The sequence below is a fragment of the Kitasatospora sp. NPDC001132 genome, from assembly GCF_053598415.1.
In genome coordinates this window covers 1-56571 of sequence record NZ_JBSFKF010000031.1, presented here as the reverse complement: position 1 = coordinate 56571, position 56571 = coordinate 1, and the positions used below count along the sequence as shown (strand labels likewise).

48 protein-coding genes and 1 pseudogene (1 of these 49 only partly in view) are annotated in these 56571 nt (G+C 74.1%); 20 read left to right on the top strand and 29 right to left on the bottom strand.

Annotated features, from left to right (window positions below):
• The 3 genes in view from ACWDBE_RS30815 to ACWDBE_RS30805 are tightly spaced (at most 7 nt apart) and all read right to left on the bottom strand, a layout consistent with a single transcriptional unit that may run on beyond the window.
• Window positions 1-370: the 5' portion of a helix-turn-helix domain containing protein gene (locus ACWDBE_RS30815; RefSeq protein WP_449791230.1), read on the bottom strand. It extends 338 nt beyond the left edge of the window; 370 of the gene's 708 nt are visible here — the first part of the coding sequence; the start codon lies at window positions 368-370; the stop codon falls past the left edge of the window.
• A complete protein-coding gene (locus ACWDBE_RS30810) occupies window positions 367-2541 on the bottom strand; it encodes a hypothetical protein (protein ID WP_449809629.1) in 2175 nt (724 codons plus the stop codon). The genes ACWDBE_RS30815 and ACWDBE_RS30810 overlap by 4 nt, the downstream gene beginning before the upstream one ends.
• A gap of 7 nt (window positions 2542-2548) precedes the next feature.
• Window positions 2549-2884, bottom strand: a complete 336-nt coding sequence (locus ACWDBE_RS30805) for a helix-turn-helix domain-containing protein (RefSeq protein WP_449809628.1) — start codon at window positions 2882-2884, stop codon at window positions 2549-2551.
• A 351-nt stretch (window positions 2885-3235) separates the two neighbouring features.
• On the opposite strand from ACWDBE_RS30805, the gene ACWDBE_RS30800 reads away from it, so the two are divergent.
• The 3 genes from ACWDBE_RS30800 (at window position 3236) to ACWDBE_RS30790 (ending at window position 5568) form a co-directional block, all read left to right on the top strand.
• Complete coding sequence (locus tag ACWDBE_RS30800; protein ID WP_449809627.1) at window positions 3236-4000, top strand: sporulation protein; 765 nt, start codon at window positions 3236-3238, stop codon at window positions 3998-4000.
• 245 nt (window positions 4001-4245) lie between these two features.
• On the top strand, window positions 4246-4941 hold the full coding sequence (locus tag ACWDBE_RS30795; protein WP_449809626.1) for an alpha/beta fold hydrolase: 696 nt from the start codon (window positions 4246-4248) through the stop codon (window positions 4939-4941).
• A gap of 129 nt (window positions 4942-5070) precedes the next feature.
• Complete coding sequence (locus tag ACWDBE_RS30790; protein ID WP_449809625.1) at window positions 5071-5568, top strand: phosphoribosyltransferase; 498 nt, start codon at window positions 5071-5073, stop codon at window positions 5566-5568.
• Between the two features lie 202 nt (window positions 5569-5770).
• Here the strand turns inward: ACWDBE_RS30790 and ACWDBE_RS30785 are convergent, their stop codons facing one another.
• The gene (locus ACWDBE_RS30785; protein WP_449791236.1) at window positions 5771-6091 is read right to left on the bottom strand and encodes a hypothetical protein; all 321 of its coding nucleotides are present in this window, start codon (window positions 6089-6091) and stop codon (window positions 5771-5773) included.
• A 453-nt stretch (window positions 6092-6544) separates the two neighbouring features.
• Here ACWDBE_RS30785 and ACWDBE_RS30780 point away from each other — a divergent pair, with 453 nt between their 5' ends.
• Together ACWDBE_RS30780 and ACWDBE_RS30775 are read left to right on the top strand one after the other, a co-directional pair.
• Entirely contained in the window at window positions 6545-8068 is a 1524-nt protein-coding gene (locus ACWDBE_RS30780) for a S8 family serine peptidase (protein ID WP_449809624.1), read from the top strand.
• A gap of 209 nt (window positions 8069-8277) precedes the next feature.
• Window positions 8278-9756: a purine-cytosine permease family protein gene (locus ACWDBE_RS30775; RefSeq protein WP_449809623.1), complete on the top strand. Its 1479-nt coding sequence runs from the start codon at window positions 8278-8280 to the stop codon at window positions 9754-9756.
• A 101-nt stretch (window positions 9757-9857) separates the two neighbouring features.
• Here the strand turns inward: ACWDBE_RS30775 and ACWDBE_RS30770 are convergent, their stop codons facing one another.
• The 4 genes from ACWDBE_RS30770 to ACWDBE_RS30755 form a co-directional block, all read right to left on the bottom strand.
• Window positions 9858-11060: a glycosyltransferase gene (locus ACWDBE_RS30770; RefSeq protein ID WP_449809622.1), complete on the bottom strand. Its 1203-nt coding sequence runs from the start codon at window positions 11058-11060 to the stop codon at window positions 9858-9860.
• Window positions 11061-11135: 75 nt separating this feature from the next.
• Entirely contained in the window at window positions 11136-11801 is a 666-nt protein-coding gene (locus ACWDBE_RS30765; RefSeq protein WP_449791240.1) for an HAD family hydrolase, read from the bottom strand.
• A gap of 50 nt (window positions 11802-11851) precedes the next feature.
• Window positions 11852-13366, bottom strand: coding sequence for an MFS transporter (locus tag ACWDBE_RS30760; RefSeq protein ID WP_449791241.1), 1515 nt, complete (start codon window positions 13364-13366; stop codon window positions 11852-11854).
• Between the two features lie 136 nt (window positions 13367-13502).
• Entirely contained in the window at window positions 13503-14978 is a 1476-nt protein-coding gene (locus ACWDBE_RS30755) for an amidase (protein ID WP_449791242.1), read from the bottom strand.
• Between the two features lie 299 nt (window positions 14979-15277).
• Between ACWDBE_RS30755 and ACWDBE_RS30750 the strand changes: the two genes are divergently transcribed.
• The 7 genes from ACWDBE_RS30750 (at window position 15278) to ACWDBE_RS30720 (ending at window position 23362) form a co-directional block, all read left to right on the top strand.
• Entirely contained in the window at window positions 15278-16405 is a 1128-nt protein-coding gene (locus ACWDBE_RS30750; RefSeq protein ID WP_449809621.1) for an IS701 family transposase, read from the top strand.
• Between the two features lie 307 nt (window positions 16406-16712).
• On the top strand, window positions 16713-17750 hold the full coding sequence (locus ACWDBE_RS30745) for a methyltransferase domain-containing protein (protein WP_449809620.1): 1038 nt from the start codon (window positions 16713-16715) through the stop codon (window positions 17748-17750).
• A gap of 115 nt (window positions 17751-17865) precedes the next feature.
• Window positions 17866-19287, top strand: coding sequence for an iron-containing redox enzyme family protein (locus ACWDBE_RS30740; RefSeq protein WP_449791245.1), 1422 nt, complete (start codon window positions 17866-17868; stop codon window positions 19285-19287).
• The gene (locus ACWDBE_RS30735; RefSeq protein ID WP_392883254.1) at window positions 19275-19610 is read left to right on the top strand and encodes a Rieske 2Fe-2S domain-containing protein; all 336 of its coding nucleotides are present in this window, start codon (window positions 19275-19277) and stop codon (window positions 19608-19610) included. Before ACWDBE_RS30740 ends, ACWDBE_RS30735 begins: the two co-directional genes overlap by 13 nt.
• A 39-nt stretch (window positions 19611-19649) precedes the next feature.
• Window positions 19650-21077, top strand: a complete 1428-nt coding sequence (locus ACWDBE_RS30730) for an ATP-grasp domain-containing protein (protein ID WP_449809619.1) — start codon at window positions 19650-19652, stop codon at window positions 21075-21077.
• Window positions 21074-21745 (top strand): LysE family translocator, encoded by a 672-nt coding sequence (locus tag ACWDBE_RS30725; RefSeq protein WP_449791247.1) that lies wholly within the window; start codon window positions 21074-21076, stop codon window positions 21743-21745. Before ACWDBE_RS30730 ends, ACWDBE_RS30725 begins: the two co-directional genes overlap by 4 nt.
• A 171-nt stretch (window positions 21746-21916) precedes the next feature.
• Window positions 21917-23362 (top strand): FAD-binding oxidoreductase, encoded by a 1446-nt coding sequence (locus ACWDBE_RS30720; RefSeq protein ID WP_449809618.1) that lies wholly within the window; start codon window positions 21917-21919, stop codon window positions 23360-23362.
• A gap of 47 nt (window positions 23363-23409) precedes the next feature.
• Here ACWDBE_RS30720 and ACWDBE_RS30715 read toward each other — a convergent pair whose 3' ends face one another.
• Together ACWDBE_RS30715 and ACWDBE_RS30710 are read right to left on the bottom strand one after the other, a co-directional pair.
• Window positions 23410-24372: an Ada metal-binding domain-containing protein gene (locus tag ACWDBE_RS30715; protein ID WP_449809617.1), complete on the bottom strand. Its 963-nt coding sequence runs from the start codon at window positions 24370-24372 to the stop codon at window positions 23410-23412.
• Window positions 24369-24938: an RNA polymerase sigma factor gene (locus tag ACWDBE_RS30710; protein ID WP_392883261.1), complete on the bottom strand. Its 570-nt coding sequence runs from the start codon at window positions 24936-24938 to the stop codon at window positions 24369-24371. Before ACWDBE_RS30710 ends, ACWDBE_RS30715 begins: the two co-directional genes overlap by 4 nt.
• A 179-nt stretch (window positions 24939-25117) precedes the next feature.
• Here ACWDBE_RS30710 and ACWDBE_RS30705 point away from each other — a divergent pair, with 179 nt between their 5' ends.
• Complete coding sequence (locus ACWDBE_RS30705) at window positions 25118-25645, top strand: DinB family protein (protein WP_449791250.1); 528 nt, start codon at window positions 25118-25120, stop codon at window positions 25643-25645.
• Between the two features lie 54 nt (window positions 25646-25699).
• Here ACWDBE_RS30705 and ACWDBE_RS30700 read toward each other — a convergent pair whose 3' ends face one another.
• The 18 genes from ACWDBE_RS30700 to ACWDBE_RS30615 all read right to left on the bottom strand — a co-directional run bounded on the left by ACWDBE_RS30700 (window position 25700) and on the right by ACWDBE_RS30615 (window position 50071).
• A complete protein-coding gene (locus tag ACWDBE_RS30700; RefSeq protein WP_449791251.1) occupies window positions 25700-26815 on the bottom strand; it encodes a winged helix DNA-binding domain-containing protein in 1116 nt (371 codons plus the stop codon).
• Between the two features lie 160 nt (window positions 26816-26975).
• On the bottom strand, window positions 26976-27962 hold the full coding sequence (locus ACWDBE_RS30695; protein WP_449791252.1) for an acyl-CoA dehydrogenase family protein: 987 nt from the start codon (window positions 27960-27962) through the stop codon (window positions 26976-26978).
• Window positions 27963-27967: 5 nt separating this feature from the next.
• On the bottom strand, window positions 27968-29128 hold the full coding sequence (locus ACWDBE_RS30690) for an acyl-CoA dehydrogenase family protein (protein WP_449791253.1): 1161 nt from the start codon (window positions 29126-29128) through the stop codon (window positions 27968-27970).
• Window positions 29129-29156: 28 nt separating this feature from the next.
• Window positions 29157-29921 (bottom strand): thioesterase II family protein, encoded by a 765-nt coding sequence (locus tag ACWDBE_RS30685; protein ID WP_449791254.1) that lies wholly within the window; start codon window positions 29919-29921, stop codon window positions 29157-29159.
• Window positions 29918-31177 (bottom strand): cytochrome P450, encoded by a 1260-nt coding sequence (locus tag ACWDBE_RS30680; protein ID WP_449791255.1) that lies wholly within the window; start codon window positions 31175-31177, stop codon window positions 29918-29920. The genes ACWDBE_RS30685 and ACWDBE_RS30680 overlap by 4 nt, the downstream gene beginning before the upstream one ends.
• Before the next feature lie 60 nt (window positions 31178-31237).
• Complete coding sequence (locus ACWDBE_RS30675) at window positions 31238-31963, bottom strand: sulfotransferase-like domain-containing protein (RefSeq protein WP_449791256.1); 726 nt, start codon at window positions 31961-31963, stop codon at window positions 31238-31240.
• Window positions 31960-32880 carry a lysine biosynthesis protein LysX gene (lysX, locus tag ACWDBE_RS30670; RefSeq protein WP_449809616.1) on the bottom strand — a complete coding sequence of 307 codons (921 nt, stop codon included), beginning with the start codon at window positions 32878-32880 and terminating at the stop codon, window positions 31960-31962. The genes ACWDBE_RS30675 and lysX overlap by 4 nt, the downstream gene beginning before the upstream one ends.
• Window positions 32881-32913: 33 nt before the next feature.
• The gene (locus ACWDBE_RS30665; RefSeq protein ID WP_449809615.1) at window positions 32914-33936 is read right to left on the bottom strand and encodes a BtrH N-terminal domain-containing protein; all 1023 of its coding nucleotides are present in this window, start codon (window positions 33934-33936) and stop codon (window positions 32914-32916) included.
• Window positions 33933-34604 carry a hypothetical protein gene (locus ACWDBE_RS30660; RefSeq protein ID WP_449791259.1) on the bottom strand — a complete coding sequence of 224 codons (672 nt, stop codon included), beginning with the start codon at window positions 34602-34604 and terminating at the stop codon, window positions 33933-33935. The genes ACWDBE_RS30665 and ACWDBE_RS30660 overlap by 4 nt, the downstream gene beginning before the upstream one ends.
• A gap of 11 nt (window positions 34605-34615) precedes the next feature.
• Window positions 34616-35368, bottom strand: coding sequence for a 2OG-Fe dioxygenase family protein (locus ACWDBE_RS30655; RefSeq protein ID WP_449809614.1), 753 nt, complete (start codon window positions 35366-35368; stop codon window positions 34616-34618).
• Window positions 35369-35577: 209 nt separating this feature from the next.
• Complete coding sequence (locus ACWDBE_RS30650) at window positions 35578-40923, bottom strand: type I polyketide synthase (protein WP_449809613.1); 5346 nt, start codon at window positions 40921-40923, stop codon at window positions 35578-35580.
• A complete protein-coding gene (locus ACWDBE_RS30645; RefSeq protein ID WP_449791262.1) occupies window positions 40916-41134 on the bottom strand; it encodes an MbtH family protein in 219 nt (72 codons plus the stop codon). Before ACWDBE_RS30645 ends, ACWDBE_RS30650 begins: the two co-directional genes overlap by 8 nt.
• A gap of 115 nt (window positions 41135-41249) precedes the next feature.
• Window positions 41250-45803, bottom strand: coding sequence for a non-ribosomal peptide synthetase (locus tag ACWDBE_RS30640; protein ID WP_449809612.1), 4554 nt, complete (start codon window positions 45801-45803; stop codon window positions 41250-41252).
• Window positions 45804-45886: 83 nt separating this feature from the next.
• Window positions 45887-46708 carry an SDR family oxidoreductase gene (locus tag ACWDBE_RS30635; protein WP_449791264.1) on the bottom strand — a complete coding sequence of 274 codons (822 nt, stop codon included), beginning with the start codon at window positions 46706-46708 and terminating at the stop codon, window positions 45887-45889.
• Entirely contained in the window at window positions 46708-47838 is a 1131-nt protein-coding gene (locus tag ACWDBE_RS30630) for a M20/M25/M40 family metallo-hydrolase (RefSeq protein WP_449791265.1), read from the bottom strand. The genes ACWDBE_RS30635 and ACWDBE_RS30630 overlap by 1 nt, the downstream gene beginning before the upstream one ends.
• Window positions 47831-48688: an acetylglutamate kinase gene (gene argB / locus ACWDBE_RS30625; RefSeq protein ID WP_449809611.1), complete on the bottom strand. Its 858-nt coding sequence runs from the start codon at window positions 48686-48688 to the stop codon at window positions 47831-47833. The genes ACWDBE_RS30630 and argB overlap by 8 nt, the downstream gene beginning before the upstream one ends.
• Before the next feature lie 124 nt (window positions 48689-48812).
• A complete protein-coding gene (gene argC / locus ACWDBE_RS30620) occupies window positions 48813-49793 on the bottom strand; it encodes an N-acetyl-gamma-glutamyl-phosphate reductase (protein WP_449791267.1) in 981 nt (326 codons plus the stop codon).
• Between the two features lie 98 nt (window positions 49794-49891).
• Complete coding sequence (locus tag ACWDBE_RS30615) at window positions 49892-50071, bottom strand: alpha-aminoadipate/glutamate carrier protein LysW (protein ID WP_449791268.1); 180 nt, start codon at window positions 50069-50071, stop codon at window positions 49892-49894.
• 251 nt (window positions 50072-50322) lie between these two features.
• Between ACWDBE_RS30615 and ACWDBE_RS30610 the strand changes: the two genes are divergently transcribed.
• The 5 genes from ACWDBE_RS30610 (at window position 50323) to ACWDBE_RS30590 (ending at window position 55194) form a co-directional block, all read left to right on the top strand.
• The gene (locus tag ACWDBE_RS30610; RefSeq protein WP_449791269.1) at window positions 50323-51645 is read left to right on the top strand and encodes a DegT/DnrJ/EryC1/StrS family aminotransferase; all 1323 of its coding nucleotides are present in this window, start codon (window positions 50323-50325) and stop codon (window positions 51643-51645) included.
• A gap of 61 nt (window positions 51646-51706) precedes the next feature.
• Window positions 51707-52618, top strand: a complete 912-nt coding sequence (locus ACWDBE_RS30605; RefSeq protein ID WP_449809610.1) for a transketolase — start codon at window positions 51707-51709, stop codon at window positions 52616-52618.
• Entirely contained in the window at window positions 52615-53676 is a 1062-nt protein-coding gene (locus ACWDBE_RS30600) for a transketolase family protein (RefSeq protein WP_449809609.1), read from the top strand. The genes ACWDBE_RS30605 and ACWDBE_RS30600 overlap by 4 nt, the downstream gene beginning before the upstream one ends.
• Window positions 53677-53680: 4 nt before the next feature.
• A complete protein-coding gene (locus tag ACWDBE_RS30595) occupies window positions 53681-54007 on the top strand; it encodes an acyl carrier protein (protein WP_449791272.1) in 327 nt (108 codons plus the stop codon).
• Window positions 54007-55194 (top strand): acyltransferase family protein, encoded by a 1188-nt coding sequence (locus tag ACWDBE_RS30590; RefSeq protein WP_449791273.1) that lies wholly within the window; start codon window positions 54007-54009, stop codon window positions 55192-55194. Before ACWDBE_RS30595 ends, ACWDBE_RS30590 begins: the two co-directional genes overlap by 1 nt.
• Window positions 55195-55286: 92 nt before the next feature.
• Here ACWDBE_RS30590 and ACWDBE_RS30585 read toward each other — a convergent pair whose 3' ends face one another.
• Entirely contained in the window at window positions 55287-55646 is a 360-nt protein-coding gene (locus ACWDBE_RS30585) for a PaaI family thioesterase (protein ID WP_449791274.1), read from the bottom strand.
• Between the two features lie 201 nt (window positions 55647-55847).
• On the opposite strand from ACWDBE_RS30585, the gene cysC reads away from it, so the two are divergent.
• Window positions 55848-56405 (top strand): adenylyl-sulfate kinase, encoded by a 558-nt coding sequence (gene cysC, locus ACWDBE_RS30580; RefSeq protein WP_449791275.1) that lies wholly within the window; start codon window positions 55848-55850, stop codon window positions 56403-56405.
• Window positions 56406-56422: 17 nt separating this feature from the next.
• Window positions 56423-56571: pseudogene (locus tag ACWDBE_RS30575) on the top strand (sulfate adenylyltransferase subunit CysD); the annotation flags it as partial.

The following is a 56571-nucleotide window of genomic DNA, read 5'->3' as shown; positions in this document are numbered from 1 at the left end:
CGAGGTGGGAGGCGCCGGACTTGATGGCCTGCTTCCCGGCGCGGCCGGCCATGCTGCCGCCCGCCTCGCCCACGACGTCCTTACCGCGCACCCGGGCCTTCTGTCCGGTCTTGGTGCGGCGCCGCTCCATGTTCTCCTGGGCGACGGCGCCGAGTGTCTCGGTGTCGCGTTCGCCGCCGCGCACCGCGCGCACGACCTGGCGCAGCGCGTTCACGAACGCCGCGCCCTTGCCCTTGGTGAAGAACTGGGAGACGAGGGAGGCGTCGCGGCCGAGCATCTTGGCAACCTGGCGCTTGGTGTAGCCGTGGTCGATCAGCTCCTGGGTCAGCCTCGCGGCCTCGTTGGGGTTGTCCGGGTCGGCCGGGCTCACTGGTCAGCCCCCGTCTGCGCGAGTTCGGCGCGGCCGAGGCCGCGCAGCGAGAGGTACTGCTCCTGGCTGGTCGGGTGCTCGATGGGGCCGGTGAGGTGGCCCTTGAGGAGGTAGTCGCCGGGCTCGCCCCGGTAGGGCCAGGGCTGGCGCTCGGTCAGGGCGATGCCGTCGGTGCCGAAGTACACGACCGTGCCGGGCTTCGCGTGGAGGGCGCCGGCGTGGGCGATGATGTCCTTGCCCTGGCGGTACTTCATGTCCAGCAGCGCCGCCCGCGCTCCCGACCAGACGTACGCCGCCCACTCCGGGTGCGCGTACGGGTCGCGGGAGAAGCCGGCCTGCCGCTGCCAGGTCACCACCTGGTCGTCCTGGCCGAGGATCTCGACCCCGGCCGGGAGCGCCTCGCCGACCGGGGTGGTGCCGGAGACCAGGCGCGGGCGCTGGGCGAAGCCGCCCAGGCCGAACAGCAGCACCGACCGGACGGCGCGGGAGGCGAGGTAGGCGGCCTGCCGCTGCCGCTCGTCCGCGTGCAGCTTCGAGAGGTTGGTCAGGTCCGCCCAGGCCGCCTTCAGCCGTTTGCCCCACTCGTCCAGGGGCTTTCCGTCCTCGAAGAGCAGGCCGCCGAGGATCTCGATCCGCCACGGCGCGATGTGGTTGGACAGCGCGAGGTGGATCTCGGCCCCGCCCGCCCACGTGGTGAACGTCGCGCCGGGCTCGGACGGGTAGATCCAGGCGCGGTCACCGGTGACCGGGGCGGGGAGCAGGCCGACGTGCTTCCACCCGTCCGGGACGGTCACGCGTACGTTCCAGTGCGAGCAGGACATCAGGGCCTTGGTCTGCTCCTGCCCGGTCATCGCCGCGAACGCGGCCGCGGTGATGCGGCGTGGGGTGCCGACCGGGGACTTCCACAGGTGCTTGGCGTAGGCGAAGGTGCGGTCGTACTCCACCAGCGCGGGCAGCTGCTCCGGCACGCGCGGGGGAAGGATCAGCTCGGTGCGGCCCTGGCCGCCGGTCGCGTGCAGGAGGCCCCGGAGTTCCTCGCTGAGGACCGGGTAGCCGCCCGCCCACTTCCCGGTGGTGGGGATGGTGCGCGACCACAGGTCCCGGCCGGTCTGCGACGGGGAGCCCATCAACACGGCGTCGTCCCAGTGGCGGCGCAGCGCCTGCCACAGCAGCGCGAACGCCTGGCGGCAGGTGACGACGTCGGCGCCGTCCGGGTCGAACCACTCCCCCATGCTCCGGATCTCGGTCGTCCCGCTGTCCGGCGCGCTCGCGGGGGCGTAGCGGCCGACCGGCTGGCGCTGGTGGACGAAGTGTCCGGCCAGCTTGTCCCGGCCGGAGCCGACGGCGGTCGTCCACCGCTGCGACGGGGTGTTCAGCCAGGCGGCGACGGCGTCCTTGAGCGTGCTGTACCGCTCGGCGCCGTCGTGCCAGGGGGCGCCGGCGGTGATGTAGATCCGCTCGGTGCCGGGCGCGGTGGCGAGGACGGCGTCCAGGATCTCGCCCGGGGTGCGGGCGCCGAGGTCGAGGCGGACCACGCGGTCGCGCACCGCGAGGTCGCCGGTCGCGGCGTCCAGGAACACCGTGGAGCGGGCCTGCTGGACGAAGTTCGGGCGCTTGGAGAGCAGGCCGGTCGTCACCGCTTCGAACCGTGCGCCGGCCGGACCCTCGGGAAGGGTGGGCAGCTCGCGCGGACCGGCCTCGACCACCGGACGCGGCACGGCAGCGACCGGAGCTGTCGGGACGGCCGACGCAGCGGCGACGGGCGCGGCCGGGGTGGCCTGCTCGACGACGACGGCCGGGCGGGTCAGCGCCGGAGCCACGGCGACGCTGGGCTCGGCGACCGGCACCGGCGCGGACTCGGCCACCGGCGCGGGCGCGGGCGCAGCGGCGGCGGCCTGGTCCTCGGCCTTGGCGGCGCGGACGGCGGCCGGGGTCGGGTCCAGCAGCGGGGCGATCCGCACGACGTCGCCGACCGACAGGCCCGAGGCCTTCGCGATGGCATCGGCCTTCGCGCCCTCGTACCCCGCGAGTTCGGTGATCCGGCGGGCGCGCTGCAAGTTGAGCTTGTCGAGCGCGGCCTGCGCGGCCGCGACCGTCTTCTCGGCCTTGCCGATCTCCTCGCGCAGCGGGCGCAGCTCGGCGATCTTCGCGGTGTACGTCTTGCGGTCCATCAGGGTGTCACTTCCCTTCCGTGGCGTCGGTGCTGGTGCCGGTGTCGAGGGGGCGGGCCTGTCGGGCGAGAGTGAGCCAGCCGTTCGGGCCCCGGGTGCCGTGGATGTCGGCCAGGCCCGCGAGCAGGAAGGCGTAGGCACCGCGCTTGGGGGCCCGTGGCTGAGCGGCGCCGTTCTCCCACTTGGCGAACGTCTCGCGCCGGGTCTTCAAGGCCTCGGCGACCTCGATCTGGGTCAGGCCGGCGGCCTTGCGCAGCCGTTCCCGCTCGGCCGGTTCCGGCAGGTCGCCGCCGTCCCGGGCCTTGGCCAGCAGCGCGTCCACTGCCGCGTAGATCTCGGACATCACACACCTCCTGACGAGACAGGCAGCATAGATCACCTCTTGATACGCATCACTTTTCGCCGCATGTTGGTAACACAATGACCTCATGGACTTCGCCGGGCGCGCTGGGGCCGCGGCGCCTGCACGTCGCGTACGCCCTCGGATTCCGTGGGCATGACGGGGCGACATCATCCGGTGACCGGTTCGCCGGACAGGAGTCCGCCGGCGGAGCGGGATGAGGCCATGCCTGCTGCCGATGACCCGGTCTTCGCGGAGGCCGAGGTGCTCTCGGATGCGGCCGGTCGGTGGCAAAGCGCAGGCAAAGTAGGATCGGTGCGCTCGGTCCCCCGGTTCTGTGAGGAGTGTCCTCGGATGGTGTTCAAGCGGCTTCTCGGTGCCCTGGGCGTCGGTGGACCCACCGTCGACACAGTGCTGTCCACCCCGGCCGTCCATCCCGGCGGCACCGTGCACGGCCAGGTCAACCTGGTCGGCGGCAGCCGGGACGCCGACATCAACGGCATCACGCTCTGCCTGGCCGCCCGGGTCGAGGTCGAGCACGAGGACGGCGAGAGCCACACCGTCAAGGAGTTCGCCCGGGCGCAGGTCTGCGGCCCGCTGCGGCTGGCCGCCGAGGAGCAGCGGGCCGTCCCGTTCGCCCTGCCCGTGCCGTGGGAGACGCCGCTGACCGCGATCGGGGGCCACCCCCTGGCGGGCATGGTGCTCGGGGTCCGCACCGACGTGGACATCGCCGGCCAGCTGGACCGCGGGGACACCGATCCGCTCGCGGTGCAGCCGCTGCCGGTGCAGCAACGGGTGCTGGAGGCGCTGGCGGCGCTCGGTTTCCACTTCCAGCGGGCCGATCTGGAAGCCGGCCGGATCCACGGCACGGGCCAGACGCTGCCGTTCTACCAGGAGATCGAGTACAAGGCGGCACCGCAGTTCGCCCGGCGTTGCAACGAGATCGAGCTGTCCTTCGTCACCGACCCGCACCGGGTCGAGGTGGTGCTGGAGTTCGACAAGCGCGGCATGTTCCGTGGCGGCGACTCGGTGCGCACGTTCGTGCTGGACCATGCGGCCGGGCAGCACGACCTGACGGGCACCGTGGACGGCTGGATCCGCGGCGTGCTGGGCCACTGACCGCACGCCGCGCCTGCGGTGCCTTCACGGACACGGCTGATCCGACCGACAGTGCGGCCGCCGTGGGCTCGGCGGGGACCCGGTGTCCGGTTGGACCGGGTCATCGGTCATCGGTCGTCGGTCGTTGGTCGTCGGTCATCGGTCGGCAAGGCGGCTGTGCGGCAGCCCGTTCCCGCGATCGGCGCGGTCCCGGAGGTATCGTCGGGAGCGCTGGACATGATCGATGGGCAACGGAGGTGCTGCACATGGGAGTTGACGCCGACCGGCCGGCTTTCCTGCTGGTTCACGGGGCCTGGCACGGGGCTTGGTGCTGGGACCCGGTGCGCGAGGCGCTCGAGGGCGACGGTTGGCGGTCGCACGCCGTCGACCTGCCCAGTGCCAACTCCCCGGCCGGCCGGCCGGTCGGCATGCTGGATGACGCGCAGGCCATCCGGGACGGCCTGCGGCGCATCGGCGGACCGGTGGTGGTGGTCGCCCACTCCTACGGTGGGGTGCCCGCGACGGAGGCCGTAGCGGATGCCGCCGACGTGGTTCGGGTGGTGTACGTGGCGGGGTTCCAACTGGACGTGGGCGAGAGCATGTTCACCTTTCTCGGCACGCCCGTGCCGGACGACGGCGGCGGCCAGGCCCCGCCCTACCCGGACGCGCGGCGCATTCTGTTCGCCGACGTTCCCGAAGCCGAGGCGGAGCGGGCCGTGGCCCGGCTGCGGCCGCAGAGCATCCGTTCCCTCACCGAGCCGGTGACCACGGCGGGGTGGCGCACCGTACCCTCCAGCTACGTCGTCTGCGAGCACGACCAGGCGCTCGCCCCGGCCCGGCAGCACGAGCTCACCACCCGGGCCGGCACCGTCCATCGGCTGGCGAGCGGCCACTCGCCGTTCCTCTCGATGCCCCGGCGACTCGCCGCCCTGTTGGGTCGGATCGCGGCCTCCGGGGGGTGACCGGTGGCGGAGGGGTCCGGGAGCCGAGGGTCCTGACCGACGGGGCGGCCGGCGTGGGAAACGCCACACTTCCGGCCCTGGGCGTGCCGGTGCTCGCCGCCCGGGCGGCAGCCCAGGACACTGGTCGCCGTGACTGATGTGCGCGAGACCTTGGATTACGAGACCTTCGGACGGGCGGTGCGCGAACTCGCGCAGACGATCGCCGACGACGGCTACGAGCCCGACCTCGTCCTGAGCATCGCCCGCGGCGGGGTGTTCGTGGCGGGCGGTCTCGCCTACGCGCTGGACTGCAAGAACATCCACCTGGTGAACGTCGAGTTCTACACGGGCGTGGGCACGACTCTCGAAATGCCCGTCATGCTGGCGCCCGTTCCCGCCGCGATCGACTTCACCGACAAGAAGGTCCTGATCACCGACGATGTCGCCGACACCGGCAAGACATTGAGGCTGGTGCACGACTTCTGCCTCGACCATGTCGCCGAGGTCCGGTCCGCCGTCATCTACGAGAAGTCGCACTCCCTCGTGAAGTGCGAGTACGTGTGGAAGAGGACCGACGACTGGATCGAGTTCCCGTGGTCGACGCAGGGACCGGTCGTCAGGCGCGCCGGGCAGGTGCTCGACGCCTGACCGGAGGCGGCGGGCGCGGGAGCACGCGGCATGACCGCCGCCCTCGGGCCGGGCGGCACCGTGATGTGAACGGGCCGGTCGCCGACGGGACTTCGGGCGCGGCGGCGACGGGTGGCCTGCCGGGCGGCGGTCGGGTGGCCGGGGCACGTTGCCGTGCCCCGGCCGGTGCCAACCGCTGTTCGGGCCGGCCGTCATCCGCTTCTCAGCAGACCGCGGTCCGGTCGTAGGTCCCGCCGACGGTGTGGAAGTACCGGCTCTGCCTGTTCGGGATCGACTGGCACGAGGTGTCCCGCCAGTAGTTGACGATGATCCTGACGTTCATCGTCCTGCCGCAGTTGTTGTACACATAGCCCGCGATCCCACCGCCGGCCATGTTCGTGACACCGCTGCGGTCGATGCAGGCCGGCGCCGTACCCCCGGCGGCCAGCGGCGCCGAAGCGGCCTGGGCCGGCACGGCACCGCCCAGACCTGCCAGCACGAGGGCGGCCGAGCCCGCGAGGATCCGGGACTTCGTTGCTCGCATGGTGTTCCTTTCGACGCGGTCCGCGCCCTGGAGCCTCGGAAGTCGGTTCTCCGCGAGACATGGCTCCCGGGTGCGTCGCGCAATCAGGTTCGCCGCGCCCCCGTCCGGGCTCAACGTGATTCGGACCAGGCCGAACCACGGCGTTCCGGGGAGGTCGGTGGTGTTCGGGCCCCTCGGCGGCGTCGCCCGCGGCACTCACCCCGGCGGCACTCCAACTCCTCGGTGGCGCAAGGCGCGTAGCCGTCCAGGGCGATCGTGTCACGCAGGACATCGCGCTGCGCCGTGGGCCAGGGCGAATCCACGGCCTCCGGGGCCGGAAGGTCCGAGGAGACGGGTGACGGGCGGGTGGAGGGCAAGCCGTTTCGGTGCGCCGGCGCGGGGGACTTTTCGGATAGTCGCGGCAGGCGTCGGTGGACGAGGCTGGGCCCTGCCCCCGGATGATGTGGAGACCACATGGCTCGACGACGTTCCCTGCCCCGGCTCGGCCTGGCCGTACCGGTCGTGCTGTCGCTGACCGCCTCGCTCGGGTTCCTCCCCGCGTCGGCCTCGGCGACGCCCCGAATACCCTCCGCCGCGCGGGCCGGGGACGCGCCCGCCCTGGCGTACGTCGTCAACACCGGGACCGACCGGTACACGATCGCGCAGGTGCGGCGGGCCGTCACCGCGGCCGGCGGCAGCATCGTCGTCACGTACGACGCGATCGGCGTGATCGTCGCCCACTCGGCGGAGCCCGACTTCGGCAAGCGGATGCGCGCGGTGCGCGGAGTGGAGTCGGCGGGGGCCACCAGGACCGCGGCGCTGAGCGTGGTGGGCACGACCGAGGAGGGCGCGGTGCGCCGCCTCTCCGAGGCCGAGGCCGCGAGGATCGCGAAGGCGTCCGACGGCGGCGAGCCCCTCGAGGCCGAGCAGTGGGACCTGCGGGCGATCGGCGCGGACAGGGCCGCGAAGGTCAACCCCGGCAGCCGGGACGTCACGGTCGCGGTGATCGACACCGGCGTCGACGACACCCACCCCGACCTCGCCGCGAACTTCTCCCCCGCGCAGTCCGCGAACTGCGCCAGCGGCAGGGCCGACACCACGTACGGCTCCTGGCGGCCGGCGGACCCGGAGTACTTCCACGGCACGCACGTGGCGGGCACGATCGCCGCGGCCCGCAACGGCGTCGGCGTCGCGGGCGTGGCACCCGGCGTGAAGGTCTCCGGCATCACGGTCTCCCAGCCCACCGGGCGCCAGCTGATCTACGCCGAGAGCGTCGTCTGCGCCTTCGTGTTCGCCGCCGACCACGGTGTGCAGATCACCAACAACAGCTACTACGTGGACCCGTGGCAGTACAACTGCCTGGACGACCCCGACCAGAAGGCCGTCGTCGACGCGGTCGACCGCGCCCAGCTCTACGCGCAGCGCAAGGGCACCCTCAACGTCGCCGGGGCCGGCAACGCCAGGCACGACCTGGCCTCCGGGGGCTTCACCGACGCCGGCAGCCCCAATGACTCCACCCCCGTGAACCGGACGGTCGACCCGCACAGGTGCTGGGACCTGCCCGCACAGCTGCCGGGCGTCGTCACGGTCAGCGCGACCGGCGCCAAGGGCGCGAAGGCGTACTACTCCAACTACGGCCTCGGTGTGATCGACGTCGCGGCGCCGGGCGGCGACCAGTACGTGGCCTCGGACACGCCGTCGGGGTCGGGCGGCATCCTGTCGACGCTGCCGAACAACCAGTACGGCTACGAGCAGGGCACGTCCATGGCCACGCCGCACGTCGCCGGGGTGGCCGCGCTGCTGAAGTCCGCCCACCCGCAGGCGACCCCGACCCAGTTGCAGACGCTGCTCAAGGCCCAGGCCGCCAACCCGGGGTGCCCGGCCGACCCGTACGACTGGAACGGCGACGGCGTCGTGGACGCCGTCTGCGCGGGCGGCGGGCGCGTCAACGGCTTCTACGGCTTCGGCGTCGTCGACGCGCTGCGCGCGGTCGAGTAGGCGCAGGGGGGTACCCGGCCGGGGTGTCCCGGCCGGGTACGCCGAGCGCTCGCGGTCACGCACCGTATCCGGTGGTGTGCTGGGGGCTTTCGGGGTCGGGGAACTGGACAACGTAGGATGGCCGAACTCCCGCGCTACGCGCGAAGAGTTCCATAAATGTTCTATTTGTCTGTTTTCTTCTCCCGCTTCACACGCACGGAGCCACCCTCATGGACAACCTGTCCACCGTCGACGTCGACGGCGCGATAGAGACCCGCGGTATCGAACCCGTTCCGGACCACGAGCGCCGGGGCAGAGTCCGCGAGCTCTTCCCGACCTGGGTCGCGGCGAACATCAGCGTCCTGCTGCTCACCATGGGTGCGGCCCTGGTGGTGTTCAACCGGTTGAACTTCTGGCAGGTCCTGGTCGTCGCCGCGTGCGCCGCGCTCGCCTCCTTCGGCATGGTCGGCGTGCTGTCGGTCTCCGGGAAGTGGGGCGGGGCGCCGGGCGCGACGCTCTCGCGGGCCACCTTCGGGGTGCGCGGGAACCTGTTCCCCGGCGCGATCCTGTGGATCGCCCGGTTCGGCTGGGAGACGATCAACGCCGTCACCGGCGCGTACGCGGTGCTGACCGTCCTCGACCTGCTCTTCGGCGTCAAGAACAACACCGCGCTGATCGTCATCACGCTCTTCGCCTTCGTCGCCTGCACCTTCCTGGTCTCCGGCATGGGCCGCAAGGCGCTGAACGTCTGCAACACCTGGTCGACGTACCTCTTCGGCGTCTTCAGCGTCCTGGTGCTGGGCTACCTGGTCGCGACCATCCACTGGAGCGAGGTCTTCGCCAAGCCCGCGGGCACCACCGCGATGATGATCGCCGGCATCGGGACCATCGCCGCCGGCGGCATCAGCTGGGTGCCCACCGGCCCGGACTTCACCCGCTACCTGCCGCACGCCGCCTCCGGCCGCAAGATCGCCGGCGTGACGGTCTCCGGCGCCGGCCTGGTGATGGTGCCGATGGTGCTGATGGGCGCCGTGATGGCGGTGGCCTCCCCCGGCCTGGCCGACGCCGCCGACCCGGTCTCCTTCCTCGGCGACCTGCTGCCGACCTGGCTGGCCGTGCCCTACCTGCTGACCGCGATCGTGGGCATGCTGCTGATCAACAGCCTGTCCATGTACTCGGCCGGCTTCACCGCCCAGACCATGGGCGTCAAGCTGCCGCGCGCCATGGCCGTCAGCATCAACGCCGTGATCTCGCTGGTCGGCGGCCTGCTGCTGATGCTGGTCGCCAAGAGCTTCCTGGGCTCCTTCATCACCTTCCTGATCCTGCTCGCCGTCTCCTTCTCGGCCTGGATCGGCGTCTACGCGGTGGACATGTTCCGTCGCCGCTCGCGTGCGGTGCGCTACGACGCCGCCGCGCTGATGGACACCACCAGCGGCAGCCGGTACTGGTACAAGGGCGGCTTCTGCTGGCAGGCGATGGTGTCCTGGGTCGTCGCGCTGCTGTTCGGCCTCGCCTTCACCAAGTGCGACTGGTTCGCCGGCCCGCTCTCCGGCACCTTCGTCGGCAAGTACGGGCTCGCCTGGGCGGCGACCATCGTGATCTCCGGCGTGATCATGGCCGTGCTCCCCACTCCCCGGGAGAACACCCCCGCCGCCGGCCGGCTGGGCGCCGACGCCCCGGCGGAGCGGACCGACCGGGTCACCGTCTGACCGCACCGCGCGACCCGCACTCCCCCGCCCCGCCGGCTCGATCGAGCCGGCGGGGCGGGTTCGTTCCCGGGCCCGCCGGCAGCGGACGGACGGCGGGGCGGTCAGCGGTCGAGGCGGCCGAAGTCGGAGTCGCAGGGCCAGCTGCAGAAGCCGGCGCGTTCGACCTCCTCGTAGAAGGGGGTGCCGTCGTCGCCGCGGTGCGCGGCCCGGTCGTGGTGGAGGTGCACCACGGGGTCGCGGTGGCGGTCCATCGGGCCGTAGCGTTCGGCGCGCCACACGAAGTCCTGGTCCTCGCCGCCCCAGCCGCAGAAGCGCTCGTCCATGCCGCCGATGCGGGTGAAGAGGTCCTCGCGCAGCCAGACGCAGCCGCCCGGCGGACGGCGCAGGTGGACCCCGCGCAGCCGGTCCGGGCCGGGGTCGGGGGCCGCGTCGAGGCATCGGGTGCGCACCGCCCGGGCGCTGGAGGCGGGGTCGAGGAAGAGCATGTCCTCGAACGGCCAGTGGGCCTGGGTGCCGGGCCGTTGGAAGCGCTCGACGGCCCGGGCGACGAAGTCGCGGTCGACGAGGATGTCGCCGTCCAGGACGCAGAGCAGCTCGGTCGGCCTGGCGCCGTGGACCACGCCGACGTTGACGGTCCAGGACTTGTTGAACCGGCCGGGGTCGGGCGCGAACAGGTAGGTGTCGCAGGCGTCGGCGAACAGCTCGCGCCAGCGCGGGCGTTCGTCGCTCTCGACCACCACGACGCGGTAGCGCTCGCGCGGGTGGGACTGGTCGGCGAGCGCGTTGAGGACGGCGGCCAGGTTACGGACGCGGCCGGTGGCGTCGTCGGGGGCGCGGAAGGGGATGACCACCGCCGCGTCGACGGGGTGGGCGGCCCGGTGCGGCTTGCGGGCGAGCGCGGCCAGCAGCTCGGCGGTGTCGGGGGCCGCCGCGGGGACCGGCGCCGCGGGCGGGCCCGGCTGGACGATCAGCCGGGACAGCGACTCGGTGCGGGCCGCGGCGGCGCGCAGCGCGTCGAGTGCCGCATCCGCTCCCTCGGGGCGGCGCAGCAGGTCGGTGAGGGCGGCGGTGAGGTGGGCGGCGGCGGCGGCGTCGGCGGGGTCGTCGGCGAGGCGGGCGGTGCTGGTGCGGACGCGGTCGTCGTCGATGGCGGTGAGCGCGTGCGCGGCGCCGTGGTGGGCGTCGGCGGACCAGTCCCAGTAGTCGGGGGCGACGGCGCGGGAGAGCGGGTCGTGGACGAGGATCAGGCTGCTGGTGGCCGCGGCTGCGAGGGCGTCGGGGGCGAAGGGGCGGGCGGCGGGCATGGCGGTGTCGTGTCTCCCCGGCGGTGTCGGGCTGGTGTGGTGGTGGACGTGGTCGGGGCGGCGGGCGGTGTGGGGTCAGTGGGCGTCGGCGGTGGGGGTCCAGCGCAGCGGGGTGAGGTCGGGGACGACCAGGTCGGCGTGGGTGAAGTCGCCCGCGCCGTGGGTGGTGGTGAGGGCGACGCAGCGCAGCCCGGCGCTCTTGGCGGCGCTGACACCGGCCGGAGCGTCCTCGAAGGCGAGGCCGTCGGCGGGGTGGACGCCGAGGGCGCGGCAGGCGGCGAGGTAGCCCTGGGGGTCGGGCTTGCCGGCGCTGACGTCCTCGGCGGTGACGATGACCTGGAAGAGGTCGGCGCCGCCGACGTGGTCGAGCATCTCGGTGGCGTGGGCGCGCAGCCCGGAGGTGACGACGGCGAGGGGGACGCCGCGGGTGTGGAGGTCGGCGAGGAGTTCGGCGGCGCCGGGGACGGCGAAGGGCGGCGGGCTGTCGGGGCCCATGAGGTAGCCGCAGGCCTCGTCGAAGAGTTGGTCGACGGTGTGGCCGGGGAAGTGGTGGACGTGGTCGGCGAGGGCTTCCTTGCCGCGCCGGCCGACGAAGGTGGCGAGGACGGTGTCGTCGCAGGGCACGTGGTGGGTGGTGAACAGGCGGGTCCAGGCGGCGCGGCTGCGGTGTTCGGTGGCCACCAGGGTGCCGTCGAGGTCGAACAGGGCGGCCTTGGCGTGGAGGTGGTGGAGTTCGGTCATGGCGGGTCGTCCTCTGGGTCGGGTGTTCGTGGTGCGGTGGTGTGCGGGGTTCAGCCGGTGGTGGGCGCGCCGGGGCGTTCCCCGGTGGTGAACACCGGGGCGGCCGGGTCGGTTGCGTCGTGCGGGTCCGGTGTGTCGGGTGTGTCGGCCGGGTCGGGTGCGGCGGCGACGGCGCGCAGGGCGGCGTAGCCGCAGAACGCGGTGATGAGGGCGAGTCCGGCGCTGGCGAGGGTGTAGGCGGTGGCGGGTCCGGCCCAGGTGCTGCGGCTGAGCCAGGGGTAGAGGGCGCCGAAGAGGGCGACGCCGGTGACGCCGACGACGGTGGAGAGGGTGTTGACGGTGCCGCTGAGTGTCGCGGCGTGGCGGGGCGGGACGGCGGTGGTGAGCAGGTTGAGCACGGAGGTGTTGGTGAGGCCGAGGCCGAAGCCGCCGATGCACAGGACGGCGGTGAGCGGCCAGATGGCGGTGCCCTCGCCGGCGGGGACGACGGGGGCGAGGGCGTAGGCGGTGGTGAGCAGGGTGCAGCCGATGAAGGGCAGCCGCCGGGTGAGGCGGTGTGGGGCGCGGCCGATGACGGGACCGGCGAGGCCGAAGGCGAGGACCCAGCCGAGCGGGACGAGTCCGGCCTGCCAGGCGGGCAGGTGCAGGTGGTCCTGGAGGTGGAGGGAGAGCAGGTAGAGCATGGAGATGTAGGTGAGGGTGCAGCCGGAGGAGGTGGTGAGGGCCCAGCGGACGGTGGGGGTGGACAGGGGGCGCAGGTCGAGCGCGGGGGTGGCGCCGCGGGCGATGACGCGCTGTTCGGTGCGGACCAGTCGGACGGCGAGCGGGAGGGCGGCGGGCAGCAGGAGCCAGATCCAGGCGGGTCGGGTGAGGCTGAGCGGGATGAGGACGGTGAGGGAGGCGGCGGCGAGCAGCAGGGTGCCGGGGATGTCGTTGTCGCCGCGGCGGGGGGTGGTGGCGGGTCGGTCGTGTGGGAGCAGGACGACGCCGAGCAGCAGGATGAGGGCGCCGATGGGCACGTTGAGCAGGAAGACGGCGCGCCAGCCGGTGCCGAGGATGTCGGCGGAGACGATGGTGCCGCCGAGGATCTGGCCGAGGGCGGCGCCGCCGGAGAGGGTGACGGCGTTCCAGCCGAGGGCGCGGGCGCGGGCGGGGCCGGTGTACCAGCGGTGGATGCCCATGAGGACCTGGGAGATCATCAGGGAGCAGGCGGCGCCTTGCAGGCAGCGGCCGGCGATGAGGACGGGGGCGCTGGTGGCGAGTCCGCAGGCGAGGGAGGCGAGGGTGAACAGGGCGAGGCCGGAGAGGTAGACGCGGCGTACGCCGAGGCGTTCGCCGAGTCGGGCGGCGGGGGCGAGGAGGACGGCGGAGCACAGCGCGTAGGCGGTGACCATCAGGGTGAGTGCGGAGCCGCTGACGTGGAGGTCGGCGCTGACGGCGGGTACGGCCAGGTTGACGATGGCCAGGTCGATGTTGGCCATCGACTGTCCGATCAGCAGGACCAGCAGCGCGGTGCCGCTGGGTCCGGTCCGCCGGCCGGCGGGTTGCCGGGTGGTGGCTTGCACGGTGTCTCCCCTTCGTCGCTCCCCCGGCGGGTGGGCCGGTTCGTCGGCCGGGGGGTGGTCCTGGTGGTGGAACACCGGCCGGGCCGGTCGGGTTGCGTCCGGTCCGGCCGGTGGTGGCGGGGGTGGTGGCCTCGGGTCAGGCGGTGGTGGCGTCCAGGTCGAGGTCCTGGTAGGTGGCGGCCCAGGGGAGGCGGTCTTCCAGGGCGGCGGCGGCGCGGATGACGAGGGCGTCGTTGCGGCGGCGGGCGGCGAGTTGCAGGCCGACGGGGACGCCGTTGCGGGCGCGGCCGACGGGGACGGAGGCGGCGGGGCTGGCGATCAGGTTGAACGGGCTGGTGAGGGACCAGCCGACGAACGGGTCGACGCGCTGCCCTTGGACGGTGTCGGGGCCGACGGTGTCGCGGCCGGCGGAGTTGGGGATGCCGGTGACGGCGTTGACGGGGCTGACGATCAGGTCGTAGCGGTCGAAGAGGTTCTCGAAGGCGTAGAGGACGCGGGTGCGGTCGAGGTCTTCGAGGCGGAAGTCGACGGCGCTGAGGGATTCGCCGACGCGTACGGAGTCCAGGTAGGCCTGGTCGATGGAGCCGGCGTAGGTGCCGAGCAGGTCGAGGCCGTTGTCGCGGGAGATGGCGGCGGATTCGGCGTGGGCGACGGACAGGTAGCGTCGCCACATGGCGGTGAGGTCGGCGTGCGGCAGCGGCAGGGTGAAGTCGATCTCCTCGACGGTGGCGCCGGCGTCGCGCAGGGCGGGCAGGGCGGCGCGGACGAGGGCTTCGACCTCGGGTTCGACGGGGTAGCCGCCGAGGTCGGGGCTGTAGGCGACGGTGAGGCCGGTGAGGTCGCCGTGGAGGGCGTCGACGAGCTTGTCGGGGGCGGGGTAGGAGTACGGGTCGTACGGGTGCTCGCCGGACATCAGGTCGACGCCGAGGGCGGCGTCGGCGACGGTGCGGGCGAGGGTGGCGTAGCAGACCATCGGGTTGTAGCGGCGGAAGGCGTTGGGCTTGGCGGGGACGGCGACCCGGCCGAAGGTGGGCATCAGGGTGAAGACGCCGCAGAAGGCGGCGGGTACGCGCAGCGAGCCGCCGGCGTCGGAGCCCTGGGCGAGCGGGACCATGCCGGAGGCGACGGCGGCGGCGCTGCCGCCGGAGGAGCCGCCGGCGTTCATGGCGCGGTTGAAGGGTGTGGAGGCGGGGCCGAACAGGGCGCTGTCGGTGGTGGCCTTGAAGCCGAACTCGGGGGTGTTGGTCTTGCCGACGACGATCGCGCCGGCCTGTTCGAGGCGTTCGACGCAGAGGATGGTCTCCTGCGGGACGTCCTCGGCGAAGACCAGGGAGCCGCGGGCCATGCGGACGCCGGCGACGGGGTCGAGGTCCTTCACGCCGATGGGGACGCCGTGCAGGGGGCCGAGTTCGGCGCCGGAGGTGACGGCGCGTTCGGCGGCGGCGGCCTGTTCGAGGGCGCGTTCGCCGCAGACGGTCACGAAGGCGTTGACGGCGGGGTTGGTCTTCTCGATCCGTTCCAGTGCCGCCTGGACCGCCTCGACCGGGGAGATCTCCCGTCGGCGGATCGCCTCGGCGAGTCGGGTGGCGCTCAGTTCGGTGCTTTCGGTCATCTCACGCCTCGCACGGGGTTCGTCGGTTGGGCTCCAGGAGCCGGGCGTGAGGGGGAACACCGGGCCGGGCGTCCGGGTTGCACGGCGTCCGCGGCGGGGTGCGGGGCGGGGTGCGAGTCGGCGGTGCGGGGTGCGGGGGCGGCGGTGCGGGGTGCGGGGCGGGTGGGTTCGGTGGGGCCGGCGGGCCGTCGCGCGCGTGTACCCCGGTGTCGGGTACACGATCAACCACTTACCCCGCGCCCGATGCTCGGCTAGTCTCGCCACGGAATAGACAGGTCTAGACCTATCGGAGATCCGGTATGGCCGTCGTGTCCCGTTCCCCCCTCGCCCGCCCCGGTGGCCCCGCCACCCCGTACCCGTACCCGGACCTGCTGCGGCTGCTGGGCGAGCACTTCACCCGGGCCGAGGCACGGGACCGGGCGCTGGCGTACGTCCACGCGCTGCTGGCCTCCCCCGGCCGGGGCAGCGCCGCGCAGATCGCCGCCCGGTCCGGCGCCGACAGCGCCTGGAGCACCCAGCGGCTGCTCACCCGCACGGTGTGGGACGCCGACCGGCTGCGCGACAGCATCCGCGCGCACGTGGTGCCGCTGCTCGGGGCGTCGGGCCCGTGCGCGGTGCTGAGCCGGCACGAGACGGCCCGGGCGGGCACCGGCGCGGTCGCGGTCGCCCCGGCCGGGGCGCGGGCCGCCAACCGGGACCGCAACATCCAGGCCGCGGCGCTGCTGTGCTACGTGTCGCGCAACCGGGCCGCGGTGATCGACCGCGAGCTGTACCTGCCCTCGCAGTGGACCGCCGACCCCGCGCGCTGCGCCCGGGCCGGCGTGCCGCCGGAACGGGTGCACCCGCGCAGCATGGCCGACCTCGGCCAGGAGATGCTGGAACGCGCCCTGGCGGCGGCGATGCCGATCGGCTGGGTGTTCGGCGGCCCGGACTTCGCCGATCCGCAGCTGCGCCAGTGGCTGTGCCGGCGGCGGCTGCCGTTCTGCGTCGAGCTTCCCCAACTCCGGTATCCGCAGAGCGAGTCGGACGCCTCGGCGGTGCGCTCGGAGCCGGGCAGGGAGGAGGCCTGGCAACTGCTGGGCCGCACCCTGGGCCCGGTGTACGGCCATCCGGCACCGGGTTTCCGGCTGACCCTGCTGGCCCGCCGACTGCCGTCCGGGCACACCTCGCGCTTCCTGCTGCACGCGCCGACCACGGCGCCGGACGTCCCCGCCGCACGGGCGATGGCGGCGGCGGGCGCGGCGGCCGCCCGGGCGGTCCACGAGGCCGACACCCGGGCCGGGTTGAGCAGCCACCAGGTGCGCACCTGGGTGGCCTGGTACCGGCACACCACGCTGGCGATGACGGCGGCGGTCCTGCACCTGGAGGCGGTGACGGCCCACCAGCCCGAAAGGGCCGACCGGAAGCGCAAGTACCGCTCCTTTTAGCACCTGCTTGCCGCTCCGACTCAGGTGGTGTTCTAATCGTTTCGGCCGAGGGCGATGTGCGCACGCAAGAAATCGCGGGCCCGCCCTCGTTTTCCGTCAGCAGAACACATCCGATGCCGGGAGCGCAATTCCGCTCGGACGCCGCGGAGCCCCGGCGAATTCCCCCGTGAATTCGCCGAGGAAACGGGCGTTTCCCGTCGGCCCGCACCGTCCGTTCAGCCGTGTTGCCGTTCATCCGTGTTGCCGTTCATCCGTGCATGCACCGTGTTTCGATAAGCCATTCCTACCGGGGAGCCTGCGGAACGACATGCCCCATTTGACGAGTGTCACCAGCCAGACGGCTGAGGGAGAGGTCCGGCTGGCCCTGGCGGGCCTGCGTGCCCGGGCCCAGGAGCTGAACCGGATCGCGGAGGCCACGGCCCGGCTGCTGGCCTCCCCCGACGCCCTGTCCCCGGAGTTCCCCGAGTTCCGGGAGTTCGCCCGGGAGGCGGTGCCGCGCTGGCACTTCGCCATGCTCAACGACCACGAGCGCAACGACGCGCTGGCCACCGCCCTGGAGCGGATCGTCCCGCAGGACGGCACCGTGCTGGACATCGGCGCGGGCACCGGCCTGCTGGCCATGATGGCTGTCCGGGCCGGCGCCGCCCACGTCTACAGCTGCGAGGCGAACCCGCTGATGGCTGAGGTGGCCCGGCAGGTCCTGGCCGACGAGGGCTTCGCCGACCGGGTGACCGTGCTCGCCTGCCGCTCCGACGAGCTGGCGGTCGGCCGGGAACTGCCGCGCCGGGTCGACGCGGTGATCTCCGAGATCGTGGACTGCGGCCTGATCGGCGAGGGCATCCTGCCCTCGATCCGGCACGCGCGCCGCGAACTGCTCGCCCCGGACGGGGTGATGCTCCCCGAGCGGGCCCGCCTGCTGGGGGCGCTGGTGCAGAGCGAGAACGCGGTGAACCTGAACCGGGTGAACCGGGCCGGCGGCTTCGACGTGTCCCGGCTGAACGCCTTCGCCACCCCGGGGCACTTCCCGATCCGGCTGCACACCTGGCCCCACCGCGTCCTGTCGGAGACGGTCGAACTGGCCTCCTTCGACTTCGCCGCGGACCCGCTCGGCCCCGGCGGCGGCAAACTCGCCCTCCCGGTGCGCGAGTCGGGCACCGTGCACGCCCTGGTCGCCTGGTTCGAGCTGGAACTCGGCGGCGGCGTGACCCTGCGCAACTCGCCCGACAACGTCGGCTCGCACTGGATGCAGGCGCTGCTGCCGCTGGCCCACCCCGTCGAGGCGCAGGCCGGCTCCACGCTGGAGCTCGACCTCGCCTGGAGCGACACCCGCCTCTTCCTCGCCTGACCCACCCACCCACCGCGCTCCCCCGCCTGGCGCTCCACCGCACCCACGCTCCCCCGCACCCGTGCACGACCCCGCCCGGCCCGCCCCCACACCACCCGCGGAAGGCAGACCAGACATGTCGCACACACCCGTCCCCTACGAACCGTTCGAGCTGCACGGCGACGCGCTGCGCGAGGCGGTCCTGGCCTACGCCGCCAATCCGCTCTACAAGGACAACGAGGAGTGGGAGAACTCCGACCGCCCCTACCGCCGCCAGCTGCGCCCGCAGGTGCTGCCCTACCTGGACTTCGACCGGGTGGCGAGCCGCGACCGGATCCTGGAGTACAGCAGCCTCGCCGCCCAGCGCCTGCTGACCAGCATCTACGAGGCCGACCTGGTGTTCTTCCCCAAGGCCGGCCTCGGCGACCAGGCGGAGGACCTGCGCCACTACTACAGCCCCGGCAACCGGGCCCGCGGCGAGCTGATCCGCCCCGCGCTGGAACGCTTCGCCTTCGGCTTCCTCGACCAGGAGGTGGAGGTCAGCGGCGACTGGACCACCGAGAGCCTGCTCGCCTACCTGGAGGACCTCGACGTCCACGCCCAGGGCGAGGCCTCCCCCGCCGAGAAGGCCGTCCGCGATTCCTCCGACCCGAAGCGCGCGGCCAGGATGTGGCTGATCCAGTTCGCCCCGGACTTCCTGTCCGAGGCCTCGCCGATGGCCCGGAACGTCCTCGGATATTACGGCGCCGAGCAGTCGGAATGGTTCAAGATCCTCATCGACGAATACGGCTACGGCGTTCACGACACCAAGCACAGCACCCTTTTCGAGGCCACCCTGGAATCCGTCGGACTCGGCTCCGACGTACACCGATACTGGCAGTACTACCTGGTCTCCAGCCTCGCCCTGAACAACTACTTCCACTACCTCGGAAAGAACCACGAGCACTTCTTCCGCTACGTCGGCGCGCTGTTCTACACCGAGAGCACCCTGGTGGACTTCTGCCGCCGCGCGGAGAACCTGCTCGCCGACGTGTTCGAGGGCACCGCGGACGCCCGCTACTTCTCCGAGCACGTCCACATCGACCAGCACCACGGCCGGATGGCGCTGGAGAAGCTGGTCAAGCCCCTCGTCGAGCGCCACGGCGAGCAGATCATCCCCGAAATCGTGCGCGGCATCGAGGAGTTCCGCCTGCTGAGCGCCATCGCCGACGACGACTTCGCCACCCAGATCGCCTGGATGGACGACGCGGACCGCTACAAGGACCTGCACGAGCCCGTCTACGCGGCCATCACCGAAGGCCGGATCAACCCGCCGGTCGCGGACATCGTCGAGCCCTTCGGCGAGCTGTCCAACACCCACAGCCACGAGGGCGACGAGCTCTGCCACATCGTCAGCGGCACGATGCGCTTCGTCAGCGGCTTCAACTCCTACCGGATCCTGGAGGCCGGCGAGGGCACCGTGATCCAGCGCAACCGCCTGCACGGCGCGATCATCGAGTCCGAGGAGTGCGTCTACCAGATCTTCTCCGTCGGGGACTACCGCGCATGCCTGTCGTGACGTTCAAGGCCGGCGGCGCGGACAACTGCGCCCGCGTCGCCGGCCTGCCCTACGTGTACATCCGCACCGAGGCGGGCGGATCGGTGCTGCCCGCCTCCTGCCCGCACCGGGGCGGCCCGCTGAACCTGGGCACCCCCGACCCCACCGGACGGCGGCTGGTGTGCCCGTGGCACGAGCGGGGCTCCTCGCTCAGTCGGCTGCGCCGCCAGGTGCCGGCCGTCCGCTCCGGCGACACCGTCACCGCGGTGCTACCCGGACCGGCGGACGCCGCCGCCGAACTCTGTCACCTTCCGCTGTCCCCGGCCCTCGCCGCCGGAGCCTGAACCGCCCCCGGGGGCCGACCCCGGAGACAGGACGCTCCCGTGAACGCCCCGTCCTCCCCCCAGGTCGCCGTCATCGTCGACCCGTTCTCCTCCGGCGCCCAGTACGCGCCCCGGTTCGCCGAGTTCGGCATCCCCTCGGTCGCGGTCAGCTCGCTGCCCGAGGTGCCCGCGGCCTACGCGGACTCCTGGGACGCCACCCGCTACCGGCAGCTGCTCGCCTTCGACGGCGACCTCGAACGGCTGGTGGCGCGGCTGCGTCCGCTGTCACCGCGCTGCGTGCTGGCGGGCGCCGAGAGCGGCGTCGAGCTCACCGACCGGCTCACCGAGCGGCTGCTCCCGGAACAGGCCAACACCCCGCAGCTGTCGGCGGCGCGCCGCGACAAGGGCGCCATGGCGCAGGCGCTGCGCGCCGCCGGGGTCCCGACGATCCGCCAGATCTGCACCGACGACCCGGCGGCCGTCCGGGCCTGGATCGACCGGGAGGGCCTGGCCGGCCTCGACCTGGTGGTCAAGCCGCCCAAGAGCGGCAGCACCGACGGGGTCACCCGGGTGCCGGCCGGCGCGGACTGGCGGGTGCCGTTCGACGCCCAGCTGGGCCGGGTCAACCAGTGGCACAACCTCAACGACCGGATGGTGGTGCAGGAGTACGCCCGGGGCACCGAGTTCGTGGTCGACACCTTCAGCCATCGGGGCCGGCACACCGTGGCCGACATCTGCCGCTACAGCAAGATCGACAACGGCGAGCAGATGGCCGTCTACGACAGCCTCACCTGGGTCTCCCCCGACGACCCCGCGGTGCCCGCGCTGACCCGCTACGCCGAGGCCGTGCTCGACGCGGTGGGCCTGCGGCACGGCGCCGCGCACATCGAGATCATGCTGACCGACGAGGGCCCGCGCCTCATCGAGATCAACTCCCGCCCGCACGGCGGCGGCCACCCCGCGTTCAACCTGACCGCCACCGGCGACAGCCAGGTGCACCGCGCGGTGCGCTGGTTCGCCCGTGAGGAGAGCGCCCCCAAGGGCTACCGGCTGCTGCGGCACATGACCGTGGTCTTCCTGATCGCCCGCCGCTCCGGCACGGTGTCCAACACCGCCGTCCTGGACGGGATCGCGGAGCTGGCGTCGTACCACCACTCGGCGGTCAGGCTCCGGGACGGCGACCGCCTGGAGGTCACCCGCGACCTGCTGGGCACCCTCACCCTCGGCTTCGCGGTGCTCGCGCACCCGGATCCCGCGCAGGTCGAACGGGACGTGGCCGCCGTCCGGGCCATGGAGGCCGCCCTCGTCGTCACGCCGGACTCCGCCGACCCGCCCGGCTCCTCGGGCTCGCCCGGCTCCTCGGGCTCCGGCGGATCCGGCGGATCCGGCGGATCCGGCGGATCCGGCGGATCCGGCGGATCCGGCGGATCCGGCGGCTCCGGCGGATCCGCGCCTGCGGCGGCGGCACCGGGCCACGCCGCCCGATGACCCCGGGCGCCCTCGCCGTCGCCGCCAGCCCGGCCTTCCTGGCCAGCTGCGCGGCGGTGGTGTGCAGCCCGGGGCCGGACAGCATGCTGGTGCTGCGCCTGGTCAGCCGCACCCGCCGCCGCCCGCCGGTGCTGGCCGCCGCCGCGGGCATGCTGCTCGCCGGCGCCGGGTACGCGGTGCTGGCGGTCACCGGCGCCATGGCGGTCGTGGCGCTGCGGCCCGGACTGCTCCACGCCTGGCAGGCGGCGGGCGCGCTCGTGCTGGCCGTGACGGGCGGCCGCGCCCTGTGGGAGGCCCTGCGCGCCCGCCCGGCCGGGGCGCGGACGGAGGAGGCTGAGGGGGCGGGCGTCGACCGGCTGCCGCGGCACCTGCTGCTCGGCTTCCTCTCCACGGCGGGCAACCCGAAGGTCGGCCTGTTCCTGACGGTGTTCCTCCCGCAGTTCCTGCCGGCCGGCAGCCCGTCGGCCGGGGCGCTGCCGCTGCTGGCGGCGGTGTACCTGTCGATCGGGGCACTGTGGCTGCTGCTGCTCACCGAGGCGGGCGTGCGGATCGTGACGGCGCGCGGGGCGAACGGCCGGGCCGCGTTCCCGCCGCTCGCGGAGCGGGTCGGCGGCGCGGTGGTGGGGCTGGTCCTGCTGGGCCTCGCCGCCGGGCTGCTCCTTCGATGACCGGCCGGGAGGATGTCGGGTGGGTGTCCGGACGGGTGTTTTCCGGGCGTCCGCGCGGCTTCCGGTCATGACGGACGGTCACGACGGACGGCGGCGAAGGACCGCGGCGAGGACGGGCAGGCCGAGGACAGGCGGGCTGAGGACGGGCGGGCTTCCGAGGGGCAGGTGGAGATGGACAGCCAGGGCGGCGGCGCGGATCGGCGGCCGGGACCGGGCTCCGGGCCGCGGTGGCGGTCCCTCGGGGCAAGCCTGGACGGCGAGTTGGTGCTGCCCGGGGACGCCGGGTACGAGGCGGCGCGGCTGCCGCGCAACCTGCGGTACGCCGACCGGGCCCGCCCCGGGGCGGTCGCGTACTGCGCCGGGCCCGAGGACGTCGCCCGGTGTGTGCGGTTCGCCCGCCGGTACGGCCTGCGGCTCACGGTGCGCGGCGGCGGCCACTGCTACGGGGCCTGGTCCAGCCGGATGCCGCTGGTGGTCGACGTGTCCCGGCTGTCCGGCGTCCGGGTGGAGGACGGCGGCCACGCCGAGATCGGCGCGGGCACCCCGCTGATCACCGTCTACGAGGAACTGGCCCGGCACGGCGTGACGGTGCCCGCCGGCAGCTGCCCGACCGTCGCCCTGGCCGGGCTGGCCCTCGGCGGCGGCCACGGGGTGGTCAGCCGCGCGTACGGGCTGACCTGCGACAGCCTGGTCGGCGCCGAGGTGGTGCTCCCCGACGGCCGGACGGTGCGCTGCGACGAGCGGACCGAACCCGACCTGCTGTGGGCCCTGCGCGGCGCGGGCAACGGCAACTTCGGCGTGGTCACCTCGCTGCGGATGCGCACCCACCCGGCCGCCGACCTGACCGCGTTCAGGGCCTCCTGGCCGTACCGGGAGGCGGGCACCGTCCTGGAGCACTGGCAGGACCGGGCGTTCACCGCCCCCGACCGCCTCTGGTCGCACTTCCTGCTGGAGACCCGCCCGGGCGGCCCGGTCGCCGAGGTCGCCGGGTTCCTGCTCGGCGGCGGCGGGGAGGAGGAGGCCGAGCGGTGGCTGGACGGGCTGGTCGCCGCCGCCGGACCCGCCCGCGAACGGCAGGCCGTCCGCCGGTCGTACCTGGCCGCCGTACGGGCGAACGCCGGCGGCGAGGCCGTCATCGGGCGCCCGGACGAGCAGCGCGTCGCCTTCGCCGCGGCCTCGCACTTCTTCGACCGCGGGCTCGGCCCGCAGACCGTCCGGGAGACCCTCGCGGTGCTGCGGCGCGTGCCCGACGGCGTGTGCGCCTCGATCTCCTTCAACGTCCTGGGCGGCGCCGTCAACCGGGTGCCCGCCGACGCCACCGCCTTCGTGCACCGCGACGCGCGCTTCCTGGCCCAGTGCTACGCCTGGTGGCCCGCCGACGGCCCTTCCGACGCCGCCGAGGCCGCCGAGGCCACCGCCGACACCGCCGTCCGCTGGGTCGGCGAGGCCCGCGAGGCGCTGCGCCCGTACGCCTCCGGCCACGCCTACCAGAACTACCGCGACCCGCAGCTGGCCGACTGGCGGCGGGCGTACTACGGCGCCAACCTGCCCCGGCTGGAACGGCTGCGGGCGCGCTACGACCCGGACCGGCTGCTGGACTTCCCGCAGGCCCTGTGAACGGGCGTTACCGGCTCCCCGGGGGCCTTCGGGAAGGTGAGGGGAGGTCAGGCCGGCAGGGGTCGGCAGCTGCGGCAGGCCCGGTAGCCGGCCGCCCGGGCGTCGGCGGCCGAGCCGAACGGCACCCGGTGCCGGTCGGTGATGCGGCGGGCGTCGGCGCAGGTCGGGTAGCAGAAGATCCGGGTGGTGTCGCTGCCCAGGAAGTGGGTGCCGTCCGCGGCGAACCGGTGCAGGCGCTCCCCGTCGATGCCCTCGTGCGCGCGCAGCCGCTCGACCAGGTCGGCGGGCAGGCCGCAGTCGAGGGGCCGGCCGTCCTCGTCGCCGAGCCGGTGCACCGGGATCAGCACCGGAACGGGGTTGGCGCGCACCGCCGCCAGCAGGTCCGCCTCGTCCGCCTCCGGCAGCCCCGCCTCGCGGCCCAGCCAGCGCGGGGGCCGCAGTTGGCCGCGCGGGATGGCGCGCACCGCCTCCAGGACGCTGCGCTGCGCCTGCGGCAGGGGGCCGTAGTCGTAGCGCAGCATGCGGTCCCGGCCGGTGCGCAGCGCGCCGACGACGCCGGGCAGCGGTTTGCCGGCGGGCAGCGCGGTGCGGCCGGTGCGGCGCAGGTGGGCTTCCTCGAAGGCCTCCGCGCCGGGGTACCAGTCGACGGGTGCGGCCGCGACGACGGCGCCGCGTCCGTGGGCGACGAACAGGGCGGTGACCGGGCCGTCGACCACGGTGTACCGGTCGTACTCGCGGTCGGCGACGCCGGCCCGTTGCAGGATCCGGATCGCCAGGTCGGCGGGCATCGGTACGTGCAGGGCGTCGAGGCCGGGCACGGTGTGGCTGTCGCTGTCGTTGTCGGGCACGGTGCGGCCGCCGGGCGGTGGGATGTCCGTGGTCCGTGCGGTGGACGCCTTGGGCGTGGCCGTGCCGTTGACCGTGCGCCGTACCGCGTCGGGTGCCGCGTCGTGCGGGTCCCGGCCGTACGGGTCCCGGCCGTTCGGGGCCGCGTGCGGGTGTCCGCTCATCCTCTCACCTCCTCTACCGCCAGCCGGGGTTGGCTGCGCAGTGCGGCCAGCCCCCGTGACACCTGGGCCTTGACGGTGCCTACCGGGCATTCCACCAGCTCCGCGATCTCCGCGTAGCTCAGCTCTCCGACGTGCCGCAGGACCACCGGCAGCCGGTGGTGTTCGGGCAGTTCGGCGAGCGCGGCCACCAATCTCCCCCGTTCGTCCGCGTGCTCCGCCCGCTGTTCGGGTCCGGGTTTGCCGTCCACCAGGGGCAGTTCCCGGACGTCCACCCCTTCCGCGGCGGCGGGCCGCCGGGTCAGGGTGCGGACGTGGTTGCGCCACACGTTCGTGCCGATCGCCAGCAGCCAGGCCTTCGGCTGCAGGGCCTGCCGCCGCGCCGGCGGGTAGTCGCGCAGCGCCGTGTACGCCCGCAGGAAGGTGTCCTGCACCAGGTCTTCCACGTCGCGCGACGCCCCGTTCAGGCGCAGCAGCACCGAGTACACGGCGCCGCCGTGGGTGCGCACGAGTTCGGCGAACCCACGGTCGAGGTCTGCCGCGAGCAGCTCGGTGAGCGGAGGAGGCATCTCGTCCATCGTCTCTGAGAACACCGCCGGCGGCGCGGCGGTTGCACCGGGGGCGGGCCGTCCGGCCGGGATGTGAAGGCGCAGGACGGTGATTCTGCGTGTTCGATTGGTCACCGAGGGTCGCCGCGGCGAGTATGATCGGGCGTGAACCGACGTACCACCCCGACGGGAGTGCTGGGATGATCTGGCGCGCCGAAGTGGTCGACCAGCTCGACCTCTACTGGGACCGCCAACTGATGCCCCGGCTGGCCGGTCTGACCGATGACGAGTACCTGTGGGAACCGGTGCCGCACTGCTGGTCGGTGCGGACGGCGCCGGACGGGCGGACAGTGGCGGACTGGCAGGAGCCGGCCCCGCAGCCGCCGCCGGTGACCACGATCGCCTGGCGGCTGACCCACATCGCCCTGCCGGTGCTCGGGATCCGGGCGAGCGCGCACTTCGGCGACGGGTCGCTGACGATGGAGACCGCGACCGTACCGGCCACCGCCGAGGACGGGCTGGCGGCGCTGAAGGAGTACTACGGTGTCTGGCGCGAGGCGGTGTCCTCCCTGGACGACGCGGCGCTGGGCCGTCCGATGGGCGAGGCCGAGGGCCAGTGGGGCAAGCGGCCGATGGCGACGCTGCTCCTGCACGTCAACCGCGAGGTCATGCACCACGGGGCGGAGATCGCGCTGCTGCGCGACCTCTACCGCGCCCGTTTCTCCTGACGGTCCGGGTGGCGGTGTGGGCCGGGCCTGGAGGCCCGGCCCGTGCGGGCGCGGTCAGGCGGTGCGGACCTTCAGCGGGCCCGTCCCGCTCGCGCGGGCGACATGGGCCGCTTCCTCCTCGACCGCCTTCAGCGGCAGGGCGCCGCCGCCGGAAAACGGGGTGACGACCAGTTCCTGGCCGACGATCTCCCACACGCCGACGATCCGGCCGTCGACCACGACGATCGGGGAGATCCACCCGGACTGGCGGCTCACCAGAGTGCGGTGCTGCGGCGCGAGGAGCAGTTCCTCCTTGGTGCCGGGGCCCAGGACGTACTGGTCGAAGCCGCCGAGCAGGCGCACTCCCCCGGACGGGGCGCTGGCGGCGAGTTCCTCCGCGTGCTCGGTGAGGATGAGCGCCTTGCGGCCCTCGAACTCGACCTCGGTCAGCCGGTCTCCCATGTCCTTGAACCAGCGGCGCAGCTTCGGCTTGCTGGTGCCGTTGAGGCACAGCCAGCGGTCGAACACCTCGGGCGTGGCGGGGCCGTAGGCGCCGAGGTAGGAGGCGATCACCACGGGCGCGGCCTCGTCGGCCGCGGGGACGTCCTTCCAGTCGGCGAACTGGCTGGCCGGCTTGACGAAGGTGACCTTGTTGCCCTGACTGGGGCCGTGGCAGAGCACGCCGCGCCACGCGAGCGGCTTGAGGACGGAGCCCCAGCCGGAGCGCAGCCGCTCCTCCATGCTCTTGAAGCGCTGGTCGGCGACGAGGCGGGTGACCAGTTCGTCACGGGTGAGGGCCGCTCCCCCGTCGAGGATGCCGGAGACCTCCTCGGTCAGCGCGTCGATCTGCTCCGGACTGACGCCGGAGGCCTTCTGCCAGGAGGGCTTGAGCCAGCTGCCCGCGTCCGCCATGAGCGACAGGTAGGCGCCGGCCTCGCTGGGGCGCAGCAGGTGGAGGGTGCCGCGCACGGCCCAGGTCTTCAGGAGGGCGCGGTCGGCGACGTCCTGGTCGACGCTGGTGGCGTCGGGTGTGGACTGCCGCAGGGCGACGGCGAGTTCGGCCGCGCTCCAGACCTGGGCCTGTACGCCGGCCAGTCTGCTGACGATCTCGCTCGCACTGCCGCCGGTACGCGGATCGAGGTATTGCCGCCGCATCCGCCATGCGGACACCTGCTCCCAGCTGACCTTCACGCCGTCCCCTTCTCAGCCAACGGATTCCTCACCCTACACCGTGTCAGGTTGGGTCGCCTCACGGGGACAAGTGGCCTGGTGGGCACGGGGTTTCAGGGTCTGCCCGGGGTCGTTCGGGCCGCTGGGAGCGGGGTCCGGTGCGGACTGTCGAGGCGTGGGCTCAGGTGGCGTCCGCAGCCTCCAGCCACAGGGTGTCGGGGCGGCCGAGGCGGACGGACTCGGCGGTGATCAGGCGGTAGGCGGTGGCGGCCGTCGAGTGGGCGAGCATGCCGCGCACGCCGTGCAGTTGGAGTGCGGTGCGGCAGGCGCTCTGGGCGTGTTCGGCGGCGACGGCCAGGACGGCGGCGGCGGCGGGGTGGCCGCCGCGGTCGTGGTCCCAGGCCGCGCGGTGGAGCAGCAGCCGCCAGCCGTCGGCCTCGCCCATGAGCAGGGCCAGGCGGTGGGCGACGGTCTGCCGTTCGACGAGGGGTTTGCCGGACTGGATGCGGGTGTTGACGTGGGCGCGGGCGACGTCCACGGCCCGGTCGGCCATGCCCAGCAGCAGGGCGGCTTGGCGCAGGCGGGCGGCGCCGAGGGCGCGCCGGGTGCGGTCGTCGTCGGCGGTCAGCGGCTGTGCGGCGGCGCCGTCGAAGCGCACCCGGGTGGCGGGCAGGCCGAAGTGCTCGGTGGGTTCCACCGTGACGGGGCCGGTGTGCGGGTGGGCGAGGTACCAGCCGGTGGTGCCGTCGTCGCCGGCGGCGCGGACCACGCACAGGGCGACGGCGGCGCGGGGCAGCGGCTCGGAGGTGCCCCGCAGCCGGCCGTCGGCGTCGACGCGTACGGTGGCCGGGCCGTGGGCGCCGATCACCACCGCGTGCCGCTCCCCCGCGTACAGTTCGGCGAGGGTGTCGCCGGGGCAGTGGTCGAGCAGGTCGAGGGCGTGGGCGGTCGCCCGGTAGGCGCCGAGCGGTTCCAGCGCGTACCCGAGGCGTTCGTTGACGACGGCGTCGGCGGCGAGGCCGAGGGCGAGGCCGCCGAGGTCCTCGGGCGCGTTGAGGGCGGGCACGCCGATGGCGGCCAGTTGGGCGGAGGGGTCGCCGGTGCCGGTGAGCACGGTGTCCACGGCCTCGCGCAGGCGCTGCTGGAGCGGGTCGAGTCGCAGGTCCATCGCGGTCAGCCTTCCGTGGGCGCGTTGCCGATGACGCGGGCGTTGGCGGCGATGTCCAGCATGACCTCCGACGCGCCGCCTGAGATGGTCATGCCGGGCGCTTCGCGCAGGGCCGCTTCGAGGGTCTGGGCGCCGGGGTCGGTGCCGGGGTCGAGGAGGTCGGGGCCGACGGCGTCCAGGGCCCACCAGGCGATGCGCTGGGCGCTCTCGCTGCAGTGCCACTTCGCGAAGGACGACTCGGCGATGTCGGGCCTGCCGTCCTGGAGGTTCTGCAGGACCTGGCAGCTGAGCAGTCCGCTGGCCTCGATGCGGGCCCGGTGGCGGGCGAGGTCGACGCGCAGCGCGTCGGAGGCCCGGCGGCCGTCCGCGGCGGCGAGCCGGGCGGCGGTGTCCAGCCAGTGCTTGCCGCGGGCGTAGTAGTCCAGGCCGGTGCGTTCGGCGGCGAACATCTGGGTGATCAGGGACCAGCCCTCGCCGGGGCGGCCGAACAGGGCGTCCTGGTCGACGCGCACGTCGGTGAACCGGATGTCGTTGAACTGTTCGTTGGCGAGGCTGGGGATGGGACGGATGGTGACGCCGGGGGTGTCCAGCGGGACGAGGAACAGGGTGAGGCCCTGGTACTGGCTGCCCTGCGGGTCGGTGCGCACGGCGCACAAGGCCAGGTCGGCGTAGCCGCTCTTGAGGTTGTAGGTCTTGCGGCCGTTGATGACCCAGCCGTCGCCGTCGGGGACGGCGGTGGTGGTGATGCCGGCCAGGTCGGAGCCGTTGCCGGGTTCGGTGAACAGGATGCAGGCGGCGAGGTCGGTGATCGCCATGGCGGGCAGCAGGGTCTTGCGCTGCTGTTCGCTGCCGGAGGCGAGGATCAGCGAGCCGACGTTGAGCACCGAGATGCAGTAGAGGTTCTGCGGTATCCGGTGGGCGACGAGGCGTTCCAGGAGGGCGACGGTGGCGGTGAAGTCGGCGCCGCGGCCGCCGTACTCGACGGGCCAGGCGGGGGCGAGCAGGCCCGCCTCGCCGAGGTGGCGGTAGAGCGGGCGCACGTCGCCGTCCATGCCGTCCTTGCGGTCCAGGACGTCCTGCAGCAGCTGCCGGGTGCGCGGGGCGCTGAGGACTGCGTCGGCTTCGGCGGCGAAGTCGGCGCTGTTCGGTGGGACTTCGAAATCCACGCTCTGGCTCCTTGCCCGTTGGGGGTTGTCAGGCGTCCGGGATCGCGGCGTGGAGCGCCCGCAGGATCTCGGACCGGTTGTCGGTGAGGAAGAAGTGGCCGCCGGGCAGCACGGAGAGGGTGAAGGCGGCGGCCGTGCAGTCCCCCCAGCCGCGCATCGCCTCGGGCGGCACTTCGGGGTCGTTGTCGCCGCACCAGGCGGTGACGGGGCAGGACAGCGGCTGGCCGGGCCGGCACCGGTAGGTCTCGATCATGGCGAAGTCGGCCCTCATCATGGGCATGAGCAGGTCGAGCAGTTCGTCGTGGGCGAAGACCGCCTCGTCGGAGGCACCGTACTCGCGCAGCATCCGCACGAACGCGGGGCGGGGCAGGTCGCTGACCGGGGTGAGCGGGCGGGCGATGGGCGGGGCGGGGCGGCCGGTGACGAACAGGTGCCGGGCGGGGCGGCCGAGTTCGTCGAGCCGGCGGGCGACCTCGAAGCCGAGGATGGCGCCCATGCTGTGGCCGAACAGCACGGCCTCGGTGGGCTCGCCGGCGATCGCGTCGGCGAGTTCGTCGGCGAGGCGGTGCAGGTCGGTGGCGGGCGGTTCGGCCATGCGGACACCGCGGCCGGGCAGTTGCACAGGCACGAGTTCGACGGGCCCGGTGCTGAAGTCCTTCTCCCAGGAGGCGTAGTAGCTCGCCGAACCGCCCGCGAACGGGAAGCAGTAGAGGCTGCGGGCGGCGGTGGCGGAGCGGAACCGGGGGTCGAACCACGGGCGGGCGCCGCGGCGGTGGAACGGGTGGACGCTCACCGCGCCGCCGCGGCGCGGGGGGTCAGGCGCACCGGCATGCTCTTGTAGCCGGGGACGAAGTGCGAGGCGACGTGGCGGACCTCGCCGGCGATCTCGACGCTCTCCACCAGGTCCATGAGTTCGTCGATGAAGATCCGCAGGCCCACCTTGGCCAGGCCGGCGCCGATGCAGTAGTGCGGTCCGACGCCGAACGCGACGTGCCGGTTGGGCCGGCGGGCGGGGTCGAAGGTGTAGGGGTCGTCGAAGACCCGCTCGTCGCGGTTGGCGGAGCCGAGCCAGGCGCTGACCGGCTCGCCGGCCCGGATGGTCTGCCCGTGCAGTTCGACGTCCCGCACGGCGTAGCGCATCAGCGCGGTGACGGGCGAGGACCAGCGCAGCAGTTCCTCCAGGAAGGAGGGGCGCAGCTCGGGGTTCTCGCGGACCCGGCGGAAGAGGTCGGGTTGTTCGGCGAGGAGGGAGAACATGGTGCACAGGGCGTGCGGGGTGGTGACGTTGGCTCCGATGAGCAGGACGAAGCCGTTCATCATGGCCTGGCGTTCGGACAGCGGGCCCTCGGTGAGGTCCATGGCGCGCAGGGTGCCGATGACGTCGGGGTCGACGTCCTCGCGGGAGCGGCGGGAGAACTCCTCGCGGAAGTACTCGAAGAGTTCGTGGCGGGCCTGGCGGACGGTGGCCTGGGCGCTGCCGGTGGAGTAGTCGGGGTCGTCGTAGGCGATGGTCATCATGACGAGCTCGACCATGCGTTCCCAGTTCTCGGGGGGCAGGCCCATGAGGGTGGCGGTGACGGCCATCGGGAACATCATCGCGGGTTTGGCGATGTCGAAGACGTCGGCGGCCAGGGCACCGTGGAGGGTCTCGCGCGCGAGGTCGCGCATGAGCTTCTCCTGGGTGGCGACGACGCGGGGGCTGAAGGCCTTGTTGAGGGGCTCGCGGAACTCGCGGTGGCGCGGGGGGTCGGTGTCGGCGAGCATGTCGTCGGTGGCGATGTCGGGTGTGTCGAGGTCGAGGACGCACAGGATGGTGCCCCGCCGGGAGGTGAACTCGGCGTGGCTGCGCAGGACTCGGCTGACGTCCTCGTGGCGGGTGACGACCCAGAAGGGTTCGCGGTCGCCGCCGGGGTCGACGCGGCGCAGCGGCTGGTGGTCGCGCAGCTCGGCCCAGAGCGCGTGCATGTCCGTGGAGGCGTGGAAGCCGGAATCGAGCAGTTCGGGGCCCTCGAACTGCACGGGGCAGAAGGGGGGTTTGGAGATGATCATCAGCCGTGCCTCTCGGACTCGGTTGCCTGGGCGCGGGCGGGATCGCGGCGCCGGTCGGGGTCAGGCGATGCGGATGCGCCGCTCGCGGAGCTGCTCGTAGAACGGCAGGTGGTGGTCGTGGTAGCGGCGCAGCAGCGGGTCGGTGTCGATGGTGCGGTCGTAGGCCCTGGTCCGGCGCCGGACGGTGGTGCTGGCGCTGACGTCGGTGTGCCAGCGGGCGGACTGGTGCCATTCGGGGCGGTCGCCGGGCTGCCAGTGCAGGGTGTCGTCCCGGAAGGGCAGGCCGGTGGTGTCGCAGTAGGCGCGTACGGCGGCCTCGGGGTGGTCGACGAAGTCGTCGGAGTCGAGGACCAGGGCCTCGCCGCCGGCGTCGAGGACGGCCTGGTGGATGCGGTGGAGGTATTCGATGCCGACTTCGTGCAGGGCCATGTCGGGCTTGATGGCCGCGTAGGACGGGATGATCTCGCGCGGGTCGCGCAGCAGGAAGGCGTGGCGGGCGCGTTTGAGGAAGTCGGGGCGTTGCAGGACGGTGTCGTAGCGGCAGTCGGTGGTGTCCTTGAAGAACACGGTGTGGTGTTCGGAGAGTTCGAGGAGGGTGTCGACCAGCGCGGTGGTGGAGTGGACGGTGCGTCCGTCGACCTCGGTGCGGCCGTCGTTGGCGATGTTGCAGAACGGCTCGTGCAGGGGCAGCAGGTCGCCGCGGTCGACCATGGTGCGGAAGAAGACGGTGGAGCGGGAGCGGGGGGCGCTCCAGAGGGCGAGCAGGGGGTGGTGGCCGGTGGTCATGCGCTGGCCTCCCCGGTGCTGCCGTTCTCCGCGGTGCCGTGGCTCTCGCCGGCTTCGAGGGTGCGCAGTTCGGCGAGGGCCCAGTCGGCGATGTGTCCGGCGACGTCGGCTCCGGTGGCGTCGATGGCACCGTGGAACTCGGGGGTGTGGTTGACCTCGTTGGCGTACAGGCGGCCCTGGCGGTCGATCAGGAGGTCGACGCCGAGGAAGCCGCCGCCGACGGCGCGGGCGGCGGCGACGGCGAGTTCGGTGAGTTCGTCGGTGATCGGGCAGGGCGTGGCGGCGCCGCCGATGGCGGTGTTGGTACGCCAGTCGTCGACGGCGTTCTTGTAGATGGCGCACACGACGCGGTCGCCGGCGACGTAGGACTTGATGTCGCGTCCGGGCTTGTCGATGTGTTCCTGGAGGTAGTACAGGTGCTGCTGGGGGTTGGGCAGGGCGGCGCGGTGTTCGAGGATGGCCCGGCCCTGTTCCTCGTCGTGGATGCGCGCGGTCAGGTGGCCCCAGGAGCCGGTGACGGGTTTGGCGACGACGGGGTAGCCGAGCCTGGCCATGGCCTTGAGGGCGGCGGGTTCGGCCCAGGTGACGGCGGTGCGCGGGATGGGCAGGCCCGCGGTGTGGAAGGCGAGGGCGGTGCGGTGCTTGTCGCCGCAGACGTCCAGGACCGCGCTGCGGTTGAGGGTGGGCACGCCCAGGGCTTCCAGGGTGGCGGCGACGGAGGCGGCGCGGCTGTGGCTGACCTCGCGCATGAGGGCGGCGCGGTAGGACGGGCGGCCGTCGGCGAGGAGCACGGTGAGCCTGCGCGGGTCGACGTGTTCGTGGGGTACGCCGCGCCGGTCGAGCGCTTGGAGGATGAGTCGTTCCTCCCGGCGGATCCGGGAGGCGACGACGGCTATCGGCAGGCCGGTTGTGTCCACGTGTTGTCTCTTCCGCTCTGCTGCCGGGGGTGGTCAGGTCAGCGCGTCCGCGGCGCGTTCGACGTGGTCGAGTGCGACGTCGAGGCGGCGGACGAGCTCGGTGCTGTGGGTGCGCAGTTCGTCGGGCCGGTGGCGCTGCCAGACGCGTGCGTGGGCGCCGGTCATGCGGACGGCGGTCCAGCCGTGGGCGACGGCGGCGACGGCGGCGGCGGCCTCGGCGAGTTCGGGCACGCGCAGTTCGCGTCCCCGGGTGCGCAGGTGCTCGGCGTGCAGGCCGGCCTGGGCCTGGATGTTCCAGCTGATCACGTACAGCTCGGCGAGGGCGTCGGCGGCGGCCTCGGTGCCGGGGGTGAGCGCGCACAGGTCGTCGAGGTAGCGGCGCAGGCCGGCGGCGCCGCTGAGGGTGCCGGTGTCGGATCCGTGGCGCCAGCGGGCGAGGTTGTCGCGCAGGACGTGGTCGAGCCGGCCGGGGCCGGGCTCGGGGACGGGTCCGCGCATACGGGCCTGGAGCCAGCGGCGGCCGCTGGGGCTGGCGCTGAAGAACACGTCGGCGTCGTCGGGCGGGTTGAGGGAGCCCCAGGCGGCGAGGAAGTCGGCGACGGGGATGGGGCCCTGGAAGGCGGGCGGCTGGGCGTCGGAGACGTACACCTCGGTGTCGGTGATCCGGTAGACGACGAGGAGGTGGGCGGCGTGGACGTCGTGGAAGGCGGGGCGGAAGGGCAGGTGGTAGTTGTCGACGGCGGCGATGGGCAGCACGCCGGCGGCCAGGGCCGCGCGCAGGTCCTCCAGCCCGTCGCCCTGGCCGTCGCTGCGGTGCCAGGTCGACTCGAAAGGGTGGAAGAGCGCCAGGCGGCGGGCGAGGGAATCGGGTTCGGCGAGGAAGAAGTACTCCTCCGGGCTCCAGGCGCCGGCGCGGCGGCGGAACTCCCAGGGCTCGCCGAGGACGGTGACCGGGTCGTGGCCGTCGTGGAGCAGCACGGTGGCCAGAGTGGCGTGCAGGCAGCTGCCCAGGTCGCGGGTCCACAGTCGCACGGGCGGTGCGGTGGGGGCGCTCATGCGGTCGTCCCGTCCGCGGTGCGCGCTCCCGCTGCGGTGCCGGTGAGGACGGTGAGGGCGAAGACGTGCAGGGCCACCAGGCGGGGCAGGCGCAGGGCGGTCGCGGTTGCGCGGCGCGGCATGCCGATGCGGGTGAGCCACATGGTGGTGGGCAGGCTCTGCTGGACGTGGTGGGGGTAGTGCATGCGGGTGGTGCGGAAGGCGGGCAGTTCGCCGAACTCCGGTGTGCCGTCGAGGAAGTCGGAGACGCGTACGGGCAGCGGGTCGGCGTGCCCGTCGGCGTAGTGGGCCCAGATGGTGTCCTCGCTGCGGCGTTCGGAGGCGGCCAGGAGGTGGATCCAGTCGTACTGGCCGGGTGGGAGGGCGATGAGCTGTCCCTCGCAGCGGACGTTGTCGCCGTCGGGGCGGGGGTTGGGCCAGGCGAAGGGGATGCCGGCGATCTCGACGAGGCTTCCGGGGGCGGGCAGTTCGCCGGCCGGGAAGGAGTTGCCCCAGGCGTTGAGGCGCCCGTGGTCGAGGTCGTCGGGGGTGGTGGCGGCCCGGTTGTTGAGCAGGTCGTCGAGGCCGATGAGGCGGAACTCGGGGGCCGGCGCGGTGGCGGGCAGGCGCCGCAGGAGCCGGTCGGGTGGTGTGTCGGGGCGTGCGGTGGGGTGTGTCGTCTGGCTCATCGGGCCCCCGGTCACTGGAGTTTTTCGTGCGTGCGCCCCGGCAGCCGGTCGGGGGCGGGCACGGTGCTGAAGTCGACGATCATGGTGTCGCGCCAGCCGGACGGGCTGTTCCGTTCGGGCCGGATCTCGCTGACGGCGTGGTCCATCTCGGTGTCGGACAGCAGCAGGGTCTCCAGCGGCTCGGTCATGGTGACCGTGTGCTGGGCCTTGTCCTCGCCGCGCCGGTAGACGGTGTTCTCGCCGCCGACGACGTGGTGGCGGCCGATCAGGTGGATGGCGACGTAGGCGTGGCCGTCGCAGTGCCGGCCCTCGGGGGCGGGTTCCGAGCCGCCGCTGGTGTCGGTGAGGACGCGGATGAAGTGGATGCCCAGCTCCCAGTCCCGTACGCCCACGGCCTCGTTGACGAGGGTGACGCCCTCGCGCAGGATCCGGGCGAACGGGGGGCTGGCCAGCGCGGAGTCGGTCAGCGGCTCGAACACGCGCAGCTGGTCGCCGAAGACCGGGTTGACCTCCTTGCTCTGGAAGAACCCGGTGCCGCGCAGCGGTTCCAGGGTGCCGTCGCGATGGGCGAGCACCCGGCCGTAGCGGCGGTTGCGGCGGCAGCGGGCCGGGCCGAGGTACGCGTCGGGCACCAGGGCGTCCCACGCGGACGCGAACTGCTGCCAGTCGGCGCCTGTGGTCGGTTCGCTCAGGCGGCCGTGGGCCCAGCCCCGGTGGGCGAAATCGTCAGCGCGGAGACTTCCGGGTGTCGGCTTTCCGGTCATCGCCGGGTCCTGGCCTGGACGTCCATGGGTGGATTCCCCTCAGCGGTTTCGGTTCTACGGTTCAACGGTTCGACGTCAACGGGCGCAACAGAAACCACAGCATCGCAGGGATCATACTACAAACACTACATTGCTGTCCTGCAGACTGTTGCCGGGTGACCGGCCCGGGAGGGGCACCGTGCGTGCCCGTCCCGGACCGGCCGGGCGGGTCAGCCGACCGGTTCGGCGACCGGGTCCTGCCGCACCGCCGTGTCCCCCTCGACGTCGTCGGCGGCGGCGCCGATCTCGGCGGCGAGGAACTGCGCCAACGCTCGGACCGTCGGGTTGCTCCACAGGATCGTGGGCGGCAGGTCCACCGCGAAGCAGCGGTGCAGCCGCACCCGCAGGGCCACGGTGAGCACCGAGTCGACGCCGAGTTCGAGCAGCGGGCGGTCGATCGCGATGTCCTCGGGGGCGAGGTTGAGTTCGGCGGCGACCTGTCCGTGCGTCTCCGCCAGCACCAGCTCGGCCAGTTCGCCGGCCGGCACGGCCGGCCAGTCCACCGCCGCCGAACCGGTTGCCTGCGCGCCGGCGTCGGTGACCGACAGGTGCGAGAACACCGGCAGAGTGTGGCCGGGCAGCACCCGCAGCACCGCCGCGTAGGGCAGGGCGTAGCGCTCGGCGTAGCTCCAGCTGCGCAGCGCCTCGGAGACGGTGATGCCGCCCATGCCGCGGGACTCGGCTTCCAGGATGGTCGCCTTGCCGGTGGTCTCGCCCATGCCCCGCCCGATCCACTGGGCCCAGGCGAAGCTGGTCGCCCCGCTCTCGCCCTGGTGGCGGCGCAGCGCGGCCAGGGCGTCCAGGAAGGAGTTGGCGGAGGCGTAGCTGACCTGGCCGGTGAGGCGGGCGAGCTGGCCGCAGGAGGAGAACATGGTGAAGAAGTCCAGCGTGCCGGCCGGGAAGAGCCGGTGCAGGACCATGGCGCCGTCGGCCTTGGGGCCCATGGTGGTGTCGAGGTTCGCCGGGCCGCTGTTGTCCACGAGGGCGTCGGAGACGACGCCGGCGCAGTGGACGATGCCGCGCACCGGCGGCAGGTCCAGGGCGGCGGGGTCCAGGGCGCGGGCGGCGGCCTCGAGGTCGGAGACGTCCAGGCGCAGGACCTTGACGGTGGCTCCGGCGGCCTCCAGGGCAGCGACCTCGGCGACCTGGGCGGCGACGGCGGGGTCGGTGACGCGGTCCCACTCGGAGCGGGGCGGCAGGCCCCGGCGGCCGATCAGGACCAGTCGGCGGGCGCCGCGTTCGGCGAGGTGGCGGGCGGCGTCCAGGCCGAGCGAGCCGAGGCCGCCGGTGATCAGGTAGGTGCCGTCGGGGCGGCAGTCGGCGGCCTCGTGGGCGGCGGGCCGCTCGATGCGGCGCAGCCGGGCGGCGAAGACGCCCTCGGTGGTGAGGGAGAGGACGTCCTCGGTGGGCGGCAGGGCGCCGATGAGGGCGGCGGCCCCGGCCGGGTCGGCGTCCTCGGCGAGGTCGATGGTGCCGCCCCACAGGTCGGGGCGTTCGCCGGCGACGATACGGCCGGCGCCCCACAGCGGGGCGTGGGCGAGGGCGGCTTCGGTGCGGGCCTCGCGCACACCTCGGGTGAGCACCCACACGGTGGGGCGGTGCTTCTCCTCGGGGATGGCGGCGATCTGCTGGACGGCGTCCAGCAGGGCCCCGGCGCAGCGGCGGGCGGCGTGCTCGGGGGCCTCGCCGGGCAGCAGGGCGGGCGGGGCCACGAGGACGGCGTCGCCGGCCCTGAGCAGGCCCTCGCCGATGGCGGTGGCGTCGGGAACGGCTCGGGTCTCCACGCCGCGGGCAGCGAGGGCCTCGGCCAGGGCGGGGCCCTCGTCGGGCCGGCCGACGAGCAGGGCCCGGCGGGGGGCCGGGGTGCGGGCGGGGACCTCGACGGCCTCCCAGGCAAGTTCGTGGACCAGGTCGCGGGGGCCGGCGGCGCCGGAGCCGATGTCCTGGACCTTGATGTAGCGCAGGCCGCGGGCCTGGCAGACCACCCGTCCGGTGTCGTCGGCGACGGTCATGTCGATGGTGTCGGGGGTGCGCGGGTCCCGGGTGGTGTGGACGAGGATGCGCGCCGGCGGGGCGCCGCGGAAGGCGAGGGACTCCAGGTGCGAGCAGGTGCGCAGGACGGTGGAGTCCTCGCTCATCACGAGGACGCCGCTGGCGGTGAGGGCTGCGTCGACGACGGCGGTCCAGCTGGAGGGGTGGAGTTTGGGGGTGTGGTCGACGGTGACGGTGGCGAGCTGTTCGCCGTCGCCGCGGACGAGTTCCTCCACGACCCAGGGGAAGGTGTAGCCGTCCACGCCCATGGCGCGGAAGATGCCGTCGACCTTGGCCCAGGTCCAGGAGACGGGGCAACGGGCGCGGATGGCGTCCGGGTCCTCCAGCTCGGTGGCGGTGAGCTCGGGCTCGCGCACGACGGTGGCGGTGGTGTGGGTGAGCCACTCGTCGTCGTGGGCGGCGGTGCCGTCCTGGTCGCGCTTGATGCGGCTGGCCAGGCGGGCCTTGTCCTGTTCCATCACCACCTGCACGACGCGGGTGGGGTGGGCGGCCAGGGGGATGCGGAAGACGATGTCGCGCAGGCCCCAGGGTTCCTCGCCGTCGCCGGCGGCGGCGGCGATGAAGGAGTTGAGGACGACGGAGGCGGGGACGGTCTCGACGCCGACGACCTTGTGGGACTGGGCGTAGGGGCGGTTGTCCATGCTGAGTTCGGTCTGCCACACGCGCTGGACGGGGGCGCTGGCGACGGTGGTGCGGCCGCCGATGAGGGTGTGCTTGTCGGGGTCGTGGCCGCGGCCGGCGCCGTGCTCGGCCGGGGTGTCGGGGAAGATCCAGTAGGGCCGGTGCTGCCAGCGCACGGCCGGGACGTCGACCAGTTCGCCGGGGCAGGACCAGGTGACGGGGGTGCCCAGGCAGTGCAGGCGGGCCAGGTTGGCCAGCAGGGTGCGCTGTTCGGGCTGGTCCCGGCGCAGGGTGAGGGCGACCTGGGTGTCGGGCAGGTCGGCGTCCAGGGCGGTCTCGGTGATGGAGTGGGCGACCACCGGGTGGGAGGAGACTTCGAGGAAGACGCGGGCGCCGTCGTCCAGGGCGGCGCGTACGGCCTGGTGGAAGCGGACCGGGTCGGCCAGGTTGGTGGCCCAGTACTCGCCCTCGCGGGGCGCGGTGGAGCGCGGGTCGGCCAGGGCGGTGCTGTAGAGCGTCACGGTCGGGGCGGTGGCGTGGAGTTCGCCGGCGGCGCGGCGGACCTCGTCGAGGATCCCGTGGACGTGGGGGCTGTGGAAGGCGACGTCGGTGTTGACCCGGCGTGCCTGGATGCCCTCGGCGGCGAGGTCGGCGACCAGTGCCTCGACGGCGTCGGTGTCCCCGGAGACGACGGTGGACAGCGGGCTGGCGGCGATCGCGGCGACCACGCCCTCGCGGTCCGCGGTGCGCTGCTCGACGTCGGCGAAGGCCAGCGGGACCATCGCCATGGCACCGCGGCCGGCGGCGGCCTCCAGGGCGCGGGCGCGGCGGCAGGCGAAGCGGGCCGCGGCGGTGCGCTCCAGACTGCCGGCCACGACGGCGGCGGCGATCTCGCCGACGGAGTGGCCGATCACCGCGCCGGGGCGCAGGCCGAGGCCGGACCAGACCTCGGCGAGGGCGACCTGCATGGCGAAGGTCATGGCCTGGGTGCGGGTGACGGTCCAGGGGCCGCCGGCCTCGATCGCCTCGCGCGGGGTCCAGCCGAGCTCCTCGGCGAACACCGCGGCGAGCTCGTCGATGACGCGGGCGAACCGGGGCTGCGTCGTGAGGAGTTCGCGGCCCATGCCGGTCCACTGGGAGCCGTGTCCGGAGAACACCCAGACCGCTCCGGCGGCGCCGCTGTCGCCGAAGGCGGAGGCGGCGCCGGTGGCCGCGGCGGGCGAGGCCTCGGCGTCGGCGAGGGCGTCGAGGCCGGCCAGCAGCTCCTTGGTGTCCTCGGCCACCACGGCGGCGCGGCGGGCCAGGTGGGAGCGGCGGGTGGTGAGGGTGTGGGCGAGGTCGTCGAGGTCGGTGCCGGGACGGGCGCGCAGCCAGTCGGCGGCCTCGGCGGCCAGGGCGCGCAGCCCCTGCTCGGAGGCGGCGGACAGCGGGAACAGCCGCGGCCGGGCGGGGCCGGGCCGGTCCTCGGTGGCCTGCTCCCCCGCGGCGGGCGCACCGGCCGCGGCGGCCTCCTCGGGGCGGGGTGCCTGCTGGAGGACGGCGTGGGCGAGGGAGCCGCCGACGCCGTAGCTGGAGACGCCGGCGCGCCGGCCGTGCTCGCCCTCGGGCCACGGGGTCGGCTCGCCGACCAGGCGCAGTCCGGAGGCCTCCAGGCCGAGTTCGGGGTTGACCTCCTGGTGCGGGCTGGGCGGCAGTTCGCCGTGGCGCATGCCCAGGAGGACCTTGATGACGCCGGCGATGCCGGAGGCGGCCTCCACGTGGCCGACGTTCGGCTTGAGGGTGCCGATCAGCAGCGGGTCGTCGGCGTCGCGTCCGGCGCCCAGGACCCCGCCGATCGCGCGGGCCTCGGCGGTGTCGCCCAGGCGGGTGCCGGTCCCGTGCGCCTCGACGTACTGCACACTGCGCGGGTCGATGCCGGCGCGCTCGTAGACCTCGCGCAGCATGCGCCCCTGGGCGTCGCTGTTGGGCGCCATCATGCCGTCGGAGCGGCCGTCCTGGTGCAGGCCGCTGCCGATCACCAGGCCGTGGATCGGGTCGCCGTCGCGCTGCGCGTCGGACAGGCGCTTGAGGACGACGACGCCGCCGCCCTCGCCGCGGCCGTAGCCGTCGGCGGCCTTGTCGAAGGCCTTGCTGCGCCCGTCGGAGGAGGTCGCGGAGGCGGCGTCCAGGGCGACCACCAGGGCCGGGGAGGCCATGACGTTGATGCCGCCGACGATGGCCACGCCGGTCTCCCGGTTGCGCAGGCCCTGGCAGGCGACGTGCAGGGCGGTGAGCGATCCCGCGCAGGCGGTGTCGACGGCCATGGAGGGGCCGCGGGTGTCGAGGAAGTAGGAGATGCGGTTGGCGATGCCGTAGAAGGTGGTGCCGTTGACGGCCCAGGCGCCGGTGCGCTCCAGGTCCTCCAGCAGGCGGCGGCCGTAGTCGTTGGAGTTCGCGGCGACGTAGACGCCGGTGTCGGTGCCGGCCAGGGAGGTCGGCGGCAGCCCGGCGTCGCACAGGGCTTCCCAGGCGAGTTCGAGCATGATGCGCTGCTGCGGGTCGAGGTACTCGGCCTCGCGGGGGGTGATCTGGAAGAACTCGGCGTCGAAGCCCTCGATGTCGCGCAGGAACGAGCCCTTGCGGGTGGTCGTGCGCAGGATGGCGCGGGTCTGGGGGGTGGTCTCGTAGGGGTCCCACCGCCGGGCGGGCATCTCGCCGACCGAGCTGCGTCCCTCACGCAGGAACTCCCACAGCCTGCCGGGAGTGTCGAGGTCGGGAGCGAAGCGACAGCTCATGCCGATCACCGCGAGCGGTTCCTCGGCGGGGGCGGGGTTCGCCGGCTGGGTCTGCTGCGTCTCAGGCAACGTGCACCTCTCCCGTCTCGACACCGGTGCGGCGCAGGCTCAGCGGCCGCAGGTCTGTCCATACCTGGGCGATGTGCGCCAGGCATTCGTCCTTGGGGCCGTCGAAGCCCTCTGCGACCCAGCCGTCCGGGACGTCCTGTCCGGTGGGCCAGATCGAGTACTGGTCCTCGTGGTTACGCACCACGAGGTAGGTGCGATCATCCGTACTCATCAGGGACCATTCCTTTCGCAGCCCTGTTCGGTGGGTCTCATGACGTGGTCTCATCCGTGGCCGTGCGGGGCGGGTGCGGCGGTGTTCCGGCGGGGGCGCCGGTCGCGGCCGCGGGTCAGGACGCGTCGAGCGTCCGGATGTACCCGGTCAGCTGGGCCGGGGTGTGCAGGGCCCGCGTGCGCAGCAGTTCGCCCAGGTGGTCGGGGGCGGTGCAGCGGCGCAGGGTGCGGGGGGCCGCGGCCGAGGGGTCCGCGGCGAGGTGGGCGGCGATGGGGCCGGCGAGGCCGGCGACCCAGACCCGGACGGGGTCGAGGGCGGCGACGCGGGTGTACCACTGCTGGTCGGGGCAGGGCCGCAGCGGGTGTCCGGCGGCGCGGACGGCGGCGACCAGGTCCCGGGTGGTGCCGACGGCCGCGGGGACCGCGTCGACGTGGCGGGTGCCGGGGGTGGTGTGGCCGTGGTCGGCGTGCAGGATCGCGTGGGCGGCGGCGTCCCCGGGCAGGGCCTGGAAGAGTTCGTTGTCCTCCAGGTCGAAGCTCGCGGGGAAGGCGCCGGTGTCGGTCATCGCGCGGGTCCAGCTCCACACGGCGTCGGCGGGGTTGATCTGGTGGCGCTGCTCGTCGCCGAACACGCTGGGGATGCGGACGACCGTGGCGGGCACGTCGTGCTCGGCGGCGTGGTCGAGGTAGAGCTCGGCGACGGCCTTGGAGCGGACGTAGCCGTTGGCGGCGCCGGGCAGGACACGTAGCGGGCCAGGGGTGACGGTGGCGCCGGGCGGGTTGGCGGCGGAGTCGTGGACGGAGCTGGTGGACACCAGGGTGAGGCTCTTGCGGCGGCCGCGGGCGGCGAGGTCGAGCAGGGCGGCGACGCTGTGGGTGTTGGCGGCGGCGAGTTCGTCGTAGGGGTAGACGTGGTTGACGTGGGCGGCGGTGTGGACGATCCGGCCGGTGCGCTCGGCGAGCCGGTCGCGGTCGTGGCCGGTGAGGCCGAGGCCGGGGGCGGCGATGTCGCCGTCGAGGAGTTCGAGGCGGTCGGCGTGGTCCCCGGGGTTCAGGCCGAGGCCGGCCAGGGTGGCGGTGAGCCGGTCGCGGCGGCCGGCGGCGCCGCGCAGCAGGCAGGTCACGTGGGCGCCGTCGGCGAGGAGCCGGGCCAGAACGAAGCGGCCGACGAAGCCGGTGGCACCGGTGAGCAGGACGGTGGTGCTCGGGGCGGCGGGGCGGGAGGCGGGGCGGGGGATGCGGGCGGTGCGGGTGGCGAGGTCGGCGCGTACGGCGGCCAGTTCGGCGTCGGGCGCGTCGACGACCGGGTCGGTGACGGGTGTGGCGGCGGCGGTGCGCAGGTCGTCCACGGCGTCGGCCAGGGGCTGGAGCCGGGAGCGGCGGAAGAGGGTGTCGACGGGGACGTCGGTGCCCAGGGCGGTGCGGATGCGGGCGACCAGGTGCATCACCATCAGGGAGTGGCCGCCGAGTTCGAAGAAGTCGTCCTCGCCGCCGACCGCGGGCACGCCGAGCAGCTCGCACCAGATCGCGGCCAGTTCGCGGGCGGTGTCGCCGCACGGGGGCTCGCCGCGCGGCCCAGTGGGTGCGGTGTGGTCGCGGCGCTCGGCCAGTGCCCGGCGGTCGAGCTTGCCGTTGCGGGTGAGCGGCAGTTCGTCCAGGACGGTGACGGTGGCGGGCACCATCCACTCCGGCAGGGTGCGCAGCAGGGCGCGGCGTACGGCGGCGCCGGTGGTGACGGTGCCGTCGGCGGGGACGACGTAGCCGGCCAGGGCGGCGGAGCCGAGGCGGTCGCGTTCGAGGACGACGGCGGCGCGGGCGACGGTGTCGAGGGCGTCGAGGGCGGCCTGGACCTCGCCGGGTTCGATGCGGTGTCCGCGGATCTTCACCTGGTCGTCGGCGCGGCCGAGGTAGACGAGTTCGCCGTCGGGGCGGCGCAGGGCGAGGTCGCCGCTGCGGTACATGCGGGCGCCGGGGCGGGGGCTGAAGGGGTCGGGGAGCATCCGCTGGGCGGTGAGTGCGGGGTTGGCAACGTAGCCCAGGGCGACGCCCTCCCCGCCGACGAAGATCTCGCCGGGCACGCCGGTGCCGACGGGGTGGAGGGAGTCGTCGAGCAGGTGGAGGGAGAGGTCGGGCAGCGGCGGGCCGATGAGGGAGGCGGGGTCGTCGAGGTCGGCGGTGCGGACCGGGCGCAGGGTGACGTGGACGGTGGTCTCGGTGATCCCGTACAGGTTGACCAGCTGCGGGTGCCGGTCGCCGTGGGCGTCGGTCCAGGGGCGCAGGGCGGCGTGGTGGAGGGCCTCGCCGCCGAAGACGACGTACCGCAGGTCGGTGTCGCCGGGGTGCTCGAGGAGGGCGGCGGAGACCTGGCGGAAGGCGGAGGGGGTCTGGCTGAGGACGGTGACGTGTTCGGTGCGCAGGAGGTCGGCGAACACGTCGGGGGCGCGGGTGGCCCAGCGCGGCACGATGACCAGGCGGGCGCCGTGCAGGAGGGCGCCGAAGAGCTCCCAGACGGAGAAGTCGAAGGCGTAGGAGTGGAAGAGGGTCCAGACGTCGTCGGGGCCCAGGTCCAGGTGTTCGTCGCAGGCGGCGAGCAGGCGCAGCACGTGGTGGTGGGTGACGAGGACGCCCTTGGGCCGGCCGGTGGAGCCGGAGGTGTAGATGACGTAGGCGGGGGCGTCGGCGGGGACGTCGACGGGGGCGGGGGTACCGCTGTGCCAAGCGGGGTCTTGCCAGTCGACCGTGAGGACCTGCGGGCCGGTGTCGAGGACGAGGGCGGGGGCCTTGGCGAGGTCGGGGGTGGTCAGGACGGTGCGCACGCGGCATTCGGCGAACTGCTCGGCGGTGCGCTCGGCGGGGTTGTCCGGGTCGACGGGCAGGTAGGCGGCGCCGGCGCGCAGGACGCCGAGGACGGCGGCGGGCAGGTCGACGGTGCGTTCCAGGACGAGGCCGACGATGCTGCCGGGGCCTTCGCCGCGGGCCTGGAGGGCGGCGGCGACGCGGTCGGCGCGTTCGGACAGCCGGGCGTAGTCGAGGTGTTCGCGTTCGTCCTGGACGGCGGTGGCGCCGGGACGGCGGGCGACGTGGGCCGCGAAGGCGCCGTGCAGGGTGGTGGGGGCGGGCGGGGCGGCGGGCGGGGGCGGGGTGAGCCCGCGGGCGGGGAACAGGACGTGCTCGCCGGGCCGGTGGATCTCCAGGTCGGCGACCGGGACGCCGGGGGCGGCGAGGCCGGCGCGCAGGAGCGTCTCCAGCCAGTCGGCCCAGCGGGCGACGGTGGACGCGTCGAGGAGTTCGTCGTCGTAGGGCAGGTAGCCGACCACCTCGTCGCCCTCGCACCACAGTTCGGCCATCAGGTCGTAGTGGGTGGCGCCGCCGTCGAGTTCGGCGAGCGCGGTGTCCAGGCCGGGCATCCGGGGGGTGGGCGGGGCGCCGTCGCGCAACGAGAAGGAGGTCTGGAAGACGGGGGTGCGGCCGGGGTGGCGGGGGCGCTGGAGTTCGCGCACCAACATGTCGAACGGCAGCTCCTGGTGGGCCATCGCCCCGGCCAGGGCGGCGCCGGTGCGTGCGACCAGGGTGGGCAGGTCGGGGCGGTCGCCGAGATGGATGTGCAGGGGCAGCCAGTTGAGGAAGTAGCCGATCATCGTCTGGGTCTCGGGGCGCGGGCGGCCGGCCACCGGGACGCCGATGACCACGGAGTCGGTGCGCACGAGTCGGGAGAGCAGCGCGGCGTGGCCGGCGAGGAACGCGGCGAGCAGGGTGGTGTCGTGGGCGCGGGCCAGTTCGCGCAGTCCGGTGACGAGGTCGGCGCCGAAGCGGACGTGGTGGAAGCGTCCCTGGCTGGCGCGCAGGGCGGGGCGGGGGCGGTCGGTGGGCAGGTCGAGGGCGTCGGGGGCGCCGTCGAGGTGCTCGCGCCAGAAGTCGAGGGTGCGGCGCAGGGCGGGGCCGTCCAGGGCGGCGCGCTGCCAGGCCGCGAAGTCGGGGTAGTGCAGGTCGAGCGGGGCGGGGGCGGGGCCCTCGCCCCGCTCGTGGGCGTAGAGGGTGCCGAGGTCGTCGAGGAGGATGCCCAGGGACCAGGTGTCGGACACGATGTGGTGCTGCACCAGGGCGAGCAGGTGGCTGCGCTCGGCGGTGCGGTAGAGCGTGCAGCGCAGCAGCGGGCCGCGGGCGAGGTCGAAGTCGTCGGTGACCAGCTGGGAGGCGAGGTCGCGGGCGGTGGCCTCCGGGTCCTCGGCGGTGGTGCAGTCGACCCGTTCCAGCGGCAGCGGCAGGTGTTCCAGGACCAGTTGACGGGGCCTGCCGTCGCGCTGGCGGAAGACGGTGCGCAGGGCTTCGTGGCGTTCGACGAGCCGGGACAGGGCGCGCTGGAGGGCGTCGGGGTCGAGGTCGCCGTCCAGGCGCAGGGCGACGGGGACGTGGAAGATCTCGCGCCGGGTCAGCAGCTCGTACATGAACCACAGGCGTTCCTGCTCGAAGGAGCAGGGGGCCTCGGCGGTGTCGTCGGCGCGGCGGGTGATGCCGGCGGCGGTGCCCTCACGGGCCAGCATCCGTTCCACCAGCCGGCGCTGCCGGGGGTTCAGGGCGGCCAGGCGGGTGCGCAGCGCGGCCAGGTCGGGCGGGGCCGTGCCGTCCACCGGTGCGTCCGGCCGAGTCTGCGGCTCGGTCGGCTGGTCCATGGCGGGAGCTCCTTCGTCGGTCGGTGGGGCCCGGGTGCGGCGCGGTGCGGGGTGCGGCGGGGTGGCGGGTGGCCGGAGGCGGTTCAGTGGACGGTGAAGCCGCCGTCCACGACCAGTTCGGTGCCGGTGACGCCGCCGGAGTGCGGGCCGGCCAGCCACAGGCAGGCGGCGGATACCTCGGCTGCGGTGACCAGGCGGCCGATCGGGTGCAGGGCGGCGGAGGTGTGTTCGTAGTCGGGGAGTTCGGCGCCCATGGCGGCGGCGACGGCGCGGGTGCTGCGGGTGCCGAGCGCGTCGTCGTCGGCGACGGTGCTCGGGCTGACGGCGTTGGCCCGTACGCCGTGGCGGCCGTACTCCAGCGCGATGGCCTTGGTCAGGCCGATCACCCCGTGCTTGGAGGCGACGTAGTTGGCGTAGAGCTCGAAGGCGACCCGGGCGCCGGTGGAGGCGGTGTTGACGATCCGTCCGCCGCCCTGGGCGACCATGTGCGGCAGGACGGCCCGGCAACAGCGCCAGGTGCCGCTCAGGTTGACGTCCAGTGCGAGCTGCCACTGGTCCTCGGTCAGTTCGTGGGTGCGCCGGCCGCCGGGTCCGAGCACGCCGGCGTTGTTCAGCAGGACGTCGATGCGGCCGAACTCGTCCAGGCCGGTGTCGACCGCCTTGTCGACGGCGCTCTGGTCGCGCACGTCGGCGACGGCGGTGAACACCCGGCTGCCGAGCCGGCGGCAGGCGTCGGCGGTCTCCTCCAGGTCGCGCCGGCTGGACATCGGGTAGGGGCCGGCGTCCGGGGCGCAGTGGTCGGTCAGGAGCAGGTCGGCGCCTTCGCGGGCGAAGGCCAGGGCGTGCGAGCGGCCCAGGGCGCGGGCGGCACCGGTGATCATGGCGACGTGGCCGTCGAGCAGCATCAGGCCTCCAGGGGATCGGGAGGGGCGGCGAACGGGCGGGCGGCCAGCTGCCGGGCGAGCCGGGGCAGAGCGAGCGCCAGCACGTCGATCGCGCGGTGGAGGTCGCTGAGCGGGAGGTGTTCGTCGGTGGTGTGGTCCAGGTGGGCGTCGCCGGGGCCGTAGGCGGCCATCGGGACGTCCCACGGGTCGAGGGTGTTCATGTCCGAGGTGCCGGCCTTGAGCTTGAGGGTGGGGCGGGCACCGTGGGCGGTGATGGCGGCGCGCAGCTGGCTGACCACCGGGTCGGCGCGCGGGCGGGTCACCCCGGGCACCCGTTCGTCGACCCGGATGCGGGTGTGCGGGAGGCTGCGGGCGAAGCGCTCCAGTGCGTCGAAGTCGAAGCCGGGCGGGACCCGGCAGGTGAGGAAGGCCTCGGCGCGGGCGAGGTCGCCGCTGAGGCGGGTGAGGGTGGCGGCGGCGACGGCGAAGGCGATCGGGTCCTGTTCGTGGGGGGTCAGGGCGCGCAGGTAGTCCTGGACGTCCCGGGCGAAGCCCACGGCGCGTTCCACGGCGGTCGGTTCGGGGCTGCTGGTGTGCAGCGGCGGCTGTTCGATCTCGTACTCGAGGCCGGTGCGGCCCTTGTAGCCCAGGCAGACGCCGTCCCAGCCGCTGGGTTCGCCGATCAGCACCGCGGCCGGGCGTTCGACGGTGGCCAGCACGTGGCGGGCGCCGACCGATCCGGCCACCTCCTCGCCGACCGCGCCGATCACGTGCACCCGCACCCCGTGGGTGCGGGCGGCGGCGCAGATCATGGTGACCATGGCGCCCTTGGCGTCGACCGCGCCGCGGCCGTAGAGCAGGTCGCCGATCTGGCACACCGGCACCTGGCCGGGGACGGTGTCGATGTGGCCGAGCAGCATGACGGTGGGGCCGTCGGGTGGGCCGATCAGGCCGTGCGCGTTGCCGACCTCGTCGACGTGCGCCCGGAAGCCGAGGGCGGCCATCTGCTCGGCCAGGAAGGCGGCGACCGCGCGTTCCCGTCCGGAGACGGAGGGGATGCTGAGTGCGGCCCGAAGCAGCCACGCGGGGTAGTCCCCGCCGGCGGGGTCGGGGCGGACCTGGCGGGCCAGGGCGGGGCGGCGCTCACTCATCCGAAGCCTCCTCGCGCAGGGGGGCGTCCTCGCGCAGCCGGGTGCCGGAGCCGGTCAGCGCCCGGTGGATCGGCCGGGCCTGGTGGGCGGTGGCGATGGCCACGTGCGGCACGGTCCGGCTGGCCCGTAGCCCGGCCCGCACCTTGTGCCGCATGCGTCCGCGGACGGTGTCCCCGTCCAGGTGGGCGGGGCCGACCTCGGGGATGCGGCTGTCCGGGTCGGCGGGGTCGGCCAGGACCCCGCCGACGTCGGTGAGCAGGACCAGCGCCGACGCTCCCAGCGCCTCGGCCAGTCGGGCGGCCGCCTCGTCGGCGTCCACGTTGAGCAGGTTGCCCTCGGGGTCGCTGGCGGGCGGGGAGACCACGGGGACCTCGCCGCGTTCCAGGGCCGCGCGCACCAGGGCGGGGTCGACGTGCTCGATCCGGCCGGCCCGGTCGTCGCGGATCATGACGGTGCGTCCGGCGTGCACGGACCGCAGGGCCGGTTTGCGGGAGGCGGTCAGCAGCGCGCCGTCCGCGCCGCTGAGGCCCACGGCCCGGGCGCCGCGTGCCCGCAGTCCGCCGACCAGCTGGGGCTTCACCTGGCCGAGCAGGGCCAGGGTGATCACTTCGAGCATCTGCGGGTCGGTGCGCCGGCTGTGCGTGCCGTCCGGGGACCGGATCACCTGCCGCTCGACGCCGAGCCGGTCGGCCAGCCGGTCGGCGGCCGCGCCGCCGCCGTGCACCAGCACCGCGGGCCGGCCCCCGGCGGCCAGCTCGGCCAGTTCGTCCAGCACCGGCACCGGGTCGGATCCCCCGCCGATCTTGACGACGACCACCCCTTCGGCCGCCGGGCCCTGATCCTGTGCCATCTCCCGCCCACCTCCCGTCGCCGTCGTGTGCGTGCCGCTGTGCCGTCGCGCCGTTCCGTCGGGATCGTCGCGCCGTGTCGTGCCGTACCACTCCGCCCCGGGAGGGCGGGGTGCCGGGCGGGTGTCAGGCGGGGTGGAGGCCCGGGAATCCCAGTCCCGCGTCCTCGGGCAGGCCCAGGGCCACGTTCAGACTCTGCACCCCGCCGCCGGCCGCGCCCTTCACCAGGTTGTCCAGCGCGGCCACCAGCACGATCCGCCCGCCGTCCTCGTCCACCGCGCAGCCCACGTCCACGAAGTTGCTGCCGGCGAGGAACTGCGGGTCGGGCAGCCGGTGCACCCCGCGGCCGCGGGCCACCACCCGTACGAACGGGCTTGCCGCGTAAGCGCGTTGGAGCACCCGCAGGACATCCCGCCGGGTGACCGGCTGTGGCGGTGTGACGTGGCAGAGCACCTGCGCGCCGCGCACGGCCGGGACGGCGGTCACCGTCATCCGGGCCCGCACCCCGGCCAGCGCCGCGATCTCGGCCTCGTGCCGGTGCCCGGCGGGCCGGTAGACCCGGAAGGCCCGAGCCCGCTCGGCGTGGTGGGAGGAGGGGCCCGGCTCAGCCCCGGAGCCGGAGGAGCCGGCCCGGGCGTCCACCACCACGTCGCCCGCCACCAGGCCCGCCCGCTGCAGCGGGGCCAGCGCCAGTACGGCGGCGGTGGCCATGCAGCCGGGCACGCTGATCCGCCGGGCCCCGGGCAGCTCCCCACCGAACAGCTCCGGCAGGCCGGTGCGGTAGGCGTCCCCGGAGGCCGACCGGGCACCGGCCCGGAAGTCCGGGCTCAGGTCCACGATCGTCCCGGCCCGCTCCGCGATCCCGGCCTCCACTTCGGCCGACGCCCCGGCGGGCAGCGCCAGGAAGGCGGTGTCCACCTGTTCCAGCTCCTGCGGGGCGCGGAAGGTCAGCCCCAGGTGGTGCAGATTGGGGTGCACCTCCCCCACCGGCCGTCCCGCGTACCGGCGCGAGAGCGCCTGCACCAGGTCCAGCTCCGGATGGGCGTGCACCAGCCGCAGCAGTTCCCCGCCGGTGTAGCCGGCCGCTCCGAGAACACTCACCTTCACCGGGCCAACTCCCCCGAATCGTGGTCGACTTGCGCCATCGGCCGACTTTCCGCCCGGATCCGGCTGCCCGCGGGCGGCCGGGTGGGGCGGGGGCGGTGCTACTCGCCCCAGTCCTCCTCGACCTCGGGGGCCAGGGCCAGCACCAGCGGCCCGGTCGCCACCACTTCGAGCTCACTGGAGCAGTGTCCGCAGATCACGATCTCGGCGGCCAGCACATCTCCGGGCACGTCCACGGAGCCCTGGCACTCCGGGCACTGCGCGCTCAGTGCAGTGGTCATCTGTTGCCTCCTGCAGATTGTGTTGACTACTCTCTATCGAGAACACTGCAGAAACTAACACATGCTGCACAACAGCACACCCCCGAGATCGGTTCGGGGACCGTCGCCCCACACACTCTTTCAGCGCAGAACAGGCGGGAGGTCGGGTCCGGTGGAGGATGACGAGTACACACACTCTGCATTACAGGGTGTCGGATGTCCGAGGCGACGGCCCCGCCCGTGCGGCGCCGTCCGCCCGGAGGAGCCCGCCCATGCCTGAGACCGCCCGCACCAGGACCGCCCTCGCCCTGCTCGGCGGCACCCGGGCCGTGCCCAGGGACGCCCCCGGCGGCACCTGGCCGATCGTCACCGGCGCCGACGAGCAGGCCGTCCTGCGCGTGCTGCACGGCGGCAGGCTGAACGCCGCCTCCCCCGGGGAACCCGAGGTCGCCGCCCTGGAGGAGGCCTGGGCCCGGGCCACCGGGACCCGGCACTGCGTCGCCGTCGCCTCCGGCACCGCCGCCCTGCACCTGGCCCTGCGCGGCTGCGGGACCGGCACCGGCGACGAGGTGATCGTCCCCGCCCTGACCATGAACGCCACCGCCCACGCGGTGGCCGCGACCGGCGCGACCCCCGTCTTCGCCGACATCGAACCCGACACCTACACCATGGACCCGTCGCGCACGGCCGAAGCCGCCGGCCCCCGCACCGCGGCCCTGCTGCCGGTCCACCTGCACGGGCTGCCCGCCGACATGCCCGCGCTGAACCGCCTGGCCGCCCGCCTCGACGTCCCCGTCGTGGAGGACGCCGCCCAGGCCCACGGCGCGCAGCTGGACGGCCGGCGGGCCGGCGCGCTGGGCACCGCCGGCTGCTTCAGCCTGCATCCCCACAAGAACCTGCCCACCTGCGGCGAGGGCGGACTCGTCACCACCGACGACGACGGCCTGCGCGAACAGCTCGTACGGTTGCGCAACTTCGGCGAGCTGCAGCCCACAGGCGCGCGCAGCTACATCGCCCACCGGGCGGCGCTCAACGCCCGGATCGCGCCGATGGCGGCCGCGTTCACCCGCTCCCAGCTGGAACGCTTCGACGACAACGCCCGCCGGCGCGAGCCCGGGATCCGTGAATTCCTCGACCGGCTGGGCCGGTTGCCCGGGCTGCGGGTGCCGCGGATCCCGCCCGGGCGCACCCACGCCTGGCACATCCTGCGCCTGCTGCCCGACCCGCAGGAGCTCGGTCTGGGCCCCGAACACCGCACCGGTCTGCGCGCCGCCCTGCACCGGGTGCTGCGCGCCGAGGGCGTGCCGGTCTCCCAGTACCAGGTCGCCCCGCTGCCCGCGCACCCCGCCTTCCGCCCGACCGGGCCGGACGCCGGCTCCGCGCCGGACGAGGTGGCCGAGCGCTTCCCGGTGACCTGCGCCGTCGTCGACGGGTCGCTGTGCCTGCAGCGCCGCCACCTCGACCCGGACTCGGCCCCGCTGCTGCGCCACTACGCCGACGGCTTCGAGAAGGCCTGGGAGCACCTCGACCTGATCCGCCGGATGGCCCGCTCCCGCCCCGCCCCGACCTGGCAGGACGTCCTGCGCCGCGGCTGACCCGCACCACCCGCCCCGACCGCCCGCCGCCCGGACCGACCCCGTCCGAAGGGAGCCCGACATGGCCGCGCCGATCGCGACCGGCCCGCCCCACCCGCCCGCCGACACCCCGCAGGGCGGTGCGCCTGCCCCGGACGTCGCCCGGCCGCCAGGGGAGGACGGCACCCCGACCCCTGACGACACCCTGGTGACGGACCCGGCCCTGATGGCCCGGCGGATCCGGGAGGACGTGATCCGGATGGCCGGCGGCCCCGAGGGCGCGCACGCCGGCGGCAGCCTGTCCTGCGCCGAGCTGATCGCCGTCCTGCACACCCGGCTGCTGCGCCCCGGCGACGCCTTCGTCCTCAGCAAGGGCCACGCCGCCCCCGCGCTCTACAGCGCGCTGGTCCAGCTCGGCCGGCTCCCGGCCGGCGAACTGGACGGCTACGCCCGCCCCGGCAGCCGGCTGTTCGGCCACCCCTCGCACACCCTGCCAGGCGTCGAGTTCGCCACCGGCTCGCTGGGCCACGGCCTGGGCCTGTCGGTCGGGCTGGCCCTGGCCGAGCAGCTGCTCGGCAGCGGCCGGCACGTGTACACCGTGCTGGGCGACGGAGAGCTGCAGGAGGGCAGCGTCTGGGAGGCGGCCCTGCTCGCCGGGCACCGCCGGCTGCCCGGACTGGTCGCGGCGGTGGACCGCAACGGACTGCAGATCACCGGCGGCACCGAGGACTGCGTCTCCCTCGAACCGCTGGACGCCAAGTTCGTCGCGTTCGGCTGGCAGGTGCGTACCGTGGACGGACACGACCCGGCCGCGCTGGCCGAGGCCCTGCGTCCCTCCCCGGACGGCCCGGTCGCCGTGATCGCCCGGACGGTGAAGGGGCGCGGGGTGCCGTTCCTGGAACAGCGGGTGGCCGGCCACTACGCCAAGCTCTCCCCGGCCCTGGTGCGCCGGGCCCTGACCGCACTCGCCCGCCCGGCCGGAGGTGCGCAGTGAACGACGCCACCGCGGCCCGGACCGCGGAGGCCGCCGCCCCGGCCGCGGAGCCGCAGCCGGTCCAGCACTCCCAGCCGGGTCGGACCCCGGGGCCCGACCCGCGGGCCGCCTACCGCGAGGCCCTGCTGGAGCTGGCCGCCACCGACCCCCGGGTGATCTGCCTGGACTCCGACACCGGAGGCCTGGAGAACACCTTCGGCGAGCGGTTCCCCGAACGGTACGTCAACGTCGGGATCGCCGAGGCGAACCTGATGACGGTCGCCGCCGGTCTCGCCCGCCGCGGCTTCGTGCCGTACGTGCACACCATGGCCGCCTTCGCCACGCTGCGCGCCGGCGAGTTCCTCAAGCTGGACGTGGCCGGCAACCGGCTGCCGGTGCGGGTGATCGCCACCCACGGCGGCCTGGCCGCCGCCCACTTCGGCACCAGCCACTTCGCCCTGGAGGACCTGGCGGTCACCCGCGCCCTGCCCGACCTGGCCGTCGTCGTGCCCGGTGACGCCCGTCTGATCGGCACCGCCGTCCGGCAGTTGCACGAACTGCCCGGCCCCGGCTACCTGCGGCTGGGCCGCTCGGCCACGCCCGAACCGCCCGGGCCGGTGCCCGAGCTGCGCCTGGGCCGGGCCCGGGTGCTGCGCGAGGGCGCGGACGTCACGGTGGTCGCGGCCGGCCCGCTGCCGCTGCTGTTCGCCCTGGAGGCGGCCGACGTCCTGGCCGGTGACGGCACCGGCACGCAGGTGCTGGACCTACACACGCTGCACCCGCTGGACCACGACGGCCTGCTGGCCGCCTGCCGCGGCCGCGCCGGGGTGGTGACCGTCGAGGAGCACCGCCCGCAGGGCGGCCTCGGCGACGCCGTCACCGAGGTGGTCGCCGCCGAACTCGCCCTGCCCGTACACCGCCTGGCCGTGCGCGGACGCCCCGGCGAACGCGTCGCCGGCCAGCGGGCCGCCCTGGAGCAGCACGGCGTGAGCACCGCCGCGGTGGTGGACGCCGCCCGCAAGCTGCTGGCCGCCACCGGCGGGCTGAGCACCCCGCGAACCCGAGAAACCCGACGATGAGGTGATGACGATGGCCTACCGGGCCCTGGTCCACGACGAGGACCGCATCCGCTACGTGCAGAGCGTGTTCGAGCGGGTGCTCCGGCTACCGCACACGGTTTCCGCGGACGACGAGTTCTTCGAGCTCGGCGGCACCTCGCTGACCGCCATGGAAGTGATCGACCTGATCGAGGCCGAACAGGGCCGGCGCCTCCCGGTGCGCAACTTCTACCGGTCCACCGTCGTACGCGAACTGGCCGGTGAGCTCTCCCCCGGTTCCGACCCCGCCGCCCCCGCCGAACCGGCCGGTGGTCCCTGCTCCTCCCCCGCCGAGCCCCCCAGAGGTGCCTGATGCAGCGGTCCGCCCAGCGCACGGCCGCTCCGGCGGACGTGCCGGCGCAGCGCCGGAAGAACCTCCACTCCCTGACCGGCCTGCGCTTCGTCGCCGCCTTCCTGGTGCTGTTGTCCCACCTCGGCATCAACCTGCTGCCCCGCGTCGCCCCGCAGCAGACCTTCGTGCTGCGGCTGTTCTACGAGGCAGGCGCCGTCGGGGTGTCGTTCTTCTTCATCCTCAGCGGCTTCGTCCTGACCTGGGTGGCCCAGGAGGGCGACACCGTCGGGAAGTTCTGGCGCCGCCGGTTCTTCAAGATCTACCCGAACCACCTGGTGACGTTCGCGGCCGCGCTCCTGCTCGCGGCGAGCGCCGGCCACGCCCTGTCCGGGCGCGACAGCATCACCACCCTGTTCCTGGTGCAGTCGTGGATCCCCGACCAGAAGCTCCAGTTCAACCTCTGGTCGAACACCCCGGCCTGGTCGCTGGCCTGCGAGGTGCTGTTCTACCTCTGCTTCCCCTGGCTGGTGGCGCTGCTGCGCCGGATCCCGCCCGCCAGACTGTGGCTCGCGTTCCTGCTCACCTACGCGGCGATCTGGGCCGTCCCGCTGATCGCCTCCGCCCTGCCCAGGAGCGGCGGCACGCACCTGGGCACCCACCAGCCCTGGTACTCCATGTGGTTCATGACGTTCTTCCCGCCGGCACGGATGCTGGAGTTCGTCCTCGGGATCGTCACCGCGCTGATCGTCGTCAACGGGCGGTGGATCCGCCTGCCGCTGCCCGCCGCCCTGCTCCTGCCCGTCATCCCGTTCGTCGCCAAGGGCGAGGTGTCGGACCGGCTCGGCTTCGTCGTGCTCACCGCCGTCCCGCTCGCCCTGCTGGTGGCTTCCGCCGCCACCGCCGACATCGGCGGGCGCCGCACCCTGCTCGGCGGGCGGGTCATGGTGTTCCTCGGCGAGATCTCCTTCGCCTTCTACCTGGTGCACTGGCTGGTGGTGACGTACGGCTGGATCGGCCGCACCTCACCGCTGTTCGGCGCCAAGCGCGGCACCGCCTCGACCTGGCCGGCGGTCGTCGGCCTGTCCGCGCTGACCCTGCTCGCCAGCCTGGTCCTCGCCTGGCTGCTGTACGTCCTGGTGGAACGGCCCGTCATGCGGCGTTGGAGCCGGGCGGCTCGGCCCCCGCAGGCCGTACCGGCCCCGGCCTGACCCACGGACAGGCCGTGCGGACCAGCCGCGTGACCGGGCCCGCCGGAAGGAAACCCTCCCGGCGGGCCCGGTCAGGGGCGCGGGCGGCCGCCTCAGCGCAGGTTCTGCAGCCGGACCTGGCCGCGGGCCACCAGGCTGCCCACGGCGTCCACCGTCTCCACCGCCCACACCTGCTGGGAGGCGCCCCGGTGGACCGGAAGCGCCGTCGAGGTCAGCCGCCCGTTGGCCCCCGTCACCGGCGCGAAGAAGTCCGTGGAGTTGCTGACCCCGACCACCGTGCCCCGTTCCCCCAGCCAGCGGTCGGCGGCCACGCTGGCCACGGACTCCACCACCGCGCAGTGCACCCCGCCGTGCAGGATGCCGTGCGGCTGCAGCAGGTCCGCACGCGCGGACCACACCGCCACCACCCGGTCCCGGCCGATCTCCTCGAACCGCAGGCCCAGATGCTCCACGTAGGGTCCGAGCCACAGCTCCCGGATGCCTGCCACTGCTGTCGTCTCTGTTGCTTCTGTCGTGTCTGTCGTCATGGATCCCGAGAATCCCAGCTGCCCGCCGACCCGGCAAGGCCCCTCGGAACGGACCCGTTGTGTCCCTCGCCCCAGGAGTCCCGCCGGCCCTGCGGCGCCGACCCCCAGAAAGAGGTTCAACCGACCATGGTTCGCCCCGGATCGTGCGACTGCGGTGTGACCGTCCTGCTGACCGGCCTGCCCAGCGCGGGCAAGACGACCATCGCGACCCTGCTGGCCGAGCGGCTGCGCGGCGACGGGCACCGGGTCGAGGTCCTGGACGGCGACGCCATGCGGCGTACCCTGTCGGCAGGCCTCGGATTCGACCGCGCCGACCGGCACGAGAACCTCCAGCGGATCGGCCTGATGGCCGACGTCCTCGCCCGCAACGGCGTCATCGTCCTCGTCCCGGTCGTCGCCCCCTACGCCGACAGCCGCCGGGCCGTACGCACCCGGCACGCCGACAGCGGCACCGGGTTCCTCGAAGTCCACGTCGCCACCCCGGTCGAGGTCTGCGCCGAACGCGACGTCAAGGGCCTGTACGCGAAGCAGGCCGCCGGGGAGATCTCCGGCCTCACCGGGGTGGACGACCCGTACGAGACCCCCGAACGACCCGACCTCGTCATCCCGGCCCACCGCCAGAGCGCCGAGGAGTCCGCCGAGGCACTCCTGGGCCTGCTGGTGGCGAAGCGGTTCGTCGGGTGACCGCCGTGGACCCGCTCCTGCGACCCGCCGTCGCGCCGTGCACGTCGTCCGGGCTCCCGGCCCTGTCGCATCTGGACGCGCTGGAGGCCGAGTCGGTGCACGTCTTCCGCGAGGTCGCGGGGGAGTTCGAGCGCCCGGTGATCCTCTTCTCCGGCGGCAAGGACTC

Coding starts and splice junctions, on each gene's coding strand:
- ACWDBE_RS30610 (WP_449791269.1), top strand. CDS start 50,323: ATGCCTGAGACCGCCCGCACCAGGACCGCCCTCGCCCTGCTCGGCGGC.
- ACWDBE_RS30665 (WP_449809615.1), bottom strand. CDS start 33,936: ATGAGCGCCCCCACCGCACCGCCCGTGCGACTGTGGACCCGCGACCTG.
- ACWDBE_RS30745 (WP_449809620.1), top strand. CDS start 16,713: ATGCCCCATTTGACGAGTGTCACCAGCCAGACGGCTGAGGGAGAGGTC.
- ACWDBE_RS30675 (WP_449791256.1), bottom strand. CDS start 31,963: ATGACCACCGGCCACCACCCCCTGCTCGCCCTCTGGAGCGCCCCCCGC.
- ACWDBE_RS30755 (WP_449791242.1), bottom strand. CDS start 14,978: ATGACCGAAAGCACCGAACTGAGCGCCACCCGACTCGCCGAGGCGATC.
- ACWDBE_RS30605 (WP_449809610.1), top strand. CDS start 51,707: ATGGCCGCGCCGATCGCGACCGGCCCGCCCCACCCGCCCGCCGACACC.
- ACWDBE_RS30735 (WP_392883254.1), top strand. CDS start 19,275: ATGCCTGTCGTGACGTTCAAGGCCGGCGGCGCGGACAACTGCGCCCGC.
- argB (WP_449809611.1), bottom strand. CDS start 48,688: ATGGCACAGGATCAGGGCCCGGCGGCCGAAGGGGTGGTCGTCGTCAAG.
- ACWDBE_RS30785 (WP_449791236.1), bottom strand. CDS start 6,091: ATGCGAGCAACGAAGTCCCGGATCCTCGCGGGCTCGGCCGCCCTCGTG.
- ACWDBE_RS30795 (WP_449809626.1), top strand. CDS start 4,246: ATGGGAGTTGACGCCGACCGGCCGGCTTTCCTGCTGGTTCACGGGGCC.
- ACWDBE_RS30770 (WP_449809622.1), bottom strand. CDS start 11,060: ATGCCCGCCGCCCGCCCCTTCGCCCCCGACGCCCTCGCAGCCGCGGCC.
- ACWDBE_RS30630 (WP_449791265.1), bottom strand. CDS start 47,838: ATGAGTGAGCGCCGCCCCGCCCTGGCCCGCCAGGTCCGCCCCGACCCC.
- ACWDBE_RS30660 (WP_449791259.1), bottom strand. CDS start 34,604: ATGAGCCAGACGACACACCCCACCGCACGCCCCGACACACCACCCGAC.
- ACWDBE_RS30595 (WP_449791272.1), top strand. CDS start 53,681: ATGACGATGGCCTACCGGGCCCTGGTCCACGACGAGGACCGCATCCGC.
- ACWDBE_RS30725 (WP_449791247.1), top strand. CDS start 21,074: ATGACCCCGGGCGCCCTCGCCGTCGCCGCCAGCCCGGCCTTCCTGGCC.
- ACWDBE_RS30705 (WP_449791250.1), top strand. CDS start 25,118: ATGATCTGGCGCGCCGAAGTGGTCGACCAGCTCGACCTCTACTGGGAC.
- ACWDBE_RS30715 (WP_449809617.1), bottom strand. CDS start 24,372: ATGAGCGGACACCCGCACGCGGCCCCGAACGGCCGGGACCCGTACGGC.
- ACWDBE_RS30765 (WP_449791240.1), bottom strand. CDS start 11,801: ATGACCGAACTCCACCACCTCCACGCCAAGGCCGCCCTGTTCGACCTC.
- ACWDBE_RS30710 (WP_392883261.1), bottom strand. CDS start 24,938: ATGCCTCCTCCGCTCACCGAGCTGCTCGCGGCAGACCTCGACCGTGGG.
- ACWDBE_RS30590 (WP_449791273.1), top strand. CDS start 54,007: ATGCAGCGGTCCGCCCAGCGCACGGCCGCTCCGGCGGACGTGCCGGCG.
- ACWDBE_RS30680 (WP_449791255.1), bottom strand. CDS start 31,177: ATGATCATCTCCAAACCCCCCTTCTGCCCCGTGCAGTTCGAGGGCCCC.
- ACWDBE_RS30780 (WP_449809624.1), top strand. CDS start 6,545: ATGGCTCGACGACGTTCCCTGCCCCGGCTCGGCCTGGCCGTACCGGTC.
- cysC (WP_449791275.1), top strand. CDS start 55,848: ATGGTTCGCCCCGGATCGTGCGACTGCGGTGTGACCGTCCTGCTGACC.
- ACWDBE_RS30800 (WP_449809627.1), top strand. CDS start 3,236: ATGGTGTTCAAGCGGCTTCTCGGTGCCCTGGGCGTCGGTGGACCCACC.
- ACWDBE_RS30695 (WP_449791252.1), bottom strand. CDS start 27,962: ATGGACCTGCGACTCGACCCGCTCCAGCAGCGCCTGCGCGAGGCCGTG.
- ACWDBE_RS30640 (WP_449809612.1), bottom strand. CDS start 45,803: ATGGACCAGCCGACCGAGCCGCAGACTCGGCCGGACGCACCGGTGGAC.
- ACWDBE_RS30775 (WP_449809623.1), top strand. CDS start 8,278: ATGGACAACCTGTCCACCGTCGACGTCGACGGCGCGATAGAGACCCGC.
- ACWDBE_RS30750 (WP_449809621.1), top strand. CDS start 15,278: ATGGCCGTCGTGTCCCGTTCCCCCCTCGCCCGCCCCGGTGGCCCCGCC.
- ACWDBE_RS30740 (WP_449791245.1), top strand. CDS start 17,866: ATGTCGCACACACCCGTCCCCTACGAACCGTTCGAGCTGCACGGCGAC.
- ACWDBE_RS30655 (WP_449809614.1), bottom strand. CDS start 35,368: ATGACCGGAAAGCCGACACCCGGAAGTCTCCGCGCTGACGATTTCGCC.
- ACWDBE_RS30645 (WP_449791262.1), bottom strand. CDS start 41,134: ATGAGTACGGATGATCGCACCTACCTCGTGGTGCGTAACCACGAGGAC.
- ACWDBE_RS30635 (WP_449791264.1), bottom strand. CDS start 46,708: ATGCTGCTCGACGGCCACGTCGCCATGATCACCGGTGCCGCCCGCGCC.
- ACWDBE_RS30615 (WP_449791268.1), bottom strand. CDS start 50,071: ATGACCACTGCACTGAGCGCGCAGTGCCCGGAGTGCCAGGGCTCCGTG.
- ACWDBE_RS30810 (WP_449809629.1), bottom strand. CDS start 2,541: ATGGACCGCAAGACGTACACCGCGAAGATCGCCGAGCTGCGCCCGCTG.
- ACWDBE_RS30805 (WP_449809628.1), bottom strand. CDS start 2,884: ATGTCCGAGATCTACGCGGCAGTGGACGCGCTGCTGGCCAAGGCCCGG.
- ACWDBE_RS30720 (WP_449809618.1), top strand. CDS start 21,917: ATGGACAGCCAGGGCGGCGGCGCGGATCGGCGGCCGGGACCGGGCTCC.